The sequence below is a fragment of the Rhodococcus sp. 27YEA6 genome, assembly GCF_044908235.1.
In the GTDB taxonomy this organism is placed as follows: Bacteria; Actinomycetota; Actinomycetes; order Mycobacteriales; family Mycobacteriaceae; genus Rhodococcus_F; species Rhodococcus_F qingshengii.
On the sequence record NZ_JBIYCY010000003.1, the window covers coordinates 57,672 to 115,342 of the forward strand.

Sequence of the window (57,671 nt, forward strand, 5' to 3'; positions counted from 1 at the left end):
GTCGTGGTGAATGGCGTCCGGAGTCGGGATCGGAATGAAAGCCCACGTCAGCGCCAACACCGACACCCCGAGCAGAAGCGGTAGCCGGAACCGGGCCGAGTTTCCGCGTAGTCGCACCATCAGATACGCGAACAGCGGCAGCAGAACATAGAACGCAACCTCGACCGACAGGCTCCACATCTGCGTGAGGCCCTCGGTGAGTGTCAACGGCACGAACACCTGCGCCAACCCGAGATTCGCCAACCACACTTGGTAGCCCCCGCCGGCACCGGGCAGGAACAGCAGGATCAGCACCACCGCCACCCAGTACGCCGGCAGGATTCGCGTTGCACGCGAGATCCCATATCGGACCGTCGGCTGCGGTTGCCCGATTCCGCGGGCCTTTGCCGCGTGGGGGCGCCACAGGAGAAATCCGGACAAGGCAAAGAACACCGCTACGGCGAGATCGAGTCGACCGAACGCGCGCCCGATCGCGCCGGACTGCGCTTCACCGGTTTGGAACGCGACATGGGTGACGAGGACACCGAGCGCCGCCAATCCACGCATACCGTCCAAAGCCGGAACGAAGCCCCGAGCCTGTGGCGGGACCGTCTGAGGGGAATTCGTGGAACTGATCATCACGGATAAGTGTGCACCCCAGGCCGATTGAGGGAAACCACCAGGGACTCACAACAAAATGCCTGGCCAATTCATGCCCTCATGCGACAAACCGGGCCGGTGGACTGTTAGTGTTCTGCCACACATGGTGTCCATCGGGGGCCCCATGCGATCTGCGCAGCTCATATTGTGCCGGTTGGGGAACCTCGAAAGACTTAACGGGTTAGGAGTCACAGCATGGCGGAACGCTCAGGGCCGAGCCGGATACTTCCTTGCATTCTGGTGGGCCTCGGTGCCTTCCTTTTGGCCATCGCCATCCTCATTCCTACCTACACGGTAGGCAAGCTGGAGAAGACGCCACTCGACCTCGAGGTGACCACTGTCGCCACAGGCACCGGTAGCGTCCTCAACTCGGCGGCCCTCCTCGGCGGAAAGGCACAGGTCGACACCAACGTGCCGATCGTCGCTCAGCGCTACGTCACCACGCAGGACCCGTCCGACGCCGACATCATCACCGTCGAAGCCGGCCAGACCGTCCGTCGTACCGACAAGCAGGGCGACACCGGACTGCTGACCGCAACCCTGGACCGCGTCACGCTCGATCGCGTCAGCTCGATGCCGACCAACGATCCGGTCGGAACCGTCCAGACGTCCAGCGACCAGCCCGCCGAAGAAGTTTCCCGCGACGGTCTGCAGTACAAGTTCCCGTTCAACACGGAACAGAAGAGCTACCCCTACTTCGACCTGAACGCTCGCGCCACGAAGGACATCGACTTCGTCGAAGAGACCGAGATCAACGGTCTGAAGGTGTACCACTTCCAGCAGACGATCGATCCCGTCGACCTGTCGAAGGTCGTCAACTCCCCCACCAACAAGCTGAGCCTGCCCGCCGACACCTGGGGCGTTCCCGGTGGCGCTACCCCGATCACGATGACGCGTTGGTACACCAACGTCCGTGACCTGTGGGTCGAGCCCAAGACCGGTGTCGTCGTCAAGGGCCAGGAGCAGTTGCACCAGTACTACGGACGCAACAAGGATGCCGTCGACGTCGAGGTTCTCAAGGTCACGCTGCCCTTCGACGAAGCAACCATCGAGTACCAGGTCCAGCAGGCACGTGACGGCATGGACAAGCTCTCGCTGTTCGGCCGCACAGTCCCGATCGTGGCAGGTGTGCTCGGCGTCATCGCGCTGATCGCCGGTATCTTCCTCGGCATTCGCGGCGGCAAGGGCGGAACTCCGGCCCGCGCTGCACACGGCGGAACGAACCAGAATCCCAGCGGCCAGGGCTCGCCCGAGCCGGCTCCGGGTGAGCACGACTGGACCTCGGACGACACTCAGGTGATTCCGCGTCCGGATCTGCGCAAGGACTGATTCAGACAGTAAGCAGAGCGCCCCTTCCACACGGAAGGGGCGCTCTGCTGCGTTTCGGGGCTTTGTTGCCGGATCGGCGTACGGATTGGCGCAACGGGTCGTTCCCACCGCGTGGTTGCGGGCTTAGCGTTTTCTGGAAGTCCAGACCACCCCGAACACGAGGAGCCACATGCCCGCATCAACAGTTCTGGGTTCGCACATCTGTGTCAGCGATCTGACGCGACGGAGGTTTGTTGTCGGCACGGCTGCATTCTCCGGGCTGTTCGCCGCCGGTTGCGCGAGGTCCGCCGGTACCGAGGGCGGTTCGGCCGGGATGCGCACGGTCACGACCTCGCTCGGAACCTACGACATTCCGGTCACCCCGAAGCGCGTCGTCGCCATCGACTCCAGACTCGACCTCGAACCAGCCGTCGCGATGGGCCTGCCGGTCATCGCGTACAGCTTCGACGCCGCCGAGCCGTGGGTTCCGGCCGATCCCACGGCACAGGTGTTCGAGGCACCGGTCAACGTCGAGGCAATTCTCGCGCTGGAACCGGACCTGATCATCTGCACCGACATCGGTGAGGCCTCCGACATGTGGCCGCTACAGCAGTTGAGCCAGACAGCGCCTGTGCTTCCGATGGACTTCACGCGTCCGTGGCGCGAGAACATCGATCAGCTGGCGAGTTGGCTGAATCGCACCGAGAACCCCGACGTCCGTCAGGTCATCGGAGCGTACGAGGACAAGGCAGCCGGATTGAAGGAACGTCACGCCCCGAGCTTGGCGAGCAAGCAGATCGTGCTGCTGAATTACGTGAATCAGAAGGTCAACGGCGTCAACCGCAAGGGCATCTCCACGCAGGTGGCCGAAGACCTCGGCGTCCAGCTCCAGTGGCCGGTCGAGGGACAGAAGGAGATCTCTACCGAAAACCTGGTGACTTCCCTCGACTCGGCTGACGGAATGATCGTCACCACCGCGCCCGGCGTGGATCCCGTCAGCGACGACCGCGCGATGTGGAACCGTATCCGCGCAGTACAAGGAGACAACGTCGTCTACACGGGTGGGAACATCAACTACGGATCCGTCTACACCGCGATGCGTACGCTCGACTACTTCGACGATTTGTTCACGCGTCTGGAGAACTGACGCCGGTGTGAGGTGCCGGCCGGGCGCGGTCGGCACTTCGCACTGCGGCGACGGACACCGCCAAGGCCGTCGTCGACGCAACCACCACGGCGACGCCAATCAACTCTCCCGGCGTCTTCGCCCACACCAGCATGACCGTCGCCTCCACAACCAGTCCTGCCCACGCCAGAAGGGCCACTCGCGTGCGTTCTGACGCGATTGCGGACAGCAAGGCACCCTGGAGTACCGCTAGCGCTGCACCGTGCAGGGCGAAGGCCCACAGCATCGGAGCCACGGCGGCGTACGCGTCGCCCACGAGCATCGGCACCAGCGGGCCGGCAACCGCCGCCCCCAGAACCAACACGGCGCCGATACCGACGAGCACCGCCAACGCCGAGCGAACCGCCTGCGCCGAGTGCGCCGGATTCGCCATCTTCGGGTACAGCACGACGCCCACTGCCTGTGGCAGCCAGAACGCCACCTTCGTCGCGACGGCGCCGAGTGCGTAGACACCGGCGTCGTACTCACTGAGGACGACGCGGACGATCAGCAGGTCCAGCGAAGACAACGCGATCAACGCAAGCTGGACTTGTGACGCCGCGAGCACGGAGACGACGCCGATACGCACCGGACGGTCCTCGCTCACCGAGACGGTTCGGTCGACCACTCGAACTATCGCCACCAGCAACGCAGTTCCGGCCGCGCCCGCGACCAATGCCGCGCCTGCCCCGCCACCGAAAGCCAGAACGATCACTGCCGGAAGGACTTTCATCACCCCGGCTCCGGCCAGCACGGCGCTGAGAGTGCCGAACCGACCGTGTCCCTGCAACAACCCCTGCTCCGTGGCCAGCAGAACCAACATGGGCGCAGTCACCAATGCCGAGAACGACGCCACGATTCCGGTGTCGAGCAGCCACGCCATCGCCGGAGTGAGCGCCACCGCGAGGACGGCGACGATCGCGGTGCATCGATACCCCAACGACCGCAACGCATCTGTGCTCTTGCCACGCACCGCCTCGCGGGCGACCACCGTCTGCAACGCCAAAGCCGGAACCGCAAGTACCAACTGGGCGGCAAGCAGACTCGCGAACTCGCCGTAGCCGACCGGACCCAACCATCGGCTGGCCAACCATGCCAACAGGTACGACGCGACATTGGCCGTCATCGATCCCACCAAAACCATGCCGACCCCGGCCGCGGCGGCGCGATCGAGTGGTTGGCGAGGCATGGCAGTAATGATGCACCACGTATCGTGCGCGTCATGACAGTGCAAGCCGGATACCGCCGTTACCTGCCTGCGGCGTACAGCCTGGCGCTGGCACTGTTGATCCTCGGACCGCTGCTCGGCCCCGGCTACCTCCTGCTGCGCGACGCCGTCAGCACGCCGCGCTCGTACCTGACCGACTCCGCCCTCGGACTCACCGACGCCGCGGCCCGCGCCGTTCCCCAGGACGCACTGATCGCAGCGTTGAGCACCGTGATCGACGGCGGACTGGTGGTCAAGTTCATCCTGCTCGTGGCGCTCTGGCTCGCCGGTTGGGGTGCGGCGCGCATGGTCGCCGTCCTGCTGCCGACGGCCGGTGTCGGTCCACAACTGGTCGCGTCGACGGTGATGCTCTGGAATCCCTACGTGGCCGAGCGCCTGTTACAAGGACATTGGAGCCTGCTGACCGGTTATGCCGCACTGCCGTGGATCGTGTGTGCCGGAATCGGAGTTCGCCGAGCCACGCCCGGGTCCTGGTGGGCGTTGGCCGCGTCACTGGCATTCGCGGGCCTGACACCTACCGGCGCTCTGCTCGCTCTGACAGCCGCGCTGGTGGTGGTAGCCACCCCCGGAGGCCGAACCTCGGCCATGCGGCGTGTCTGCGGCGCTATCGGGCTGTTCCTCGTCGCCGCCTCGCCGTGGTTGGTCGCCACCTTCGTATCCGGAGCAGCAGGCGACGGTTCCGATCCAGCGGGAGTCGCCGCCTTTGCCGCCCGAGCAGAACCGGGACTCGCGACGCTCGGCAGCCTCGCCGGGCTCGGCGGTATCTGGAACTCGGCAGCGGTACCGTCCACGCGCACAACACTCTTCGCGTTGGTCGGAACAGTTCTTCTGCTTGTCGTGGTGTTTGCCGGTGTGCCCGCTCTATGGCGCCGACGCCGGAACCCCGTTGTCAGTGGACTCGGCGCGCTGGCCCTGTTCGCGGTGCTCGCTCCGACCCTGGGCGCTACTCCGTGGGGGCTCGACGTCGGCCGATGGTCGGTCGAGGTGTTCACCGGCGCCGGTCTACTGCGTGACGCGCAGAAGTGGGTCGCGCTGGCCGTCCCGTTCTACGCACTTGCTGCGGCCGCCGCGGTGATGTGGGCAGGAAATCGGTTCTCCCTCCCCCGCCCGGCATTCTCGGTTGCCGCCGTCGTGGTGACGATCGTGGTACTGCCGGATCTGGTGTGGGGTGTCGGCGGCGCGTTGAAGCCCGTGCACTACCCCGGTTCCTGGACCGTGGTGGCCGATCAACTGCGAGACGAAACCGGTGACGTTGCAGTGCTTCCCGCCGGAATGTTCCGCGCGTTCCCCTACAGCGGTGATGCGCCGGTACTCGACCCTGCACCACGCTTCCTGCCCCTCGACGTTCTGCAGACCGGCCAACTGGTGGTTGCCGGTGGTGCTGTCGGCGGCGAGGGGACTCGGGCAACTCGGGTCGAGGACCTACTGCTGGCCGGCGGAAGTCCTACGCAGTTGGCCGATCTCGGAGTCGAATGGGTACTGATCGAGCGTGAGACACCAGGCCAACTCGGCAAGGCGGCAGCGACACTCGACGGATTGGAACAGGTCTTTGCCGACAACGATCTCGCGCTCTACCGGGTACCCGGAGATGTTGCCACGCAGGAAGCCTCGACCGGTGCCCGAACTGCCGTCATCGCTGCGCATCTCGCGTGGATACTGATGGGTGCGATCGCGCTGATCTCAGTCGGACTGAACCAGAACCGAATTCGACTCGCGAGGCGCGGCCAGTCCTGAGACCCACCGACCGTCCTTGTGCGCGGTCAGCACCTCGAGCACTCCGGTGCCGGTCTGCTCCCAGGAGAACTCGCCCGACCACACCCGAGCTTTCTCACCGAGCACCATGCGAAGTTCGTGGTCGCGGAGCAGAGTGCCGGCAGCCTGCGTCAGATCGGCGATGTCGCCGTCGCCGGCGTTCTCTCCCCCGACCAGAAGGCCCGTCACTCCGTCGACGATCGAGTCGGTCAGACCCTTCGAACTGCGGTAACCGATCGTCGGAACACCGTGCTGCGCAGCCTCGATGACCGCCAGGCCCCACCCTTCCTTCCGCGAAGGCATGAGGTGGATCCACGACTGCGCCAGCAGTTCGTGTTTGCGAGCCTCGTCGACGTGGCCGTAGAACGAGACGGCGTCACCGATCCCCAACTCGGCGGCGCGATCGCGCAGGTTCTGCTCCCACCAACCACCACCGATGACGTCGAGATGGATGTCCGGAAGCGTAGGCCGCAGGGCTGCGACCGCTTCGAGTGCGTCCTCGATCTGCTTGTGCGGCACCAGCCGTGAGAGAACCGAGATGGTGGGACGCTCGGCCCTGGTGATCGATCCGCCCGCGTCGACACCGACCGGGAGCCGATCGGCGCCGTTGCGCACCACGGCAATTCGTTCGCGCTCGACACCGAGGTCCACCAATTCTTCCGCTGAGGGAAGCGACACCGTCAGATACTGACTACGTCGATGGGTGCGCGGTGACAATCGCGATTCGACCCACCAGCCGATCCGGCCGACGAGCTTGCCTGCCACCGGCCACTGTTCGCGATGGCAGTGATGGACCAGAAGCGTGACCGGTGCACCCGCCACGGCCTTCGAGAAGAAGGGGATGCCGTTCTGGGTGTCGATCACCGCGTCGGGGCGGATGCCCTTGAGCGATCCGAAACCCAGACGTCCGGCGGCAATGGCGGCCAGAGCGCGGGGGTACACGCTGAAACGTCCACCGGCTCGGCTGATCGTGATGCCGTCTCGAACCTCCGACGCGGGCGCCCCGGGATACGACGCCGTCCGCAGCGTCACCTTGATACCGCGCTCGGCCAACTGGGATCCGACCTGCTCGAGGTAACGCTCGCTTCCACCGCCCTGGGGATGCCCGGTATCGCGCCAGCAGAGCAACAGAACCTCGCGCACGTGCGTTACTCCCTGAGTTGGTCGGTGGCCACCCCGGTTCGGGCGATCCTGCGGGATGCCCCGCCTGACCGGCCGGTAACCCTGCCGAACACCCTAACTGTTCGAGCGTCCGTATTGCCGCGCTCCTGACGGTGTTCGTGGACCGGGTGCCCCAGTGGCTAAAGTTGCTACCCGTGACCAAGCCCGCAGTGACCCGCATTTTCGGCCGACGGGCAACCCTGAAACGCTCGTTCGGCCTGCTCAGCGACTTCCGCCACGAGCAGTCCGCGCCCGACATCTTCTACGGCGCGCTCGCGCGCGACTCCGTCGAATTGATCTCGGACCTGCACGAAGGTCACACCGGGCGCTCCCTCGACGGTCTCACCGTCCTCGACGTGGGCGGCGGTCCGGGCTATTTCGCGGAGGTCTTCCAGGCCGCAGGTGCCCGCTACATTCCCGTCGAACCCGATCCGTCGGAGATGCACGCAGCAGGTCTGACCGTGGGCGGCGCGGTGCGTGGATCCGGTTTGGCACTGCCGTTCCTGGACTCGTCCGTGGACATCTGCTTCTCCTCCAACGTGGCCGAACACGTCAGCGAGCCCTGGCTGATGGCCGAGGAAATGCTGCGCGTGACCAAGCCCGGCGGCTTGATGGTTCTCTCGTACACCCTGTGGTGGGGTCCGTTCGGCGGCCACGAAACCGGACCGTGGCACGCGCTGGGCGGCGAGTACGCAGCCAAGCGGTACCTCCGCAAGACCGGACACGAACCGAAGAACAGATTCGGGGTGTCGTTGTTCAAAGTCGGCGCCACGGACGGCTTACGCTGGGCCCGTGGAACCAGCCAGGGCACGTTGCTCGCCGCGATCCCGCGCTACCACCCGTCGTGGGCGTGGTGGATGGTCCGAGTCCCCGGTCTGCGGGAGTTCCTGGTGAGCAACCTCGTCGTGGTTCTCGAAAAGCGATAGCGACATGCGCCTCGCAGTCGACATCGGTGGTACCAAGATGGCGGCCGGGGTCGTGTCCGAGGACGGCCGCGTTCCCGTATTCGACAGCGTTCCGACGCCGCAGACCGACCCGTGGGGATCCTGTGCGGCGCTGCTCGAACGAGTCGCAGACGGCCGAGAGGTCGACGGTGTCGGCATCGCGTGCGCCGGGCCGGTGGACACCGTCGCCGGGTTCGTCGCTCCCATCAACATCACCGAGTGGGCACAGGGATTCGAGCTCGTAGCGGGCGTCCGCAGCGTCTTTCCCGATGCCGGAACCGCCCTCGCCATGGACGGAGCCGCAGCGGCATTGGCGGAGTTCCACCACGGCGCCGGACGCGGAACCCCGAACCTCCTGAGCCTGGTCGTCTCGACGGGAATCGGCGGAGGAATCGTTCTCGGCGGTGAGATTGCTCGGGGTCGTACGGGGAACGCCGGTCACATCGGCCACCTCGTCGTTCCAGGATCTTCCGAACCGTGCAGCTGCGGGGGCGTCGGCTGCCTCGAGACGGTGGCCAGTGGACCGTCCGCGGTGCGATGGGCTCGTAGCCAGGGCTGGTCGGGGAACACCGGCCGTGAACTAGCCGAGGGTGCACGCAGCGGCGACGCGATCGCCGTGGACTCGCTTCACCGCGCAGGCACGGCGCTCGGTGGTGCCATTGCCTCGGCGGCTGCCCTCCTGGACGTGGACCTTGCGGTGATCGGCGGCGGTTTCGCCCAGTCGGGTGCACCGCTGTGGGAACCGATGCTCGACGCGGCTGCCCGACATGCCCGTTTGTCGTTCGTCGCCGGGCTCCGGATCGTTCCCTCCGAGCTAGGTGGCGCCGGAACTCTGACCGGTGCGGGCTTGCTCGCGCTCACCGCCGTTATCTGACACGCGTTCTTCCCCGATAAATCCGCAGGGAGTCCCACTAAACGGGTGCCACCTGTTCCCAATTTCTGTAACGTGTTTTAGTGTTCTGACTCACACCGTTACGGGCATTGCACGTGACGCCTACGGGAAGGAGGTGACCGTGAGCCCAGACGCTTCCTCATCTGACGTTGCCTCGACTGCTTCTTCGACCGATGAAACCGAGCATCACGCCCAGGTCGCCCGACCAAGCGATTCCCTCCGCGACACCGAAGACCTCCGTGAGCGCCTGGAACGGTGGATGGCCGGCAAGGTGCCGAGCGGATCCACTGTGACCGTCGCCGACGTCACCTTGCCCGCAGCCAACGGCATGTCCAGCGAAACCATCCTCTTCGACGCCACCTGGGACGGCGAACATCATCCCTTGGTCGCTCGGGTGGCGCCGACGGAATCGACCATGCCGGTCTTTCCTGCCTACGACCTCGAATCCCAGTTCCGCACCATGGCTCAGGTGCGCGAGCACTCGGCAGTGCCCGTACCCGCGGTGTACTGGTCAGAATCCGACCCGGACGCGTTGGGTGCGCCGTTCTTCGTGATGGAACGCATCTCCGGCGACGTGCCACCGGACGTCATGCCGTACAACTTCGGATCGTGGGTCACCGAAGCGTCACCCGAGCAGCGAAAGACCCTGCAGCGCAGCTCGGTCGACGTCCTGGCTCAGTTGCATGCCATCGACAAACCTGGTGAGCGTTTCGACTTCCTCCGACTCCCGAATTCGGGAACGACTGCACGAGAAGCATTCACGGCGCACATCGCCGAGCAGCGCGCGTACTACGAGTGGGTGGTCTCCGACGGGATCAGATCACCGCTCATCGAACGTGCCCTCGACTGGATCGAGGAGAACAATCCCGCGGACGATTCGCCGGCAGTGCTCTGTTGGGGCGACTCGCGCATCGGCAACGTCATGTACCAGGACTTCGCGCCGGTAGCCGTACTGGACTGGGAAATGGCAACTCTCGGCCCGCGGGAGATGGATCTGGGCTGGATGGCATTCCTGCACAGGTTCTTCGAGGACATCGCCGGACTGGCGAACCTACCCGGTCTTCCCGACTTCCTTCGACTGCCGGATCTCGCGCAGACCTACGCCGAGATCACCGGCCACACCCCACACGATCTGGAGTTCTACGTTACCTATGCCGCACTGCGTCAGGCGGTCATCATGTGGCGAATCCAGGCTCGCGCCATAGCTTTCGGCCAGTCACAGCGACCCGAAGACCCCGACGACATGATCATGCACCGCGCTTCGCTCGCCGCGATGCTCGACGGTACCTACTGGGAGAGGTTGACCTGACATGCTCTCACCGATGGACGACTATCCCGTTCACCAGATCGCCGAACCGATCCGTCACGTAGCCACCTCGGATCGAAACTTCTACGACCGCTACTACTTCAACTGCTACCCCACCGAATCCCCCGACGTGTTCCTCATCGTCGGACTCGGCCAGTACCCCAACCTCGGCGTCATGGACGCCTTCGCGGTACTGCGCCGCGGTGACGACCACATCGTTGCTCGTATGTCGAAGGCTCTGGGCGCCGACCGCACCGACACCACCGTCGGGCCTTTGCGCATCGAAGTGCTCGAAGGGCTGCAGAAGCTCCGCGTCGTCCTCGAACCGGGCAGCGAATACGATCTCTCCTTCGACATCACCTTCGATGCCACCATCCCCGCGGCGCTCGAGCCCAAGCACTTTCGCCGTCAACTCGAACGAGTCACGTTCGACACCTCACGCTTCCTGCAGACCGGCACGTGGACCGGATCGCTCACCGTCGACGGGGAGGACTTCGCGATCGACCCGAAGACGTGGCGAGGTAACCGCGACCGCTCGTGGGGTGTGCGTCCGGTCGGTGAAGCCGAACCGCAAGGCAGACGCGCCGTCGACGGAATCCAGAACTTCTTCTGGATCTACGCGGTCATGCAGTTCGACGAGTTCACGATCTCGGTGATCATGCAGGAAGACGAGCAAGGCAGGCGCATCGTCGAAGAAGCCATGCGAGTGTGGCCGGACGAAGCCAGGGACAACGAATGGCTCGGCCGACCCGAACACGAACTGACGTTCTGCCCCGACACCCGCGACGTCACCGGAGCGACCATCACCTTCCACCGGCCAGGCGGTGAAGTCCTGACCGTCGCCTGCGAACTGCTGCTGGCCAACTACATCGGAATCGGCACCGGCTACGGGCTCGAACAGGACTGGCGTCACGGAATGTGGCAGGGCGAACTCGTCGTACAAGGGCTCCGCCACAAGGTCCACGAGATCGAACCGTTCCAACGCATGTTCTCCCCCGTCGACAACCTCGCGTCCTTCACGCTCACCGAAGGCACGAACACCAACACCGGCACCGGTCTTTTCGAGGTAGCCGCCATCGGACCGCACGAGAAATACGGATTCACCAGTTTCACCGACACCGCACAGGCAGACGACGCGTATGCCCTCGCGGCGACCGACAACACCGAGGAATGAATTGATGACTGACTACGACAAGCTCTACATCGGTGGAGCATGGGTGGCCCCGGCCACCGACCAGGTACTCGAAGTGTTCTCTCCCGCAACGGAGGAGCGCGTCGGCAGCTGTCCCATCGCAGCACCGGCAGACATCGACGCGGCCGTGTCCGCAGCCCGCGCGGCGTTCGAGGGACCGTGGTCACGCACCACCCCCGCCGAGCGCGGCGCGATCCTCGCCAAGGCCGCCAAGCTGATCGAAGAGCGCAGCGCGGAGATCAACCAGCTCATCTCCAACGAGATGGGCCAGCCGCCCGCCATGGTCGGCATGATGCAGCAGACCCCGTCGATGGCGACGCTGGGCTACTACGCCGAGCTGGCCGACAAGTTCGCGTGGGAAGAGAAGCGCACCGGCGCATTCGGGCAGACCAAGGTGACCCGTGAGCCCGTCGGCGTCGTCGCCGCCGTGCTGGCCTGGAACGTCCCGCTGTTCCTGGCGATCAACAAGCTGGCCCCCGCACTGCTCGCCGGCTGCACCGTACTGCTCAAGCCCGCACCCGAATCCCCTCTCTCCGTCCACGTGATCGCCGAGATCTTCACCGAGGCAGGTGTTCCCGAAGGCGTCATCTCCGTGCTCCCCGGCGGAGCCGAGACCGGCGAATATCTGGTCTCTCATGCGGGCATCGACAAGATCACGTTCACCGGATCCAGTGCCGTCGGCCGCAAGATCGGTGCCATCGCCGCACAGAACCTCAAGCGCTGCTCCCTCGAACTGGGTGGCAAGTCCGCCGCGATCATCCTCGAGGACGCCGACATCGCCGCCGGAATGCCGATGCTCGTCATGTCCGGCCTGATGAACACCGGTCAGGCCTGTGTCGCTCAGACCCGAATCCTCGCTCCCCGTTCGCGTTACGACGAGGTCATCGAGGGAATGAAGACCGCCGCAGGCTTCATGACCGTCGGCGATCCGTCCGATCCCGCAGCACAACTCGGCCCGCTGATCTCCGAGAAGCAGCGCGAGCGCGTCGAGGGTTACATCGCCAAGGGTAAGGAAGAAGGCGCGCGCGTCGTACTCGGTGGTGGACGCCCCGCCGGCCTGGACAAGGGCTGGTACGTCGAGCCGACCATCTTCGCCGACGTGGACAACTCGATGACCATCGCACGCGAGGAGATCTTCGGACCCGTTCTCTCGGTGATTCCGTACGACTCCGAGGACGAGGCCATCAAGATCGCCAACGATTCGGATTACGGCCTCGCCGGATCGGTGTGGACCACCGACATCGATCACGGACTCGAAGTTGCCGCGCAGATCCGCACGGGTACCTACGCGATCAACTGGTACGCCTTCGATCCCGGATCGCCGTTCGGTGGTTACAAGAACTCCGGTATCGGGCGCGAGAACGGACCTGAGGGCCTCGAAGCCTTCTGCGAGACCAAGTCCGTACTCATGCCGCCCGGCTACGTGGGCTGACCCACCCGGGAGTTGGCACCCTTTGCTGACAGTTGGCACCCGTTCCGACCTGCCGGAACGGGTGCCAGCCCCATGAAATGGGTGCCAACTCCCAGCGAATCCACAGATCCACCCGGTACCGTCGAAAACGAATCAGTCATCTCACAAAGGACATTCATATGCTCACCAACGCCATCAACGCTTTCCTCGCACTCTGGGGCAGCGCCTCCGTCGGCAGCAGTGGATACCAGATCCCGCCGGGAACCCTTCCCTTCGGTTCCTGAGACAGGACAACAGAACCCGCTGAGCGCACTTCGCGCCCAGCGGGTTCTTTGCTTTCACCGACCCGGTATCTACCGGTCCAGAACGTGATCCACCAATCGATCCTCGTGACCGGACACCAAGGCCTCGGCATCACCGGCGTCCACGTGCCCGAACCAGGTACCGCCGGGGTTCGCGATCACCAACGGCCCCAGGTTGCACGGGCTCAGACAACCGGTTCCGGTCACCTTCGACGAGGTACCTTTGGCCGCCGCGCTCATCGCCCGGTGCAACGGTCCTGCTCCGTACGCCATACAACGAGGGCCCTTGCACACCAACAGATGCCTATCGTGCTGCTCGATCACGGACCACGCCGGACTGCGATACGACGCCGGACTCGCGGTGATCTGCTTTCCCGCCGAGTCGAGTTCGTCGATCACCTGCCCGGCCACCGCACCTTCGAGCGTTTCCGTTTCATGGAGCGTCACTTCCAGTTCGGCGTCGATTCGGGTTTCGCGCCAGTTCGCAACCGCCTTGCTTGTCCACGTGAGCAGGTACCGATCCCTCGGCACCGCAACTGGAATCAACACGACCTTGTCGACGTCATCGACATGGGCTCGATCGAGTTCCTCGTGAAGGCTCGGCGAAGCGACATCGAGGTACGCAACGCGAACGTCGGCGTCGGTGCCCGCCTGAACAGCGTCGAACATCCGTCGCGCGGCCGACTCGTCGAGGCCGCTGACGGTCGGCCGCAGTACGACAATCACCCGACGCGAGCACCGGTTGTTGCTCATGCCGACGGCGCGGTTGTCCAGTCGATGCTGCTCGACGGAGCCAGCCCGAACTCTTCGATCTTCGCGCGCAACTGTTCCGCGCCGTAGATATTGGGGAACCCACTGGTGAACATGGCGAGCGGGAGTACGACGAAACGGTTCTGCTTGACTGCGTCGAGGTCACGCAGGCCTTCTCGGCTCTTGATCGCGTCGATCTTGCCCTGTACTTCGTCGGCACTCTTCTTGTAGTCCATGATCACGATGACGTCGGGTTCGGACTTCGCGACGGTCTCCCAGCTCGCCTTGAACCAGGTGTTGTCGACGTCGGCGAACACATTGGTTCCCCCGGCCGCGTCGATGATTCCGTTGGGGGCTCCGTTGCCTCCACTGGTGTACAGATCTTCCTCACCGCTGTCATAGATCAGCACCTTCGGCTTGTCGGCGGCATCCGGCGCCGACTCCAGACGCGCCAAACGCGAATCCAATTCGGTCTGCGCCTCGGCGGCGGTGTCCTCGGTACCGAACAGCTTTCCGTAATTGGTCACGTCCGCACGGAGGGCATCCCACGGCCCCATCGTTCCGAGCGCGGAATCCGCTGCCGCGCTCTGCCGACAACTGTCGGAGATCACGTATGAGTCGATGTTGTTGCTCTGCAGCGATTCCGGCGTCACACCGGAGGCTCCCTTGAACAAGCCACTGTAGGAGCCGACCACCAGGTCCGCCTGCTTACCCAGAATCGTCTCCATCGTGATCGTTCCGTCCAGGTGTGGGACATCCGCAATTCCAGGGCCGAACATCGACTCCATGACCGCGTCGTTGTTCGTGTTCAACACGACGGCAGCGAGACGATCCAAACCGCCGACTCGGAGAATGGTGCCGATATTGGCCGCATTGCTTGTCGCAACGACGTTCTCGATCGGAAGCTGGAAAGTGCTTTCCGTTCCGCAGTTCTCCAATGTCACCGAAGTCTTGTCCGCGGCTTCGTCCACCGGTGCAGTTGCCGAGCATCCGGAAACGGCCAACAACGCTGTCGCGGCTACAACCGCACCGAACGACGCGCGGGTCTTGACATGTATCAAAGTGCACTCTCCGAAAATGATTGTTGTAGTTGAGAATTTCGTGATTCGAATACGAGGTGTGAACGGCCTGTCGCGGGGTTCACGAGCTCGAAAGTCTCGACGCCGAAGACAGTTGCCACCACCGAGGTGGTGAGTACGTCGGATGGATGTCCGAACGCCCTGGCCACTCCATCCGCGAGCACGAGCACCCGATCGCACACTGCCGCAGCCAAATCGAGGTCGTGCAGTGCCATGATCACCGTCCGGTCCAACGACCGGACCAGATCGAGCAGTTCGAGTTGATGCCGGATGTCGAGATGATTGGTCGGCTCGTCGAGGATGAGCACGCCGGCGTCCTGCGCGAGACCTCGGGCGAGAAACACCCGCCGACGCTCACCGCCGGAAAGCGTGTCCATCGAAGAGAACCGGTGCTCGATCATTCCGACCTCGCCCAGAGCACGATCGACGACGGCATTCTCGTGCTTTCCACCGACGCTCCAGGGCTTTGCATGTGGTGTGCGGCCCAGACTCACGTACTCGTGAACCAACAAATCGGCAGGACTCTGCTCTTCCTGCGCCACAAAGGAAATGGCTTTGGCCCGCGACCGCGCGGGCATCGCGTGCACGGAGTCGCCGCCGACACGAATGTCACCGCCGGCGATCGGCCCGAGACCGGCGAGAGCACGCAAGAACGTCGACTTGCCCGAGCCGTTCGGACCAACCACGCCGACCACTGCGCCGGCGTCGGCCGCGGTGTCGACGCCTTTGACGATGGTTCGACGGTCGATGCGGACAACGACTCCGGACGCGGTCAGCGCCAGGGCTCGGGCGCTCACGAACTGCCACCGAATCGGTAGCGCCGACGGCCGAGAAGCAGGAGAAACAGCGGTGCACCGATCACCCCGGTCACCACGCTCAGCGGGATCTCGGTCGGCCGCAACGAGGTCCGCGCCACGACGTCGACCCACACGAGGAACGACGCGCCGATCAGCGCTGCCGCCGGCAACACCACTCGATGTCTGGCTCCGACAAGCATGCGTGTGACGTGCGGTATGACCAAGCCTACGAAGGCAATCGCGCCGGACACCGCAACCATCGTGCCGACCAACGCTGCCAGCACGCCGAACAGCACGTTTCGCAGGGTTCGGATGGGAATACCGAGCGAAGCCGCGACGTCCGGTCCGGCCGCCAGCGCGTCCAGCCAACCGTGCAGCGCGAACACCGCTGCCGTCAGCAGGAACACAACGATGACCGGCGCCCACAACTTGTCCCAGGATGCCCCGGCCAAACTTCCCAGGAGCCAGAACAATACGGACTGCGCGGCCTGGGAATCATTGGTACGCAGCACCAGAAAACTCGCGATCGCCGACAGGGCGGATGCGGTAACGGTGCCGGTCAGAACCAATCGCAGTGGAGTGATACCGCCTTGCAGCGTCGCGATGGTGAAGACGAGAATCGCAGCTCCCAACGCCCCGATCATCGCGCCGAAACTGAGCGCCCACACTCCCGCGCCGGCGAACAGTCCGGTGGTGATGACGGCGGTGGCACCGACACTCGCGCCGGACGACACTCCCAGCAGGTGGGGATCGGCGAGAGCGTTACGGACGAGGGTTTGCACCACCGCGCCGGCGACGGCAAGACCAGCGCCGACGGCCAGACCGAGCAGTACCCGAGGTGCTCTGATCCCCCACACGATCGCAAGTTCGGAACGCGTGACGGGTGGGCCTCCGAAGCGCGAGTGCACCACGTCCACCACAGTGGACACGGGGAGCATCTCGGATCCGAACGCCAACGCGCACACAGCAGAGAGCACGGTGACGATCACCAGAGCGGGCAGCACGATACCCGGACCGAGTCGTCCTCGCGGTGCACCAGCCTTCGGCGCAGGCAGGTGGGTAGGTGGAGACAGAGCTCCGCCAACAGCATTCATGGTGTGACCGATCCATCCTCGTGGCATGACACAACGTCAACGAGGGTGGTATCTGGCTACGGTCGACGCAGGGACGACCTCACAGTGGCGGGACCGCGCCGGAATTGCACCGACTTCCCATTACCTCGATGATGACGTCAGAACCATAACGGACCGCGGTCACCATTCTCGACACCGGATCAACGTTGCGACCCGATCATCGATCTCGCGTGCCGTACGACGGCTTCCGTTCGCACTCGAAGTTCTTCGGGTGAATCCGATTCCAGCACAACCCGATGCACCTGACTGTCCACGGCAGTCACGGTCAGCCGCGACGTCAACAACGCATCCTCCGCACTGAAACCGTGGCACTGGAGGCACTCCGAAAAGCCTAGTACCAGTTGCCGATTCATTTCTTCGACCTGCTCGATGAGCTCACGCGTACGCGGAACCTGATCGTAGAGCAGGTGAAAGAACTCTCGCGGCTTACTGTTCACTTCGACCGCGCACTCCACCAACATCCGGACGGCCTCGTCCGGGGTGAGCTCACGCTCGACGATGTCGGCAAGGCAGAGCGCAAAACTCTCCCGCGCAGCACTCACGTGACGGTTCGCCAACTCCGAGAGGATCTCGTACTTGTCGCCGAAATACTGGTAGAGCGAGCCCACCGACACCCCTGCTTCGTCAGCGATCCGGTTGGTGGTCGCTGCCATGGCTTCCGAAGCGAAAACGCGAGTAGCTGCCTCCAGGATCGCGTCGTAGGTAGCCCTCGAGCGCTGCTGGGAGGGCCTTTTCCGTCGAGTCGACACGGTCCTCCGATGCGAGTTGTCAGCCGCGACGCCGATACCGAGAATTGTGTAGGTGACCAGCGCCGATTACTCGAAGTTTATGCCCGACCGGTACACCGACCACATGCCGGCGCCGACCACGACGTGGTGGGAGTGGAACGGCAACACCGTCCACGTCGCACGGGCCGTGGTTCCAGACGCGCCGGTTCGTGTTCTCGGCATCCACGGCGCCGGCGGCTACTCGGGCGCGTTGTGGCCGTTCGCCGGGATCGGCGTGAAACTCGGAGCCGAAGTCCTCTTCCCTGACCTTCCGCTGTACGGCGACACCGTCGTAGCCGATCCCGCCGGCGTCCGGTACGAGCAGTGGGTCGATCTCCTCTGCGATCTCGTCCGGGCCGAGAAGGCAGCCGACGATCGGCCGCTGGTGTTGTTGGGAGCCAGCATCGGCGGTCTGCTGGCCTACGAGGTGGCCGCGCGGACCGGTCTGGCCGACGCCGTCGTCGCCACCTGTCTGCTCGATCCCTCGAATCCGTCGGCCAGAGCTGCCGCGGCGCGGTTCGGCCCGATGGGCGTCTACGGCGCTCCCCTGATGCGCCGCACCGAACGACTGGTGGGCCGTATCCGCGTGCCCATCCGTTGGGTCGCCGACGTCGCGAACATGAGCAGCAACCGTGAACTCGCGACGCTGTGCGCAACCGATCCGCGCGGTGGCGGTGTTCGGGTGCCACTCGGATTCCTCAGCAGCTACTTCTCGTTCGAGCACACCGCACCCGAAGCATTTCGGACGACGCCCGTTCTGCTCACCCACCCGGCCGACGACCGATGGACGCCACCCGAACTGAGCCTGCAGTTCCTCCGCCGCATCAACGCACCCACCGAATTCGTGATGCTGGACGGGTGCGGGCACTTTCCCGTCGAAGAGCCGGGCCTGACGCAGTTCCACGACGCCGTCGACACACTGCTGCGCTCCGTCGCCGAGCGTCACCGCACGAAACCGTCGTCACCCGCCTAGCCTGAGAATCGTGAGCACCGAAACGGAAGCATCGGCCGACGAGAGCACCACGACGGTCGTACTGGCGTTTGCGGCGAACGCGCTGATCGCCGGTGCCAAGACGGCGGCCGCCATCGTCACCGGATCTGCATCGATGGTCGCAGAGGCCACCCACTCCTGGGCCGATACCGGCAACGAAGTGCTGCTGCTGATCGCGAACCGCCGCTCGAAAAGGGTTCCCGACCGAGACCAGCCACTCGGGTACGGCCGGGAGGCATACATCTGGTCGATGTTCGCCGCCCTCGGACTGTTTGCACTCGGCGCGGGTGTCTCGATCACCCACGGCATCCAGGAACTGTTCCATTCCGAACCGGCCTCCGACTTCGGTGTCGCCTACGCCGTCCTCGGCGTCTCGTTCATCCTCGAAGGCATCTCGTTCCGGCAGGCGTACAAACAACTCCGAAACGAAGCGTCCGCCGTGAACCGCGACGTCATGACCCAGGCACTCAACACATCCGACCCGACGACTCGGGCCGTGTTCGCCGAAGATGCTGCGGCACTTATCGGTTTGGTCATCGCGTTCGTCGGTGTTCTGTTGCACCAGGTCACCGGTTCACCGATCCCCGACGCCCTCGGCTCCATCTTCGTCGGCATTCTCCTCGGGGTCATCGCAATCATCCTGATAGATCGGAACCGCCGCTTCCTGGTCGGCGAAGAGGCCTCGCCGACGCTGCGGGCAGCAGCCGTCGAGGCACTCACCCAACTGCCCGAGATCAACCGAATCACGTTCCTGCGTATGGAATACCTCGGTCCGCGGCAGGTGTACCTGGTGGCCAGCGTCGATCTGGTCGGTGACTACGCGGAATCCCGTGTGGCCCACACGTTGCGCGAACTCGAGCGCTCACTCGAGCAGAGCCCACGTGTCGTGCGGGCGATCCTGACCCTCTCGACGCCTGAAGAACCGTCGATCACAGTCTGAACTTCCGGCCGGGCGATAGGCTCGTTCGATGCGCGCACTGATCGTGATTCTGGCGGTTCTGGGATTTGTCGTCGGGGGAATTCCCCTGGTGGGCAGTCTGATCGACGTGATGACCAGTCCTGACGAGACCATCGTCTATCAGGGTTCCTACGTACCGTTCCGGGACGTGCAGATGGCTCGGGACTACGAGTCGACGATAGCCACCGCCTACGAACCCCTGGACGGACCGCGCTGGCTCGTCCTGGCCTGCTATCCCCTGATCGGAGCAGCACTGGGCGCTCTGACGGCGGCCGTACTGGGACGTCTCGGGTGGCGCCTGACACACGCCTGAGCAGACGCCGATGGCCACCCGTCGTCTACACGAGGGGTGGCCATCCGAGGAATACGTTCAGATGTACATCGCAGGGTCGATGTAACTGTTCGGGTCCACCAGTTTTTCCTTGGTGGTCCGTGGCCGCGCCACCGCCGGGATACCCGTCGCGATGGATTCGGCCGGAACATCTCTGGTGACAACGGCATTGGCGCCGATAGCGCTACCTTCACCGATGACGACAGGTCCGAGGATCTTGGCACCAGCGCCGACGGTGACCCGGTCTCCCAGCGTCGGGTGACGCTTGACCTGCTCGAGCGAGCGACCACCGAGAGTGACGCCGTGATAGAGCATCACGTCGTTACCGACCTCGGCCGTCTCCCCGATCACGACGCCCATGCCGTGATCGATGAAAAACCGCCGACCGATGGTGGCACCGGGATGAATCTCGATGCCGGTGACGAAGCGTGTCAGCTGCGAGAGCACTCGCGCCGGGCCGCGTAGCGCAGGGACGGCCCACATGCGATGCGCAACCCGATGTGCCCAAATGGCATGCAGCCCTGAATAAACGAGCGCGTTCTCCACATTGCTGCGCGCGGCAGGATCCTGACCGCGCGCAGCCTGCAGGTCCTCGCGAATTGTCCCGAGGATACTCACAAGTCTCAGTCCCGGATGTGTTCGAACAGCGGGGTGGAGATGTAACGCTCGCCGAAGTCGCACACGACAGCCACGATCAGCTTGCCGGTGTTTTCCGGACGCTTCGCCAACTCGAGTGCTGCCCAGACGATGGCGCCGGACGAGATGCCGCCCAGGATGCCTTCCTTGGTGCCGAGTGCGCGAGCGACCTCGATGGAATCGGGGAACGAGACGTCGATGATCTCGTCGTAGATCTCGCGATCGAGGACGTCGGGCACGAAGTTCGCGCCGATTCCCTGGATCTTGTGGGGGCCGGGCTGGCCACCGTTGAGGATCGGTGAGTCGATGGGCTCGACGCCCACGATCTTGACCTCGGGCTTGTACTTGCGAAGGGTGCGTCCGACGCCGGTGATGGTGCCGCCGGTGCCGATGCCGGACACGAAGATGTCGACGGCGCCGTCGGTGTCGGCCCAGACCTCTTCGCCCGTCGTTGCCTCGTGGATGGCCGGGTTGGCCGGGTTCGCGAACTGGCTGGCCGAGACAGCGTTCTCGGTCTGCTCGACGATTTCCTTGGCCTTGGCGACCGCACCGGCCATGCCCTCGGATCCCGGGGTCAGCACGATCTCGGCGCCGTAAGCACGCAGCATCACGCGACGCTCGGTGGACATGGTCTCGGGCATGGTCAGGATGACCTTGTAGCCGCGAGCAGCACCGACCATGGCGAGTGCGATACCCGTGTTACCGCTGGTTCCCTCGACGATGGTGCCACCGGGCTTGAGTGCACCGGACTTCTCGGCGGCGTCGATGATCGCCACGCCGATCCGGTCCTTGACGCTGTTGGCCGGGTTGTAGAACTCGAGCTTGACGGCGACCTGTGCGTCCAGGCCCTCGGTCAGACGGTTGAGCCGCACGATCGGGGTGCGCCCGACCAATTCGGTCACGTTGTTGTAGATCCCGCTCATATCTGGTCCTCCTGAGGATCGAGTGTGTCGACCCGCTCGCTGATCACTGCTTTACGGCTGAACTGCATAACGGCTGAACTGCTTAACGGCTACAGGCAAGGGCATACAGACGACCGATGCCGCATCGGTTCATCAAATTGAACCAATGCGGCATCAGGCCACTACATACGGGGGCGGTTTATCAGGCCAACCGCTGCTTCAGAGCTTCGAACTCGTCGCGAATGCCGGTCGGCAGCTTCTCGCCGACGAAGTCGAACCACTCTTCGATGAGCGGGATCTCGGCTTTCCACTCGTCGATGTTGACCGCGAGGGCCTCGGTGATGTCGGCGTCCGACACGTCCAGGCCTTCGATGTCGAGTGCCGATCCGGTGGGAACGACGCCGATCGGGGTGTCGATACCGGCAGCCTTGTGCTCGATACGCTCGACGATCCACTTCAGGACGCGAGAGTTCTCGCCGAAGCCTGGCCACAGGAAGCGTCCGTCGTCGCCGCGGCGGAACCAGTTGACGTAGAAGACCTTGGGGAGCTTGGACGCGTCCGCGGACTTGCCGAGGTCGATCCAGTGCTGGAAGTAGTCACCGACGTTGTAGCCGAGGAACGGCAGCATTGCCATCGGATCGCGGCGAACCGTACCGACCTGGCCTTCGGCTGCTGCGGTCTGCTCGGAGCCGACCGTTGCACCCATGAAGACGCCGTGCTGCCAGTCGCGAGCCTCGGTGACCAGCGGAACCGTCGTCTTGCGGCGTCCGCCGAACAGGATTGCCGAGATCGGCACGCCCTTCGGGTCGTCCCACTCGGGAGCCATGATCGGGCACTGCGACATCGGGGTGCAGTAACGCGAGTTGGGATGAGCCGCATGGGTGCCCGACTCGGGCGTCCACTCGTTGCCCTTCCAGTCGATCAGGTGCTGCGGGTCGCCTTCGAGGCCCTCCCACCAGACGTCACCGTCGTCAGTCAGAGCGACGTTGGTGAAGACCGTGTTGCCCTGGTCGATGGTGCGCATGGCGTTGGGGTTCGAGGACCAGTTGGTGCCGGGAGCCACGCCGAAGAAACCGAATTCCGGGTTGACGGCGTACAGCTGTCCGTCCTCACCGAAACGCATCCAGGCGATGTCGTCACCGAGGGTCTCGGCGCGCCACCCGGGGATGGTCGGCTGGATCATCGCGAGGTTGGTCTTGCCACAAGCGGAGGGGAATGCCGCCGCGATGTAGTAGGCCTTGTCCTCGGGCGAGATGAGCTTGAGGATGAGCATGTGCTCGGCCAGCCAGCCCTCGTCGTGCGCCATTGCCGAGGCGATACGCAGCGAGTAGCACTTCTTGCCCAGGAGAGCGTTTCCGCCGTAGCCGGAACCGAAGCTCCAGATCTCACGATCCTCGGGGAAGTGGGTGATGTACTTGGTGTCGTTGCACGGCCACGCGACGTCTTCCTGGCCTTCGGCCAGCGGAGCGCCCAGCGAGTGCAGCGCCTTGACGAAGAACCCGTCGGTGCCGAGCTTGTCGAGAACCTTGCTGCCCATGCGGGTCATGACGCGCATGGAGACGACGACGTACTCGGAATCGGTGAGCTCGACGCCCAGCTTCGGGTCCTCGGCGTCGAGGGGGCCCATGCAGAACGGCACGACGTACATGGTGCGTCCACGCATGCAACCGCGGTACAGGTCACCCATGAGGGTGCGCATCTCCGCCGGGTCCATCCAGTTGTTGGTGGGACCTGCGTCGATTTCTTCCTTCGAGCAGATGTACGTACGCGATTCGACTCGCGCGACATCGGACGGATCGGAGTTGCCGAGGAAAGAGTTCGGCTTCTTCTCGTCGTTGAGGCGGGTGAAGGTTCCTGCCTCGACCAACTTCGTTGTCAGTCGGTCCCATTCTTCGTCCGAGCCGTCTGCGAAGACGACGCGATCAGGCTGGGTGAGTTCGGCAACCTCTTGCACCCATGCAAGCAGTTCCTTGTGCTGCGTGGGGGGCGTGCCGTCAGTTCCATTGAGACCGGGAATGGTCGCTGAGGTCATCAAACTCTCCTGGGGTGAGCCGGAACCGGGTTCTCGTGACACCGGATGCGAACTGCAGCGCCCCGATACCAGTCGATCCCGGTGTCCCCCTCTCGACGGGGTCCAGCCGCGTCATCCACTCACGTGGATTTCACGGACGCCGGGTGTCCTATGTATTGAGGTTAACGCTGGCTGTTCACCTGCAGGTAATCGGGTGCGGTCAGAAATGTCACAGAAACGATTCAGTTGGTGTGTTCAGGTGCCTACCCGGCGCTCAGAGCACATAAACGGAAGCTCTTCAGAGCGCTCCGGCATCGATTTTCTGCCACACGAGGGCGCCTTCGTCGTCTCGACTGCATTCCCAGGCCGAGTAGTCGCCGTCCGACTCGATCATCGTGAGGCGATCGGCGCTACCGTCGCGATCGAAATCGGACACGATCACGACAGCGTCGTCGGAGTGGACGACACGGCTGTCGACCGTTCCGTCACCGTCCAAGTCGAAGGCGTCGAAGTTCAGGTCGCCGGCATCGACCGGTCCCGACGCGGGCCCGAAGGTCTCGGGCTCGATACGCCCAGGATCGAGCGCTTCGGCTTCGTGCCCGTCGATGTGTCCGGCCGTGATCAGAAATGCGTCCATTACTCCCCCTACTGGATGGTGACCTACTGCTTCGGCAACCCCTACCGAAACCGTCCGCTCAGTATTACCAGACCCCGACGATCAGTCGTGGCCGAAATTGCAGCACTGTGGAGAACTCTGCACTCGCGAAATGATCAGTAGGCGGTGTTCAAAACGGCGAGGTCGCGCTCGCACGACGCGAGCTGACCCGATCTGGCCGCGGCGAGCTCACGAAGTTCACCGTCGATCTCCACGATTCGAGCCTGCGCCGACGCCAACTGCTCGCGACTCTCCGCCATGATCGCCGCTCCCAGATCCGCCTCGGCCTCGAGCAGCACGCTCTGCACTCGCTGCTCCCACTGAGCGCGAACCGTCGACATCGATTCGACGATCCACGACCTGGAGTAGGCACGATCCGCCGTCAGCCCGCGAGTTCGCGCCAACCACCAGGCCGCGGCGCCACCCAGAACCAACGTCACGGGGATACTCGCGAACTCCAGGGCCGGAATCATCTCCAGCGGAGTCACCGCGATACGGCCGAGGCCGAGACCCGCGGACGCGCCGACAAGAATTGTCACCCGGTCCTCGTTTCCGCGCTGACGGCGCGGCGGGCCCTCCGGAATCCGTGGGGAAGGCATGTTTCCGGTCGTGCCCGCCACTTCCACCGCTGCCGCCATCGCCGCATCGAACACCCGGGTGTGGTGGTCGACCTCGTGCTGCAGTCGCGTCGGCACGCTGCCCAATTCGGCTCGCGAGGCCGTGTCGACCCAGGCACGTGCCCCGGCGACCGTCGCCCGGGTTGCCTCGGCGATTTGTTGTGACAGATCCCCGCGCGCTCGTTGCAGTCGGCTTCGCACCTGCACCAGGCGTTCGCCTCGCCGGCCGTCACGGTCTGCGAGCAGCTGCGATCGCTCTGCCCGCAGTTCGGCACCAGGAACACCGTCACGTAGATTCCGGATCTCCATCTCGATCATCCGGCGCGTCTGTGCGATGACTCCGGAATCCGAACCACCTGCTTCCCTCTCCCGTGCCGCCCGGCTCACGACCGCAACGAGTGACTGCTCCTGACCAGGCGCAATCGGGACCACGGGAGCCTGCGCAAAAGCGGTGCAGTGCGAAGCGAGAATCTCGGCATCACGCCGGCGCACCGCCTGCCAGTCTCGATAGACGTCGATGCGGGTCAGCGCGACCACCACCGGGATTCCGCTCTCTGCAGCGTCGTCGAGAAGAAGAAGATCCTCGCGTCCGATCACACTGGCGGCGTCGACGACCAGAAGTACGACGTCGGCGTCCACCTCGCGTGTCACTGTCGAACAGTCATCCGAAGCATCGAACATCTGCGCGACGTCTTCCCGTCCACACCTTGGTGGACCGACAACGTAAATGCGAGTGCCCCTGCATGTTTCGGCGGCGACCTGGCGACCCGGATCGGATGCCGGATTCCATCGCTGCACCACGCGCAGCACCGAATCCGGAAGTACCGAAACGCTATTCATCGGTCACCGCCGGGGCAGAGCGACCGCCTCCGAGCTGCGCCCACCGACGCACATACCCGCGTCGAATCAGTGAGACCCGTTGTTGCGGACACTGTTCCGACTCGTTCACGAGCTCGCTCCACCACCGGCTGCACGTGCCCGCGTCGTCAGCGGTACGAGGATCGGGAGGCTCGCCTTGACGCAGGGCTCGAATTTCGGGGCTCATCATCGCCGCCGCAGCGCCGAACAACACCGCGGAGTCCGAACTCAGATACAACTCGATTTCGTCCCTGCCCGCAGCGCTGCGCGAGGCAGATCGCCTCAGCGCCGGGCCGATCTGCTCGACCCGGCCCCACCACTGCGCCTCCAGAACAGGTCCGAGAGCCGCGAACAACTCTTCGACGCCGCGCCCGGTCAGTGTCTCCACCGGAACCGTGGGCACGCCGACGTTCTCGGAGATTTCCGCGGCCCGTCCCAGCGCCTCGTCCCAGCGCGGACCGAACAAGTCAGCCTTGTTCGCAGCGACGACCACACGATCGGAAACTCGGGCAATGGCTCGGCCGTCGACGTCGCGGACCGCGTCGACCACCACGTAGACAACGCAACGACGACCCAGATCGGGGTTCGACGTTCCAGGGACATCGAATGCCCTCGACTCGGTCACCACAACCGGTGCGCCGACGACTCTGCGCGAGAACCGGTCGTCGCGCCTCAGGATTCGCGCCAACGACGACCGCCCCACCCCGGCCCGTCCGGCGACCACCAGCTCGAGCGGCGCAGTCAGCGATCCGAGCACGGAGTGAACCGCCTCGGCGGCTCCCGAATCGATCGGCGTCAGCCGATATGCCAGAGCGCGCAGCTGATCGATCGGCTCCGAGCAGGCGTCGTCGATCGATTCTGCGGGCAACATTCGTGACCACTCACGGCATGCAAATCCTGTGTTCATCCCCACCCCACGTCCCCATCGTGTCGGTGAGATTCTGTCAGGTTCTCGGCAAGGACGGCAGGTGACACCGCCCTTTCGCCGACAGTCCGAAGTCGACGGTTTCAGGACTTTCCGTGGAAAGTCTCAACTCAAACTTCAGACCCGTCTGCGCTAAACGGGGGTCATGCGTGACAATGGGTTCGTGAACGAAGCCGATCAGCATGCACCGCAGACCCCTGACACGGGGCAGACGGACCACACCAAGGGGTCCCGTCTCCATCCGAGAGTGACCAGCTTTCGCTCTCGCCGGGGTGCGCTGACCGACGCACAGCAGCAGGCTTGGGACCGTCAGTGGCCGCTCATCGGCGCCGACGTCTCGGACACACCGCTCGATGCGAACGCCTGGTTCGGACGTGAAGCACCCCTGATCATCGAGATCGGTTCGGGTACCGGCACCGCGACGGCCGCAATGGCCAAGGCGGAACCGCACGTGAACCTGATCGCGATCGAGGTGTACCGCCCCGGGCTCGCGCAGCTTCTCCAGCAGGTCGAACGCGAAGAAATTCCCAACGTCCGCGTACTGCGCGGTGACGCGATGGACGTACTCGAGAACATGGTCGCCCCCGAGTCCCTGACGGGCGTCCGGGTGTTCTTCCCGGATCCGTGGCCCAAGGCCCGCCATCACAAGCGTCGCCTCCTGCAGGGGCCGACGTTCTCGCTGATCGCCAACCGCCTCAAGCCCGGCGGAGTCCTGCACGTGGCAACCGATCACGCCGAGTACGCCGAATGGATCGAAGAAGCCGGCAATGCCGAGCCGCTGCTGACCGCACTCGACTGGGAGTCTCCGATGACCCACGAGCGTCCGGTCACCAAGTTCGAGGACAAAGCCCATAAGGTCGGAAGTGCAATCACCGAGCTTATATGGGGGAAGATCAGAGCATGAGCGTCAGCGAACAGCTATCCGACGACGTGACGTCGTCGGAATCTCCTCTCGACTTCGGTCGTGACTCCCGCCACCCCAAGCGGGTGCTTCTGGTCTGGGACGCCCCTAACCTCGACATGGGCCTCGGCGCTATCCTCGGTGGCCGGCCTACCGCCGCCTACCGGCCACGATTCGACGCTTTGGGTCGTTGGCTGCTCTCTCGCACCGCCGAACTGTCCGCACAGAACAGCGGCACGCTCGAGCCTGAAGCGACCGTCTTCACCAACATCGCGTCCGGCAGCGCCGACGTCGTTCGTCCTTGGGTCGAAGCCTTGCGTAACGTAGGTTTCGCGGTGTTCGCCAAGCCGAAGGTCGATGAAGACAGCGATGTCGATTCGGACATGCTCGAGCACATCGCGCTCCGGTACGGCGAGGGCCTCGCCGGAATCATGGTCGCGTCCGCCGACGGCCAAGCGTTCCGCGAACCTCTCGAGGACATCGCAGCAACCGGTATCCCGGTCCAGGTTCTCGGGTTCCGTGAACACGCCAGCTGGGCTGTGTCGTCCGATATCTTGGACTTCGTCGATCTCGAGGACATCCCAGGTGTCTTCCGTGAGCCTCTGCCACGGGTAAGCCTGGACACCCTGCCCGACGAGGGCGCCTGGTTGCAGCCGTTCCGACCGCTTTCTGCCCTGCTCATCGGGCGAAAAAGTGTTGCCGAGTAGGAGTTGATCAGTGTTCGCCAGCTGGGGAAGCATCGTCTATCGAGCCCGCTTCACCGTCATCGCTGTCATGGTGGCGGGGCTCCTCGGGCTCGCTGCGTACGGCCTGAGCCTGCAGGATCATCTCAGCCAGAGCGGCTGGGACGATCCGGGGTCGGAATCGGTAGAGGCTGCCAAACTCGCTGACGGCACGTTCGGACGCAGCACGACGGGTGACGTTCTGGCGCTGTACACGGCGCCGGAGGGCAAGACCGTCGACGACCCCGAGTTCCAAGCGAAGGTCATCGACAATCTGCAGCGACTCGTCGCCGACAACCCCGACCAGATCATGAAGATCAACGGCTCGTACTTCAAGGTCGACAACGGTCTCTCGGTGGCGGCCCTGGCGGACAAGACCAAGCAACACGCGGTCACCAGCATCGCGATCGCCGGAGACAACGACACCGCGGTGTCCAACAACTTCCGCGACGTCGAGTCGCAGTTCTACATCGACGGCGTCGACGTGCAACTCGCCGGCCTGCAACCTGTCGCGAATTCGCTCAACGACACGATGGCCAACGACATCAAGCGCATGGAAATGCTCGCGATTCCTGCTGTCGGTGTCCTACTGTTCTTCGTCTTCGGTGGCGTCGTCGCTGCTGCCCTCCCGTTGATCGTCGGCGGTCTGACCGTCATCGGCGCCAACGGCATCATTCGACTGATCACCAACTTCACCGAGGTCAACGCGTTTGTTGCGCCCGTGGTTTCTCTGGTCGGCCTGGGTCTCGCGATCGACTACGGACTGTTCATCGTCAGCCGTTTCCGAGAAGAGATAGCCGAGGGGTACGACACCCCGACCGCTGTACGCCGAACAGTCATGACGGCGGGTAGAACGGTCATGTTCTCGGCGACCATGGTTGCCGTCAGCCTCGGCGGTCTGCTGTTGTTCCCGCAAGGCTTCCTCAAATCGGTGGCTTACGGCGCCATTGCTGCCGTCATGCTTGCCGCGATCTCGTCCATCACGATTCTTCCCGCGATTCTCGGCATTCTCGGCAAGCGGATCGACGCGCTGACCTTCAAGAAGCTGCGCCAGACCAAGACCAACGAGGAAATCGAGAACGGTTTCTGGGGCAAGCTCACCCGCTGGGTCATGCAGCATCCGCTCAAGGTCGCGGTCCCGATCGTCGCGGCTCTACTGCTGATGATCATTCCGCTGACGGGCATCAAGTTCGGCGGTATCAACGAGACGTACCTGCCCCCGGACAGCCCCACGCGTGTCGCGCAGGCGCAGTTCGACGAACTCTTCCCCGGCAATCGCACCGAGCCCGTTCGACTCGTCATCGAGGGAGCCGACAACACCACCCTCGGTCAGATTTCCAAGACCGCAAATGCTGCGCCGGGTCTGGTCGAGAAGTTCACCCCGGAGGTTGCGACGAAGGACGGTGTCAACGTCCTCAAGGCCGGTCTGACGGAGCGGAACGAAGCACGTCCCACCATCGACTATCTGCGGTCCGCGGACTGGCCCGAGGGCACAACTGTGCTGGTCGGCGGCACTCCGGCCATCGAGCAGGACAGCGTCGACGCATTGCTCGATCGTCTGCCGCTGATGGTCGTATCCGTCATCCTGCTGACGACCTTGCTGATGTTCTTGACGTTCGGCTCGCTCGTCCTGCCCATCAAGGCCGCATTGATGAGCGCGCTCGGACTGGGTTCGACGCTCGGAATCCTGACCTGGATCTTCATCGACGGGCACGGTTCCGGTCTGTTGAACTTCACACCGGGGCCGATCATGTCTCCCGTCCTGGTGTTGATCATCGCGATCGTCTACGGCCTGTCGACCGACTACGAAGTGTTCCTGCTCTCCCGCATGGTCGAAGCGCGAGCGCAGGGCGCGAGTACTACCGAATCCATCCGTATCGGCACGGCACATACCGGACGAATCATCACCGCTGCCGCACTGATTCTGATCGTGGTCACCGGCGCATTCGGCTTGTCCGATCTGGTGATGATGAAATACATCTCCTACGGCATGATCTCCGCGCTGATCATCGACGCGACTCTCATCCGAATGTTCCTGGTCCCCGCGACCATGAAACTGCTCGGCGACGACTGCTGGTGGGCTCCGGCCTGGATGAAGCGGATCCAGCAGAAGATCGGGCTGGGCGAGCCGATCCTCGACAACGAGCTGGTACTCGCGAACGTCCCGCAGATCGCGCCTGTCGGTGCGATCGCCGGACCGGGTCAGCCGCGCAAGATCGAAGCGGCCTCGCGGGTCATGCCGCCGCCTGCCCCGGCTGCACAGCCGGAAAGCGGACCTCGCGTTCCCGATCCTCTCACCGAGCCCATTCCACTCAGCGAAATGGCGATCAAGGCACCCAACACGGAGGCTCCCGCCGCGGAGAAGCCGGCACCGCGACGTCGTCTCGATATCGGGAGTGCAGCCAGCGCCCCCCAGAACCTGATCGAGGCACCTGTACCCAATCCCTCGTACCGGCCGCAACCGAATGCCAGCGACAAGCGCAGAAACCCCACGCCCGCTGCGCCGGCCGAGCGTCCCATCGAGAGTTGGTTGTCGGACCTGCGGGCCCGGGAACAGACTCCCCCGGCCTCACGTCCACTGCCGGTGGTCCGGACGCCTTCGCGGACAAACGGTTCGGCGACCAACGGTGCTGCCAGCAGCAGTTCAGGCTCCAACGGCGCGAGCCGGAACGGCTCCGCAAACGGTGCTACCAACGGCTCTGCAACAAACGGTTCAGCCCCGACCTCGGTGGAGGCGACCCCCCAGTCGCCGCCTCCACCGACCGCTCCGGAGCGTCGTAACGGGGTTTTCACGGATTCGCCTTCGCCTACCAACGAGCCCCGAGTCTCGGACGCCACCCCTGACGGCGACGACAACGCCACCGGCAGGCACCGGCCTGACGACGCAGGCGCCATCAGCGTGAGCGAGCTCATCGCTCGCCAGAAGCGAAGCTGACCTGCTCCTGCTCCTGCTTGGCGAAGGCTCGTGCATAACGTGTCCCGACCAGCAGGAGCAGCAAGCCGACCACCAGGAAGGCAACGCTGCGCACCAGCCCACTGAGTGTGGCCAGGTCGAAGAGGAACAGCTTTGCAACGGCCGCACAGGTGAGAGCAAGCCCGGCTCCGAGCAAGACGCGAGCGTGCTGGCGGTTGTTCAATCCGAGCACCAGCGCTGACGTGGCGGCAAGCATCCAGACGATGGTTGCAACGCTGTGCCCGGCAACGAAACCGGTTGCACTGTCGAAAATTTCGACGCCGGATGAGACGAGCGCGCACGTCACCGCGTAGAGGGCACCGAACCCTGCGCCCGCCCATAGAACCGCCGCGTTGGAATCGGCAATCAACTTCAGTCGGTGAATCGCCCAGACCAGCATCACCAGCGCGCCTATCGCCGTCAGGCTCGAGAGCGCCGTCATCGCACCGAGTTGCCTGGACGCGGCGCGAGCGGTCGTCAACGCTTCCGGCGGAACCGTCGTGAGGTATCCGATCGATCCGATTGCCGCAAAGACGGTTCCGAGGGCGAAGACGAAGCGCGAACCCGCATACAGCGAGACTCCGAGGAAGATCATTCCGACCGTGAGGATCAGCGGCACGACCAAAGATTCCGTCGCCCCGGAGAAGCAGCAGAGCAACAATGCGAGGGCGCCGGTTGCGCCCAGTCCGAATCGCAGTTGCGTCGGCAAAGGCTTGGCCGCCGCTGCAGCCGAAAGAAGTAGTGCCGCAGCAATTCCGTACAGCACTGCGGATTCGGTGCGCCCGAGCACGGCTCCGACGCTCATCAGCGGAAGGGACGAGACAACAAAGGTAGCGGTGGACCACGCCCCTGCAATGCCGTCACGCGAGGGCGAACCCGTGCACTGCATAACCATCGCGCAGCCGGCCCCCACGATTGCAACCACGCCGGCACTGATCACCAATTGCACTGCACTGTTACCGGATTCGTCGAAGATGGACTCCGACGCTATCGCTGCGAGCAGTGCGAGAACCACCGGTACGGTGCGCGCCATGCCCAGGTACTTCCAGTCACGACCGATCTGGGCGGAGATTGTCGCCGACTGGATCGCGAAGAGGAAACCGATGAGGGTCAACGATATTCCCGACGTCAATACGGGAGCCAGCAGCGCTGCTCCCAGAACGATCATGAGCGCCAGCGATTCGGAATCCCACTTCACGGCGAGGGCAACGCCGGCGGCGGCGATTCCGAAGGCAATCACCACCGCGAGCGGCGTCGTCACCCAACCGTAGAGAACGGAGGCTGCGACGACATCGAGATACATCCCTGCAAAACCTGTGGCAGCCAGGGCAATTGCCCCCACTTTGCCCCCTGGCCGTCCGTGGACCCGCACCCCGGCAAACACCAAGGCGCCGGAAAGGAGCGCACCGCCGAGCACCCGCAGCGGAGGTCCGAAGAATCCGGCCTGCGCTGCAAGTACCAGCAGCATCACGACGCCGATCAGTGTGACGGCAACACCGGCCGCGGCCAGGAGTCGACTGATGACACCGTCGCGTTGCCACCAGGGCTGGCGAGGTGCGGCAACCGGATACGTCGGCGGCTGCCACGCGGGCACGCTCTGCTGAGAACGCATTGGCGGCATCTGCGGCACCTGTGGCACCGGAGCTGCGGGTGCCGGGACTACCGCCATGGGCGGGGTCGCAGTAGCCGAGGCCAGCTGAGTCTGCAGGATCGACAGGTTCTGGCCCATGTGACGCAACTGCCGGCCGATGCTGTCGCACTCGGCCGAGAGGGCGGTCACCAGTCGCGGATCGACGGCGGAAGAGCTCGGTGTGGTCATGGCTTCGAGCTTGCTGCGTGGCCGAACCGATCAGATGAGTAGTACTACTCGATCAGCCTGGGGACTTCTCGTACTCAACTGAGGACACCTTCGACTGACAGCACCCTCGACTGACTGCATCATCGACTGACAGGGCACTAACGCCGAGGTGCCGCGTTCCGCAATCGTTCGGACAGAAGCCGACCCGAAGTGTGAAGCGGAGCGGGATCCTGACGCGCCCGAGCAAGGACCAGCGCGCCCTCGAGTGCGGACAGAGCGAGAATTGCCTCGGACTCGGCGTCTTCGCGGGACCAACCGTCTGCCTCGAGGCGCTGAGCCAGCAGTGCGAGCCACGAGTTGTACCCGTCCGCGCAAGCACCGCGGATGACCTCGGATTCGGTTGCGGCATCCAGTGTTGTCGTAGCCAGGGCGCATCCACGTTCGTAGTCCGAATCCGACAAACGCGCAGCCAATGCGGCGGCGAATGCCGAGATCGCGGTGGCTGCATCGGGTGAGCTCTCCAGCAGGTGCCGGATGAAATCGGCCATTGCCTCGCCACGTCGCCTCAGAGCCTCGCCTGCGAGTTCTTCCTTGCCGCCGGGAAAGTGAAAGTACAAGGAACCTTTGGTAGTCGCACTAGCCGAGAGAACTTCCGACACCCCCGTTCCGGCGTAGCCCTTCCGCTGCAACAAATCGGCAGCGGCATCGACCAACAAATCCCTCGTAGACATACGTTCAATATACCGATCAGTACACATATCGACAACACTTGAAGTGCATAAATTGTCAAAACCTTGCATCACTAGACCGATTGGTACATGATTCGGGAATCAACAAACCGGAGCGCGGTCAACGACGCTCACGACGACGAAGGACTGAATCGATGTCACCGAATTCCCCGAACAACACCACCACGACCGTCCTCGGACCGGACGAAGACCTCGCCGGGACCCTCGCGGCCACCGGCGTCCGGATGATGGTTCGTAACAAACAAACCGAGGGAGGTTTCTCTCTTGTACAACACCGCATCGCTCCGCATTCGATGACCTCACCGGTCCATCGCCACAGCCGGGAAGACGAGTACACGGTGGTTCAAAGTGGCCGCGTCGCAGCGATGGTCGGAGACGAGGTCGTCTACGCGGAGACCGGCGCCATGATCTTCAAACCGCGTGGCCAGTGGCACGCCGTGTGGAATCCCGACGACGCTCCAGCACGGATTCTCGAAATCATCACGCCCGGAGGGATGGAAGACCTGTTCGAACTGATGCCGAAACTACTGGCCGAAGCAGGTTCCGCCGCGGAATCGGTTGCAGCGCGGGTAGAAGCAGACTTCGGGATCGAATTCGATCTCGTTGCCACCGCCGAGATCGCACAGACACACGGTGTGGGATTCGGCATCGAAAGTCACTGACCGACTGTCAGCACCTACCGATCGAAGGAAAATTCATGCTTGTACTCACCGGAGCAGAAGACCTCAGCGCCAACCTGAACCAAGAGCTGGGCGTCAGCGACTGGCACGATGTCACCCAGGAGTCCATCGACGAGTTCGCCCGGGTCACCGGCGACGATCAGTGGATTCACGTCGATGTGGATCGCGCGAAGGAGTCGCCGTTCGGCGGAACCATCGCGCACGGCAACTACACGCTCTCACTCGGCCCCAAGTTCTCGTACGCAATGTTCTCGCTCGAAGGTTTTGCGTTTGCTCTCAACTGCGGATTCGACAAGGTCAGGTTGCCCGCTCCGCTTCCGGTCGGCTCTCGTGTCCGCATGCGCGCGACGTTGAGCAAAGTCGAACCGATCAACGGCGGTGTCCAGATCACGGTGACGCAGACGTTCGAACGAGAACACGGTGACAAGCCCGTGTGCGTCGCCGAGATGTTGACCCGCGCGTATCACTGAAAGGTCAGGAGCCGAACATCTTTCGGATCGTGGTACCGAAGGGATGCTTCGCGGTGACACTGCCGAATCGCACCTTGCCGTGCACCACCAGATGCAGCGGGCCCATCTGTGGGCCGGAACGAACCTTGTTCGACGCGCTTCCCCCGACTGCCTCGACACCGTTCATGTCCACCGTCGCCTCTTCGGGAACGATCAGTGAAATCGAGCTGGCGTAGTCGTCGATCGAGATGTTCACGACCTGCGTCTGCATCACCGCGCGCGTGAAATCGATAGTCACACTGGACATTCTGGTGTCGACCACGACAGCTGGTGGAACGATCCAGGCACCGTTCCGCGTCACCGTCGCCATTCGTCCACGGATCACGGCAGCATTTGCCGCTCCGTAAGTACCTACAACCGGAGCCCCGACGGGAGCGCGGTAAGGCGGGCTCGGATGAACCGGCGGCGGTTGGGGTTGGTACGTCGGCGCCGGGTAGGGCTGGCCTTGGTACATCGGCTGACCCGCATTGGGATACGCGGGTGGGTCGTAGTCGGAGATCAGTGTGATGCCCGGAAGATCGGCGAGAACCGAGTTGAGCTCACCTCGTGTCTTTGCGGCCAAGGCAGTGTCCATGCGCTCGGTGAACTCACCGAGCGAGAGCATCCCTTGACCGACAGCTTTCTGCAGCAGCTCGCCGACATGCTCTCGTTCGGCATCGGATACGCGTAGATTCCTGGCCTCCATGATTTCCAGGATAAACGTTATTCGAGACCTTGTTCTATCGCGTATCGCGTGAGCTCGACGCGATTGGCCAACTGAAGCTTCCGAAGCGTTGCCTGCACATGGTTTTCGACGGTCCGGTGGCTGAGCGAGAGCCTCGTGGCGATCTGTTTTGCGCTCAGCCCCTTGGCGACAAGACGGAGCACTTCGGTCTCACGGTCGGTGAGCCGAGGCAGCTCGGGTGCGCGATCGTCGGCCGGTGCCGTCGACATCCGGCGGTACTCACCGAGCACCAATCCGGCGAGGCCGGGGGTGAAGACGGCTTGTCCGTCGAAAGTCGCTCGCACGGCCTCGAGCAGTTCCGCCACCGAAGCACTCTTGACCAGGTAACCCGACGCTCCGGCTTTGACCGCGTCGAGGACGTCGTCACGTTCGGCAGAGGCCGAAAGCACCAGTACCTTGCTCTTCGGCGAAACCTCGAGAACTGCGGTGGTGGCGTCGGCACCGTTTCCGTCCGGCAGGTTCATGTCCATCAGAACCACCGCCGGTTGCACGGCGGCGGCCCGGCGGCGCGCACTCTCGACACCCTCCGCCGTGGCGCTCACGGTGAAGCCGGCAGCTTCGAGGTCCCGGGAGACACCGTCGCGCCACATCGGGTGATCGTCGACGACCATCACCGTCACCGGATTCTCGCCATGTTCGTCAGCCGCGCTCACTTTTCCCCTTCGGAACGTTGATCTCCCATTCGGTGCCCTCCCCCGGCCCGGTTTGCAGGACTGCAGTGCCGCCGAGCACCTGCACTCGGCCGAGAATGGACTTCGATACTCCCATGCGGCCTTCGGCTTCGGCCTGCGCCAAGCGACCCTCGGGGATTCCGACGCCGTCGTCGCGGATGCTGACGATCACCTCGTCCGGCAAATCTTCGAGCAATACGTATGCCTTCGCCGCGGGCCCGGCGTGCAGCCCGACATTGGACAGAGCATTGTCGACGATGGCTGCCAGTTCGATGGCTCGATCACGCTCGATCACGACGGGGTGCGCGGGCGTCGACACCGACACCGACGTGCTTGCCTGCGTGGTCAGCAGCGGACACAGATCCACTGTCTGTCCGCCGACGTCTGCCGCGGCGCCCGAAACCTGCTCGGAGATCAGCATTCTCAAGGCGACCTCCTGCTCACCGGCCAGAGCAGCCAGTTCAGCTGCCTCGCCGCCGAGTGCCGCACCTCGCCTGCGCACCATCGCCAGCACCTGCAGAACGCCGTCGTGTACTTCGCGTGCCAAACGCTCGCGCTCTTCGGTGGCCGCCGCCAGACGGACGGCTTGCTCGAGTTGTCGATGCGAGCGCCGAGCGGTGGTGGTGGCCAAGCCCAACGCCAGGCCGACCGATACGAGCACGGGAGCCGTCGCATCGCGCCAGAGGTCCAGGTTGACCTGGTCGCGGATGATCGCGCTGGCCGCCGAGATGACAACTCCGGACGCCATACCGAGCCACGGCCCGCCGAGAATTGCCGCGGAGATGACCGCGTTGGTGGCCCACAGCGTGGTGGGCAGCGTCTGGTGATTCTGATACCACTCGTGGTCGGAGACCAGCCTCGTCGACGCCATCAGCAAGATGACGACCACCTGATCGGCGATCACCACCTGATACCGCGGCAGCTTCTTCCCGAACAAAGCACCGGATGTCCCGAGCAACAGTGCCGACACCCCGGTCCACACGGCCATCAGAGCGACGAAGAACCAGCTGAGCCGAGAGTTGGTGTAGTCGGAGGCCGAGGCGAACTGGTAGCTGATCGCGTACACCAGCGTGACGAGCCGAAATGCCTGCGCCGCCCGCCACAGCGGGGCATCAGGGTCGGTGTCGACGCCCGACGCCTCGCGAACGGTCGGCTGATAGTGCAGCCGACGACGGCGGGTGGGCTCAGTCATCGGGAGGAGTGGGGTTCACGATGCGAGGCTCGGCGCGCGGCTCGTCGGGTTCGGCGGGGAACAGTGGGGTTTCCGGATCTTCGACGTGCAGTTCGGCGTACGCGATGTCCGGGTCGTCGGCGAGGAGGGAACGAATAGCGGTATTCAGGACCGCGACGATCGGAACAGCCAAGAGCCCGCCGACGATTCCAGCGAGAACGATGCCCGTTGTAATGGCGAGAACGACTGCCAGCGGATGCAGGCGAACAGCGCGACCCAACAACAGCGGTTGCATCACGTGCGCTTCGAGCTGCATGACGCCGATGATGATGCCGAGGACAATCAGCGCCGTCAGGAAACCCTTCGTGACCAGAGCGACAAGCACCGCGAGAAAACCGGTCAGAAATGCACCGACGATCGGAATGAACGCGCCGATGAACACCAACGACGCCAGCGGCAGGGCGAGCGGCACCCCGAGGATCGCCAGGCCGGCACCGATACCGATCGCGTCGGCGGCGGCAACCGCGACCGTGGCGCGCACGTAGCCGATCAGCGACCCGAAACCTGCAGAACCGGCGATCCGTACGCGACGACGCGCGTCGGTGGGAACTATCCGGGTGACGAACTGCCAGATCTGATCGCCGCCGTAGAGGAAGAAGATGAGAGTGAACAGCGTCAGCAATGCCCCGGTGAAGATCTCGCCGATGACTGTCGCCGTGGTCAAAGCGCCGCTGGTCAGGGACTCACGATTGGATTGCACCGACTTGACGACCGAATCACCTGCCTGGCGGATCTGATCCTCGCTGAAGTGCAGCGGACCGCTGGTGAGCCAGTTCTGAATTTGCGTGACGCTGGCCGTGAACTGGTCGGTGAGCTGGGGCAACCCGTCGATGAACTGCTCGACGACAAACGTCATGATTCCCGCGACCAGCCCGATCGAGGCAAGCAGAACGACGATGACGGCTGCCGAGCGGGGAACACCCCACACCTGTAGCCGATCGACAATCGGGATCAGCAGAGCTGATGCCAGCAGAGCCAGCCCCACCGGGATGAGCACGGTTTCGAGGCGGAGTACGACGTACCCGAGAACCAACAGTCCGGCGAAGATCACAATGAGACGCCACGACCATTCCGCAGCGATGCGCACGCCGGGATGCACCGCCCGAGCGTCGGCGGAGATGGGTTTGTTCATCCTCGATGCTCGCTCCGCACGCCCCCTGTTTGCGTTCACATCGCGAGCCTAACCGGCCCGGCCGACACAGGTGAGCGGACGAATAATCGGACGCGCGTACCAACACTTCGACCTCTGCCAGCTAAATTGAACCCTGTGCGGGCCTCATACAGAGCAATAGCGGTGACCATCCGCAGCCGGTGGCCCCTCTATATGCTCTCCATGCTCGCAGCCAATCTGATCGGCGCGGTACTGGTCTTTGCCTTCGTCCGGTACGGCGTGCCGATCCAGGAGTCCGACGCGATAGTTGCCGACCGGGTCCGCAACTTCGCGATCTTCGGCGTGTACCTGGCATTCGCCGGCGCCGTCAGCCTCACGGCGGCGGCGATGATGTTGAAGTCGGTCATTCGCTGGCGGCTGCGCGGGGGTCCACCCACGAGGTCCGAGCAGATGGCGGCACTGCACGCGCCGCTTCGCCAGGCCATCGTCCACCTGGTGCTGTGGATTCTGGGCGGCATCATCTTCGTGTTCCTGACCATCACCGAGATGCCCGGACTCGCGATCGCCGTGATCGTGACGGTCTGCATGGCCGCGACCACGACCTTCGGGTTCACCTACATGCTCGGTGAGCGCATTTTGCGTCCGGTCGCCGCCCAGGCCTTGAGCGAGGGCGAATTCGATCGGACCATGGCGCCTGGCGTCGGAACCCGGCTGGCGATGACCTGGGGTCTCGGCACGCTGATGCCCGTCGCAGGCATCATCTTGCTGTGCTCGACGCAGCTCACGACCGATCTCGAGTTCTCCCCCGACTCTCTCGCGTGGGCGATCCTGCTCATCTCGATCATGGCGATCGTGCAGGCCTTTGCGCTGTCGATGCTGACGGCTACCCAGATCTCCGATCCGATCCGCCAACTGCGACGCGCCATCGAGCGGGTGCAGCGCGGCGCCACCGACGTACGCGTCGAGGTGTTCGACGGCAGTGAGATCGGCCGGCTGCAGGTCGGCTTCAACCGCATGATGAAAGAGTCCGACGAGCGTCGTCTGCTGCGTGAGCTGTTCGGTCAGCACGTCGGCGAGGATGTGGCCCGGCGCGCGTTGAAGTTCGGTACCGAGCTGGGCGGCGAAACTCGATTCGTGGCAGTTCTGTTCGTCGACATGGTCGGATCCACCGGTGCCGCGGCCGAGCGCCCGCCGGGTGAAGTGGTCGAACTGCTCAACGAGTTCTTCCGTGTGGTCGTCGACGTCATCGATCGTCACCATGGTTTTGTCAACAAGTTCATGGGTGATGCAGCGCTCGCCATCTTCGGTGCACCACTCGATCGACCCGACGCTCCGACGGCAGCCCTCGCTGCGGCTCGCGAGCTGCGGTTCAAGCTCAACGACATCACCGGCCTCGACGTCGGAATCGGTGTGAGCGCGGGGCTCGCGGTCGCCGGCAACATCGGTGCTGCCGAACGTTTCGAGTACACCGTGATCGGTGATCCGGTCAACGAGGCGTCACGGCTCACCGAGCTCGCGAAACTTCGGCCCAGCCGGGTGCTGGCGTCGACGAGCGCGTTGTACTTCGCCGACGAAGAGGAACAGGCCGAGTGGGAACTCGGCGAGCAAGTCCAACTGCGTGGGCGCCGACGACTGACGCATCTGGCGTGGCCCGAAAAGTATCCAGAGGTCGATCCGGATCAAATTGGTTAGGGTGAGTCGATGGCTCAGCCTGGAAACACCCCACGGCGACTGAGACGACCACGCTCGCCCGTGGCCGAGACCAGTCGGGCCAGAGGGCGCTTCTGGTGGTTGAAGTGGCTGCTCGGGGTGGCTCTGATCGCTCTTCTGATCGTCGAGGGAATCATCCTGTGGCCTCGTCTCAACGAGTACTGGCAAGCTCTCACCGAAATCCATTGGGGTTGGGTGGCTGCCTGTGTAGCCGCCCAGGCGGTGTCCCTCAGCGGTTACGCGTCCGTTCAGCAGCGCCTTCTCAACGCGGCAGATGTTGTCGCCGGTCACCTCAAGAACCTCTCGGTCATCTACGCCAGCACGGCGATGGCGTTGACGTTGCCTGCCGGCCAGGTCTTCTCGACAGCGTTCACGTACAAGCAGACTCGAAAGTGGGGGGCGACGCCTGTAGTCGCGTCCTGGCAGTTGGCAATGTGCGGTGTCATCGCCGCCGCGACTCTGGCACTCCTCGGTGCCACTGGCGCAGTGGCGTTCGGCACCAAAGTCAGCCCGGTGACGCTGACGATTTCGCTCGTCGGCATGGCGGCACTGTTTCTGGCGTTGCGATACGTAGCCCAGAATCCCGGCAGCATCGAACGCATCGGGCACCGAGTTCTGGCGCTGTACAATCGTTCCCGCAAAAACCCGACCGGGCGCGGTATGCACCGTTGGTCCGAAATTCTCAAGCAACTGGACTCGGTTGAACTCAGTCGGACCGACACTGCGGTTGCCTTCGGATGGTCGGCAGTTCACCGAGTTGCCGACGTCCTCTGTCTCGGTTTCGCTTGTTGGGCAGTAGGAGCCGATCCGTCCTTCGCCGGCCTGCTGATCGCGTTCACAGCGGCGAAAGCGGTGGGCAGTATTCCCCTCATGCCGGGCGGTCTAGGCTATGTCGAGCCCGTGCTCATCACAGCACTGACCATGGCGGGCTCTACCTGGGCGCAAGCCGCAGCAGCGGTATTCGTTTATCGGATAATCAGTTTCGTACTTGTCGCTCTGGTGGGATGGCTCGTCTTCCTCGTGTCATTCCGTGCAACCCACCACGAAGACCTCGAGATGGACCTCGAGTTCGAACGCCGCGAACAGCCGGGCGTCTAGCGTCGCAACGCTGCCGCCATGTCGTCGAGGTGTGCCCGGCTGATCCGAACGGCTGCCTCCGCGTCGCCGGCTTCGATGGCGTCCACCAACATTCGATGTTCGTCCGCGTCGGGCTGGCTGTGGGGATGCAGGTCCAGAACCGCGATCAACTCGATCAACGCCGCCCGCAGACGCGGTACAAAGGTCTCGAAGAGTTCCGACAGCACGGGATTGTGTGCCGCGTCCACCACTGCTCGGTGGACGGCGATGTCGGCGTCGACGAACGCTGCGTCGCCAGAGTGCGCTGCGGCAGTTCTACCGTCGAGCGCTTGCCGCAGAGCCGCGACGTCAACGGCATCGCGCCGCTGCGCGGCGAGGCGAGCTGCTTCGATCTCGACCGCGTTGCGCACCTCGACGACGTGAAGGATCGCCTCGGCTTCGAGCACTCGGGGCCACTGATCCGGAGGCGTCGTACTCCGTAGGAAGACCCCGGCGCCCTGCCGCGATTCGAGCATGCCGAGGCCCGCGAGAGTCCGCACTGCTTCCCTGATAGTGGACCGCCCGATACCCAACTGCGCAGCAAGAGTGGTTTCACCTGGAAGTTTGGCGCCGACTTCCCATTCACCGCTCACGATCCGCGCGCGTAGCAACTCCGCGGCCTGGTCGGTGAGCAGCCGACGCTCGACGATCGGGGACACGTGAACTCCTCAGGTTGTCTGATAAGTGATTTCGTTCTAGTGTAGCCCGCATGGCTACAGGAGCACTCCTTCTCGACTGCCGCGGCGGGGCCTGAAAGACCGGCACCCCTCCGCGGGGTTTCGCCATGCCGGTCTCTCGACTCGACCGCAGGAGAAACCGAAGATGAGTACTACCCGAGCCAACCGCTGGAACAACCAGAAGCCGTCACCCATGCCGTCCGAGCGCTATCGCGCCGCGTGGGATCGCGTCGACATTCCGACTTTCGAGCGGACGTGGCCGTCCAATCGCACCACCGCGGCGCCCCTGTGGGTGCCCGTCGATCTGCGTGACGGCAACCAAGCCCTCGCAGAACCGATGGACCCCGAACGCAAGCGTCGAATGTTCGAACTGATGGTGGCAATCGGCTACAAGGAAATCGAGGTCGGCTACCCCTCCGCGAGTCAGACCGATTTCGATTTCGTTCGCGACCTGGTGCGCTTCGATCTCGTTCCCGACGACGTCACTATCGTCGTATTCACTGCCGCGCGTACGGATTTGATCGAACGGACATATCAATCGATCGAGGGGCTGCCTGACGCGGTTGTCCACATGTACACGGCGACTGCGCCGACGTGGAGAAACGTCGTTCTCGGCAAGGAGCGAGAAGAGTTGCACGACATGATTTTCCGCGCCGCGCAAGACGTTGCTCGTGGCGGCGAAGGCCACGACGGCTGGCGATTCGAGTTCTCACCCGAGGTCTTCAACCTCACCGAACCCGACTACATCCTGCAGGTCTGCAACAGTCTCACCGAACTCTGGGACGCCAGCCCCGATCGCCCGGTCATCCACAACCTCCCTGCCACAGTCGAAATCGCCACCCCCAACATCTATGCCGATCAGATCGAATACATGCACCAGAATCTGGCCCGACGCGATTCGGTGATCCTCTCGGTCCACCCGCACAACGACCGCGGCACCGGCGTTGCGTGCGCCGAACTGGCAGTGCTGGCCGGCGCGCAGCGCGTCGAGGGATGCCTGTTCGGCAACGGCGAGCGGACGGGCAACGTCGACCTGGTCACACTGGGGCTGAATCTGCATGCACAGGGCGTCGATCCGGAAATCGACTTCTCCGACATCGACAAGATCCGTCGAACGGTGGAGTACTGCAACAGAATTCCCGTCCACGAACGCCACCCGTACGGCGGCGATCTCGTGTACACGGCATTTTCCGGAACCCACCAGGACGCGATCAAGAAGGGCTTCGCGCATCACTACGAGAGCGCGGAGGCTGCCGGCGTCGATCCGGGATCGGCGCCTTGGGCGGTCCCTTACCTGCCGATCGACCCCGCCGACGTCGGCCGCGACTACCAGGCAGTCATTCGTGTGAACAGCCAGTCGGGCAAGGGCGGAATCGCATATCTGCTGCAGACCGAGTACGGGATCGAACTCCCCCGGCGCCTGCAGATCGACTTCGCCTCGCGGGTGCAGCTCGAAACCGACGACTCGGGCACCGAAATGACCGCCGACCAGCTGTGGAAACTGCTGCTGCGCGAGTATGGGTACAACGGAGGAGTGCGTCGGTACTCACTGGAACACACCGCCGACGGTGATCAGTTGTTCGTTGCCATCGATCGCGACGGGCGCGAGGTCACCGCCGCGGCCAGTGCGTCCGGGCCGGTCGAGGCATTGAGCAAAATCCTGACCGAACAGGGCTCAGCCGTCGAGGTCGTCTCGCTCACCCAGCATTCACTGCCCCGCAACCCGAATTCTTCCGGGAGTGCGAATTCGGCAGTCACCATTGCAGAGTGCGTGGTGAACGCCGAAGGGCGCTGGGGCATTGCGGTGCATCAGTCGGTGACAGCGTCGGCGCTTCACGCGGTCTACGCCGCAAGCACAAACACTGTGATGCAGCTCACATGATCTTGCGGAAGGATTTCCTGGGGTCCATAGTTGAAGCTACAAGAACTTGAACATTCAACTACTTATTCAGGAGCTTCCATGACCACCGCAACCTTGCCCGCATTGACCGCCGGAACCTGGGTCATCGACACCGTCCACTCCACTGTCGGATTCTCGGTTCGCCACCTCATGGTTTCCAAGGTTCGTGGAACGTTCGACGAGTTCTCCGGAACGATCACCGTTGCCGAAGACGGAACCCCCGCCGTCGAGGCCGAGATCTCCGTGGACTCCATCAACACCAAGAACGAGCAGCGCGACGGCCACATCAAGTCCGCTGACTTCTTCGACGTCGAGAAGTTCCCGAAGGCCACCTTCAAGTCCACCGCAGTGCGCTCCAAGGGCAGCGACTTCGTCCTCGCCGGCGACTTCACGCTCCACGGCGTCACCCGCGAGGTCGAGCTGAACCTCGAGTTCAACGGCGTCAACCCGGGCATGGGCCAGGGCCCCGTCGCAGGATTCGAAGCCACCACCGTCATCAACCGCAAGGACTTCGACATCTCCATCGAGATGCCCCTCGAAGGCGGCGGAGCAGTTGTCGGCGACAAGATCACGATCACCCTCGAGATCGAAGCCGGCCTCCAGGCCTAACAGCACTGTGCGCCTTTATTAACCGCCCGCGGTTAATAAAGGCGCACAGTCGTATGGTGTGAGCGTGAAGAAGTACGCACCATTCCTGCTGATCGACGCCATTCTTGTCATAATCTTCTGCGCGATAGGGCGCCGTACCCACGAAGAAGCCAATGCGCTCGCCGGTCTGGCGAAGACATCCTGGCCCTTCCTGACCGGCCTGGTGATCGGATGGGCTGCCACGTTCGCGCTCTACCGCGACAAGTTCAACGCCGTTCTCCTTGTTCCCACCGGCGTTGTCGTTTGGCTCGGCGCCGTCGTCTTCGGGATGATCCTGCGAGTGTTGAGTGGCCAGGGCACCCAGTTCAGCTTCATCGTCGTCGCGACGCTGGTCCTCGGCGCGTTCCTTCTCGGTTGGCGCGCACTCGCTCCGCTGGTAGTGAGAATCCGCACCAAGTCGTAACCAAACTCCACGGCTCGGAACCACCCGAAATGCCCGAGCACGTAGGACACTTTTCGGATGAGCAACACTACGGAGCCCGTCGAACGTAGCGAGAAGGAAGACCGGGGGTTCTTCGGCCAACCCTTTGCGCTGGCGAACCTGTTCGGCGTCGAGATGTGGGAGAGATTCTCCTTCTACGGGATGCAAGGCATCCTCATCTACTACCTGTACTACAGCGTCAGCGACGGCGGCCTCGGCATCAGCCAGGCGGCAGCGACCAGCATCGTCGGCGCGTACGGCGGCACCGTCTACCTGTCGACGATTCTCGGGGCGTGGGTGGCCGACCGACTGCTCGGCTCCGAGCGCACGCTCTTCTACAGTGCTTCGCTGGTGATGGCCGGCCACATCGCACTGTCGGTTCTTCCCGGCATGTGGGGTGTCGGCGTCGGCCTCGTCATGGTCGCCTTCGGCAGCGGCGGCTTGAAGGCCAATGCGACCTCTCTGGTCGGAGATCTCTATTCCGAACAGGATGTTCGCCGCGACGCCGGATTCTCCATCTTCTACATGGGCATCAACATCGGCGGTCTTGTCGGTCCGCTGCTCACCGGAGCCGTCCAGGACGCCTGGGGATTCCACGCCGGTTTTGCTCTCGCTGCCGTCGGCATGGCGCTCGGCCTGATCCAGTACACGCTGGGCCGCAAGCATCTTCACGGAATCGGTGCCGAACCCGGCAACCCGTTGCCCGCGGACAAGCGCGCACTCTACATCGGGATCGGCATTGCCGCGATCGTCGTCGTCGCGGTCGCCCCCGTCACCGGCTTGATCACGGCGGACAACATGTCCGACGTCGTTGTCGGACTCACGATCGTCGCGTCGGTCGGTTACTTCCTCCTCATGCTCACCAGCAAGAAGGTCACCAAGGTCGAACGCAGTCGAGTCTTTGCGTTCATCCCGATGTTCATCGCGAGCGCGGCCTTCTGGTCGCTGTTTCAGCAGCAGTTCACCACCGTGCCGGTGATCTCAGACAAGCTCCTGGACCGCAATCTCTTCGGTTGGGACTTCCCGCCGACGTGGGTACAGTCGATCAATCCGGTGTTCATCATCATCTTTGCCGGTGTGTTCGCAGCGATGTGGACCAAACTCGGTGACCGTCAGCCGTCGTCGCCGATCAAGTTCGCGCTCGGTACCGGCACGATGGGTCTGGCGTTCCTGGCGTTCATCCCGATCACCGGGGGCGGACCGAACAGTGCACCGCTCCTCGGCCTTGCCGGTGTGCTTCTGCTCTTCACCTTCGCCGAACTCTTCCTGTCCCCCGTCGGCCTTTCCCTTGCAACCAAACTCGCGCCCGAGCATTTCCACACTCAGATGGTGGCGTTGTTCTTCTTGTCCGTTGCATTGGGTTCTTCGATGGCGGGAACCTTGGCCGGTTACTTCGACATCGACGACAGTCGCCCGTTCTTCCTGATCATCGGTTTCTCGTCGATCGGAATCGGAGTGATTCTTGCTCTTGCCTCGCCGTGGATCAAGAAGCTGATGCAGGGCGTGAAGTAGACGGGCTCACTTCACCCACAACCACAGAGCCAACACGAATCCCGCTATCGCTACTGCCACACGCAGTACCGATGGCGGGATTTTCTTGACGACGGGCGGGCCACACCAACCTCCGGCCAACGCGCCGAGCGCCATCGCCAACGCGGCCACCCAATGCACCTGTCCGGAGAAGGCGAAGATGAGTGCAGCCACAAGATTGGCGATGCCGAGAAAGAAACTCTTCAGGATCGTTGCACGCCACACCGTTTCGGAAGTGAGGATGAGCGTCGCAGCCAGGAAGATGACTCCGGCACCGGCACCGAAATAGCCGCCGTAAACCGCGACGGCAAACAGTGCTGCCGAGTAGATTCCGGGGCGGTCACCGCCGCCGGACAACTCACGAATCTTCGGTTGCAGCAGCAGCGCGAGCGAGGCGAACACGACCATCGCCGGCACAACGGATTCGAACGAACCTTCCGGTGCCAGCCACAGGATGAGGGCACCGATGATGCCACCGGCCGCCGAATAGAGAGACCAGCGAACAAGTTTCGGACCGGTATCGGCAACTTCACGGGACGAGTTCGCCAACGCTCCGACGCCGACGGCCACCAACGCGACGGTATTGGTCATGTTCGCGCTGACCGGTGAGAGCCCGACGCTCAGCAGCGCCGGATACGAAACGATCGATGCAAGACCGGTGACAAAACCGACTAGACCGCTGAAGAAACCCGCTACGACGAGGAAAAGGAAATCGAGCAGGTTCACGAACCAGGAATCTACTCGCGGTGCCCGCTACTACTTGTCGGCAGGCTTGCCGAGTTCCTGGAAGAGCTTGTCCGTCATCTGCATTGCTCGATCGCCGCCGTCGGCGTCTGCGACGAACACCGCGAACGCGAAGTCTCCGCGTGATCCGTAGAACCAGCGATCGTCACCGCTCGCTGCACCGGCCGCCATCATGTCCGGGTACCCAGCCAGTCCGCCGGCACCTCGCATGGCGTCACGCAGACGATTGTTGACGTCGCCGGGCAACGCCGTCGGCGTGACGTCGGCGGTAGCCGGTTGTCCGAAGACCATCATCGGCATCGGGGCACTGCCGCGGGCGATCGATGCCGCGAGCATCGCCATTCCGAACGGAGTTACCGTCGGTGTGCTCGCGTCGTTGGACGTCTTGTTGGCCATGACGTTGTTCATCGCCTGGTCCACGCCGGGGCGGTTCGCGGCAAGCACTGCTGTCTGCTGTTCGAGTCCCTGAATGTGGAAGCCGTTGCCGAGTCCGAGTTGCTGCCCGGTGTCTGCCAACTGCTCGGGTGACACGGCGCCGGGGTCGACGCCGTTCTGCATCGACGATGCGAGACGGACCAGATCGAGGGCGCCGCCGGCCGGGCGCAACCCGGTGAAGGCGATCGGGCCCTGTTCGATGGCCTGATTGTTCTGTGCGGCAGCCAGAATGGCGCCGTCCGACGGGCGGATCGCGACGATGGCCGCAGGAGTACCTGCACTGACGACAGCTTCGATCGCGGCGAGTTGAGCGTGCGAGTCGAGGGTCGCGGCGACGTCGGGGCCGGGAGGTCCTTGGAAGCCGGCTTGCTTGATCGGGAATCCGTTGGGCTCGACCAGATTGACCGCCCAACCGGCGGTGGCGTCGCGATTGGCCTGCCACACGGTCCGCAGTGGGTCCAGCAACGGCGAGTTGATTCGACGGTCGGAGGCGATCAGCTTGGGTGTCTTGACCACGACGACGCCGGGGATCGCAAAATCGCTTTCCAGGTAGGCGTAGTCGGGATCGCGGAGCAATACGGCGGTGACGGGCTTGCCGGGGTTTGCGGCGAGGTCGGCCAACATCGACTCCGAAGTGACCAACGGTGCGACAGGTTCGAGCACCGTGGCGAGGCGACGAGTGGTGTCGACGGGGTCCGGCATGGTGGCCGGGTCGAGAGTGATCGCGTTGATGGTCTGCTCGTTCATGAGCAGGGTGCCGGTGCTGTCGACTACCTTCGGCGGCGCTGCGTCCGTGCGGGTGTACGAAACGGTGCGACCGTTGCCGAGGTCGGGGACGAGGACCGACGGGTCCCAGGACACACGCCAGCCGACCGACAGATCACGAACCTCACCCTGCGACTGGTAGCTCCAGTCCTTGCCTTCGCCGAAGTTCCAGGACGCGTCGAGTGTGAAGAGTCCGGAGTCGCTACCCAGATCCATGACCTGAGCGACGTCGAAGTCGGTGGACTTGGCGGCCAGTCCGTCGAACATCTGCTGGATCGACGGCCGCGCCGCGTTGGGGTACGACGTGAGCGCCGCAGCAGCTTCGGCGTCGTGGTTGTTGAGGGCGGTGACGAAGTCCTCCACCACCGAGGCGGCGTCGGATTTCTTCTCCCCACCGATGACACACGACGCGAGCGCCACTGTCAGAACGACAGCAGTTATCGACGCAACGACATATTTTCCACGACGGTTGTGCTGTCCTCCGGGCCCCATGCATGTAACTCTTTACTTCTGTCACACGAGTAACAAGCACGGGATGCCTACGAACGTGTCACGGTTGAGCTACGACGGTGTGATCCAACTGCAACGGAAAACAGGTTTCAGCGCAGAAAAGTGCCCGCTACCTGCACTGCAGGCGAAGAGCTGTCCGCACCCGCGATGAATACCGCAAATGCGAGGTCTCCCTTGATTCCGACAAACCACCCATGTGCCGGGCCACCCTCGGTTTCGGCCGTGCCGGTCTTGCCGAGAAGCCCCGGAATGTCCTGCAACGACGTCGCCGTACCGCCTGTGACGGTCTCGCGCATCATCACCCGCAACTGTTCGGTCACCTCCGCGGGAGCCGGTGCAACGGTGTGATCTGCCACGCCGGGCTGTCCCTTGACCAACATCGGCGCGGGTGTCGTTCCGTTGGCGATCGAGGCCGCCACGAGAGCCATCCCGAAGGGCGTGGCGGTCACCGTGCCCTGTCCGATCGCGGACTCGACGCGTTCGGCGGGGGTGTTCGCGTCAGGGACGTTGCCCGTCACCGTCGTGAGTCCGGGGGTGACGTAGTCGACGCCGAGCCCGAACTGCAGCGCCGCTTTGTGCAAAGCATCGGCGGGCAGACCGACGGCCATCCTCGCCATTGTGGTGTTGCACGACTTCGCGAACGCGGTGTGCAGCGGAACCGATCCGAGGTCGAACTCGTCGTCGTTGGGAATCTGACGGCCCTCGATGTTCTCGGTACCCGGGCACGGCAGAACGGTGTCCGGTGTAGCGACGCCGGCTTGCAGGGCCGCGGACGTCGTCACGGTCTTGAACGTCGAACCCGGTGGGTACAGGCCGGTCAGAGCGATCGGGCCCTGTGCGTCGGCGGGGGCGTTCTGGGCCACCGCCAACACCGCTCCGGTCGACGGCTGCAGCGCAACGATCGCCGCCTGTTGTGTCACCCCGGCGAGCGCATTCTCGGCCGCGAGTTGCATCGGTCGGTCGATCGTTGTCGCGATGTTCGGAGCAACCGGCCCGTCTTGGCCGGCGACGGTGGTGACGGTTCCGTTCTGCTTCACCTGCTGTACCGCCCAGCCCGCGGACTTGTCCTGCCCCTCCTGCCACAGATCGGACAACCCACTGAAAGTCGGCGACGCCAGAGTTTTGTCCACCGAGAGCAACCGAGCCTGCGGCGCCAAGCTCACTCCGGGAATCGCCGCCAACCTCTCCTCGATCGGTGCAAGATCCTCGGCCCGCAAAGTGATTGCGGTGACCGGCTTCCCACTTGCCGACGCAAGATCGCCGCTCAGCGATGCCGCCGTGATCGTCGGTGCGACGGGCGAGAGAAGGGCCGCCACGGCTGCCGTGTCCACCGGGGGCACCGCGGCGGAATCGAGATTGACCAGCGTCACCACCTGCTGCTCCATGATCGGCTGGCCCGCCGCGTCCAGCACCGACGGCGGAGCACCGGTGGTGGGTGTGTAGCGCAAGGTCGTCGAGGAGGTCAGATCCGGAGCCAACAGCGCCGGGTCCCACTGAATCAGCCAGTTGTCCCCGCTTTTCGACGCGTTTCCCTGCGTCGAGTAGTTCCAGTCCTGACCTTCACCGAACTTCCACGCCGCATCGAGTGTGAACTTCCCCGCAGAATCACCGGACTCGGTGGCGTCGGAGACGGTGAATGTTCCCTCGTCCTTGCCCAGCCCGTCGATCAGAGCCGAAATCGCAGTCGACGCCGCCGCCGGATCGGTGGTCAGGGCTGCCGCCGCTTGCACGTCATCGGACGTGAGCGCGGAGGCGAACTCCTCTGCCACTGATTTCGGCTGGTCAGGGCCAGAACTGCAGGCAACTACCGATCCTGCGGCCAATGCCCCCAGAGCCACGGCAGCCACGGGACGACGGAAAGTTCGGAAGCTCTGACGAGCGTGTGAAAGGCGCACGACTCCGATCATGCCCGAATTTGTGGCGCCAGTTCGACTATCGGTGTAATCATGTAATCAGTGCAATAGATGCACGCCACACTCCACCAGCTCTCCGAGGAGAACGCCATGAAGAACTCACAAAACTCCGGCGACCGCAGGTTCGGCCGTCCCGGAGGTTGGCAACAGGCGTCGGTTCCCGACGCGAGTGATGCGTCCGACTGGTTTGCCGGTCGACTTCCAGATGACTGGTTCACCGGAACGGCCGACGTCCAGGTCGACCGCGAAGAAATCGTCGTGATCGGTGAACTCCCGGCAGTCGACGGTGGCGAGGCCGCCGCGGACGGAAGGATCTCACGCTTTCGCGAAACCACGCGCGCCGACCGGATGCGCATCGCCGACGAGGCCGAGGCTCGCTACGGGCGCAAGGTCGCCTGGGGTGTACGTCTGGACGAAAAGACCGTCCTGTTCACACATCTCGCAGTTCCGGTGATGACACGACTACGTCAGCCCGAACGCAAGGTTCTCGACACTCTGGTGGACGCGGGTGTTGCTCGTTCGCGAGCGGACGCCCTCATGTGGACAGTCCGGTTGGCGGGCAAGCACAGCGAACAATGGCTCACCGAACTCCGCGAAGCGATGTCGAAGGTCGACGACCTCCGATCCGAGGGTCCGAAAATCTGACGGCCCGAAAATCTGAGCACCGAACACCGACGAGACCGACAGCACAGAATAATTCGATTGCACGGGACCGTTCGAGTGTTCTAACCTGGAACACGAATCATTCCCGACAGAACAGGAAACGGGCCGTTGCTCCTCTAGAGGTTCATCACGCGAAGGCACTCGCACCCATCAGCACTTGCTGAGCCGGGCGCACAGTCCAAGCACCCTCTGGAGTACTCATGACCCAATCCCATCTTTCTCTGTCGCTCTCGGATCTCACCTTCATCTGGCCGGACGGCGAATCAGTCTTTTCCCACACCAATTTTGTATTCCCCAGTGGCCGTGTCGGTCTCGTGGGACTCAACGGATCGGGAAAGTCGACTCTGCTGCGATTGATCGCAGGAGAGCTCTCACCGGAATCCGGATCCGTGACCGCTTCCGGCGAGGTCGGCTACCTCCGTCAGGACATCACACTCGATCCGAGCGTTCGGGTGGATGACATCCTCGGTATCCACGAACTCCGAAACGCTTTGCACCGCATCGAAACCGGCGACGGCTCCGAATCCGACTTTGCGCTCGTGGACAACAACTGGGATATCGAGGAGAGCGCTCTCTCCACCTTGCATCGACTCGGCCTCGAGAAGGTGGTTCCGGATACCGCAGCATTGAGCCGAACTGTCGGCACCCTCTCCGGCGGAGAGACCGTCTTACTCGGCCTGACCGCAACGCTGCTGAAGAATCCACAGGTACTGCTCCTGGACGAGCCGACCAACAACCTGGACCGTGACGCTCGATCACGAGTTCATGCTGCAGTCCAACAGTTTCCGGGAACCGTGCTGATCGTCAGCCACGACCGGGAACTGCTCGACACCGCGGAGTACACGATCGAACTACGTCGGGGGGATCTACGCGTGTTCGGCGGCAACTACTCGCACTACCAGGAGGTCGTGACCGCTGAGCAGGAAAACGCACTCGCCACCGTTCGCGACGCCAAGGCCGATCTGGCAAAGCAGAGCCGCGAGCTGATCGACGCTCGAACGAAACTGGACCGACGTAAGCGCTATGGGCAGAAGATGTTCGAGAACAAGCGGATGCCGCCGATCATCGCGCAGACACGAAAACGTCAGGCCCAAGTTTCGGCGGGAAAGCTGGCCCTCAACCATATCGGGAAGGTGGACGAGGCCAAGTCTGTCCTGTCGGAGGCAGAGGAACTCCTTCGAGACGATCGCGAGATTCGTCTGGATCTGCCTGCTACAGAGGTTCATCCGGGGCAGCAGGTTGCGCGGCTCGACGAGGTGACGTTGCGGAGCGGCCAAGTGGTATCGCTCCAGATCACCGGGCCGGAGCGGATTGCGATAGTGGGACGCAACGGAATCGGCAAGACGACGTTGCTCGATGCACTCGCCGCGTCGACTCCGTTCGTAGCCTCTCGTGCGCTCCCCCAACGTCTCGACGTGTTCGACGAGGACCTCTCGGTGGCGGACAACGTCGCGTTGGCCGCGCCACACGCGACAGCCGAGGAAATTCGCGGGCAGTTGGCACGGTTCCTTTTCCGGGGAACGGATTCCGACGTATCGGCATCCGCACTCTCCGGCGGTGAACGATTGCGTGCGGCGTTAGCCACGATCCTGCTGGCCGAGCCCGCGCCCCAGCTGCTTCTTCTCGACGAGCCGACCAACAACCTGGACCTACCGAGTCTCGCCCACCTCACGCAGGCACTTTCCGATTTTCGCGGCGCCATGGTGGTGGTGAGTCACGATCTGCCGTTCCTTCGCGGCATCGGCATAACGCGATGGATCAGCATGGACGAGACTGGTATTCGAGACATCGATCCCGAGTAGGCCGACGGTTGACGCTGTCGGTGCTCGACGGTCTGGCCTACCGTGGGGCGATGTGCCTTCACCTCGACGCAACCGCCGCGCTGTCGCTCGCAGGTTGGGTTCGCGAAGAACCCACTCGATCGGCCTCTGCCCCAGTTCCGCAACCACTGGTCGGGGTTGTGACCAACTCGTAGTGTGGGCGAGTTCGTTCTCCGTACTTGCCAGCTCCGACGACCAGGTGTGGTTTCTCTCGGCGGAGAACTATGCCGGTGGCGTTGGCGTCAGCGATGAGGCGTTTCCCTGGAATGCGTTCCGGCACGAGAGCCTGGCGGTCGCTTCCGGGCCGGCGGAGCGCGCGGCGATCAACGCCTTCTGGTCCACTCACCTCCCGGTCCTGCTGTCGGTGCGCAATGGGTACGAGTACTTGGCGCTCGCACCCGACGGTCAGGTTGTCCGTGGAGGAGAGCCGGAGTTCGAGGAGGTCACCATCGTCGCCGCTGATTTCGAGGCTCTGATTCGGGGCATAGCCGCAGGCGTCAGCACTGCAGACCCCTCCACCGATGCATTGCTTGGAACAGTGGGTACTGCCCCGCCGGGCAGTGACCGGTAGCTCTGGGGGAGGCCGAGTTGACGGCCCGACTGTTCGTGAGAGTCCACGCCATCCGTCGAATGGGACCGGACGACTACTCGAGTTCACGTGCGTAGCAACTGGCACCCATACTGGACGGGTGTTGCACGACGTGAGAAATCCGGTGGACGGTGCGCGGATCACCTATCAGATCGTGGGCGATGGCCCACCCCTGTTGATGGTGCACGGCACAGCGTTGTCGCGCTCCATCTGGCGTGGCTTCGGGTACGTCAAGGCACTTCAGGAGCAATATCGTCTGATCCTCGTCGACATGCGGGGTCACGGACGCAGTGACAAACCACACGACTCCGATTCGTATGCAATGGATCTGGTGGTCGGCGATCTCCTGGAGATCCTCGACACGGAGTCTCCGTTCGAACCGGCACACGTCCTCGGATACTCGTTCGGCGGACGCTCGGTGATGTCGCTGACAGTCGAGCACTCCGAACGGGTGCGATCGCTGACCGTCGGGGGCGGTAGCAGCCGACCGATGACGGGCGCGTTCGACGCATTGTTCTTCCCGGGCTGCATCGACGTACTCGAAAGCGGCGGTATCGAGGGATTTCTGACCGGTTGGGGCGTGAGGCGCGGCAAACCGGTGGATCCTCAGACTGCGACTGCCTTCCGAATCAATGATGCCCTCGCGCTCGCTGCCTACATGCGCCGCGCAGAGAAGGAGCACGGCATCGACGACGCCGTGCTGCAACGGATCACCACACCGGCGTTGTTGTTCGTCGGATCGAGAGATCGCGAGCGCCTGCCGGATACCGAGCATCTCGCGTCGCTGATCCCGGACAGTGCCTTGACTGTGATCGAAGGGGCTGACCACGCAAGCGCAGTCGCAGACTCCGATGCTGTACTGCGTGCGCTCATTCCCTTCCTGAGCCGACAGTAGTCCACCTTCAACCGCTCACTACTGCGATGTGAGCACTCTCGACTCCAGCGCGGTCACCGGTGGTTGCCGCAAGTCCAAGCGCCTCAACAACTGGGCATTCGCGGCAACGACCACAGTGGATACCGACATCAGGATTGCTCCGACCTCCATCGGCAGCACGAACCCGACGGGCGCCAGTACTCCCGCAGCGAGAGGAACCGAGATCGCGTTGTATCCCGCTGCCCACCAAAGGTTCTGAACCATCTTCCGGTAGGTGGCGCGGGAGAGCTCGATGACCGAGCTCACCGAACGCGGATCATCGCTGGCCAGAACAACTCCCGCCGACGCGATCGCCACGTCGGTTCCGGCACCGATCGCGATGCCCACATCCGCCTGGGCGAGTGCCGGCGCATCGTTGACCCCGTCACCGACCATCGCCACGCGGTGGCCCGCAGCCTGAAGCCGAGATACCTGCGCTCCCTTGTCCTGCGGAAGCACTTCGGCGAAAACTTCGTCGATCCCGAGCCTGCGAGCCACCGAATGGGCCACGGCCTCCGCGTCTCCGGTGACCATGGCCACCCGCACACCGCGAGCATGGAGGGCGTCGACGGCCAATGCTGATTCCGGGCGAATCTCGTCGGCCAATGCCAATGCGCCGATTACCTTCTCGTCACGCACTACATGCAGGACGGTCGACCCGTCACTGAGCCACTCTTCGGTCCCCGGGATCGCGGTGGCCCCGACCGATCGCAGCATCCCCGGTCCGCCGACACCGACGCGTGCACCGGCGACGTCCGCAGCAACCCCGATCCCGTTGTGCGCCTGAAAGTCGGAACCCGAAGTGAATTCGAGCGACAACTCCCGCGCCGCCGCGACGACGGCGCGCCCGAGTGGATGTTCGCTGTCGAACTCGACGGCAGCCGCTGCGCTGAGAACGTCGTCGTCGGAATACCCGTCGACACCGCGTACACCGACCACTGCGGGCTCCCCCTTGGTGAGAGTGCCGGTCTTGTCGAAGAGAACGGTGTCTACGTTACGCATCGCCTCGAGGGCCATGCGGTCGGTGATCAAGATCCCAGCGCGAGCCGCCCGTTCCGTCGCGATTGAGACGACCAGTGGAATCGCCAACCCGAGCGCGTGCGGGCAGGCGATCACCAGAACGGTGATCGTCCGGGTGACTGCGCTCTCCGGGGTGCCCCAGATACTCCAGGCGATCGCGGTCAGCACTGCCGCGCCCAGTGCGTACCAGAACAGCAGAGCAGCGGCCTTGTCCGCCAACACCTGCGCGCGACTCGACGAGTTCTGGGCTTGTTCGACCAGGCGCCGGATACCGGCGAGCGCGGTGTCTTCTCCCACGGCGGTGACTCGAAGCCGAAGTGCCGAGTCGGTGGCTACCGTGCCGGCCACCACCTGATCTCCGACAGTCCGGCGGACGGTCTTCGACTCGCCTGTAATCATGGATTCGTCCATGTCGGCGCTTCCCTCGACCACCGTTCCGTCCGAGGGAACACGGGCGCCGGGACGAACTATCACCAGGTCGCCGGTCGCCAGAGCTGCGGTGGGCACGGTTTCCACCGATTCCCCCACCACCCGTTCTGCCTCGTCGGGCAGCAAAGCGGCAAGTGAATCCAAGGCGCTCGATGTCTGACTGAGCGAACGCATCTCGATCCAGTGGCCCAACAACATGATCACGATCAGAAGCGCGAGCTCCCACCAGAAATCGAGAGTGTGATCCACCCAGTGCAGACTCGCAGCCCATGACGCGAAGAAGGCCACGGTGATCGCGAGCGCGATCAACAGCATCATTCCCGGCTGCCGAGAACGGATTTCGGCAACAGCGCCGGTGAGGAACGGCTTGCCACCCCAGAAGTACATCACCGTGCCGAGTACCGGTGAGATCCATTCCACCAGAGAGTTTTCCGGCAGTGTGTACCCGACCAGATCAGCGAACATCGCGTCTGCCGCAACGACCGGAACCGCGATGACCAGCATGACTGCAAACAACGTCCGGAACTGTGCGACGTGATCCCCGTGACCACCGTGTGCCCCATGCTCCATCTGGCCATGGCTCATCTCGCTATGGTCCATCTGGCCATGGTCCATCTGACTGTGATCCATGTGGCGGTCATCCCCTCGCGTGTGATTGCAGCACAGCACCGGTCAAGCCATCAGCCTCGAACGTATGCCCAGGTAGCCACCCGAGCAAGGTCACGCGGCCAAGGCCTCCTGTTCAACTCCCCTTCAACATCGCTTCCATCTGAGTGATTTCCGCCTGCTGACCGGCAATGATCGCTTCTGCCATCTTCTCCGCCGACGGGTCGAGCCCGTTGTCGAGTTCGGTCTGGGACATGGTGATGGCACCCTTGTGGTGCTCGATCATCATCGTCAGCCACAACTTGTCGAACTCCGCGCCACTGGCATCGGTGAGGGCGGTCATGTCGTCGGCCGACATCATTCCCGGCATCTCGGCCATCTCGACGCCGTGTCCCGCGTGCGCCGACTCATCCATGCCCTCCATCGAACTCGACGAAGGCTCGGGGCGTCCCCACTCCGTCAACAATTCGGTCATCTGAGCCATCTCCGGGCCTTGCGCTGCC

Annotated in this window: 51 protein-coding genes, 1 pseudogene and 1 riboswitch (2 of these 53 cut by a window edge); of the genes and pseudogenes, 26 read left to right on the forward strand and 26 right to left on the reverse strand. The window is 63.7% G+C overall.

Annotated elements, in window-relative coordinates:
* Positions 1-618 (reverse strand): annotated as a pseudogene (locus tag ABH939_RS10630) (acyltransferase family protein); its annotated part reaches 432 nt to the left of the window's first position; the annotation flags it as partial.
* A 216-nt stretch (positions 619-834) separates the two neighbouring features.
* Between ABH939_RS10630 and ABH939_RS10635 the strand changes: the two are divergent.
* Positions 835-1,968 (forward strand): DUF3068 domain-containing protein, encoded by a 1,134-nt coding sequence (locus tag ABH939_RS10635; protein ID WP_065351996.1) that lies wholly within the window; start codon positions 835-837, stop codon positions 1,966-1,968.
* A 169-nt stretch (positions 1,969-2,137) separates the two neighbouring features.
* The gene (locus ABH939_RS10640; protein WP_283543200.1) at positions 2,138-3,094 is read left to right on the forward strand and encodes an ABC transporter substrate-binding protein; all 957 of its coding nucleotides are present in this window, start codon (positions 2,138-2,140) and stop codon (positions 3,092-3,094) included.
* Here ABH939_RS10640 and ABH939_RS10645 read toward each other — a convergent pair.
* Positions 3,075-4,301, reverse strand: coding sequence for a polysaccharide biosynthesis protein (locus ABH939_RS10645; RefSeq protein WP_192711999.1), 1,227 nt, complete (start codon positions 4,299-4,301; stop codon positions 3,075-3,077). The two genes, ABH939_RS10640 and ABH939_RS10645, sit on opposite strands and share 20 nt — an antisense overlap.
* A 33-nt stretch (positions 4,302-4,334) precedes the next feature.
* Between ABH939_RS10645 and ABH939_RS10650 the strand changes: the two genes are divergently transcribed.
* Entirely contained in the window at positions 4,335-6,074 is a 1,740-nt protein-coding gene (locus ABH939_RS10650; RefSeq protein ID WP_283543198.1) for a hypothetical protein, read from the forward strand.
* Here ABH939_RS10650 and ABH939_RS10655 read toward each other — a convergent pair.
* A complete protein-coding gene (locus ABH939_RS10655) occupies positions 6,021-7,235 on the reverse strand; it encodes a glycosyltransferase family 4 protein (RefSeq protein WP_063314955.1) in 1,215 nt (404 codons plus the stop codon). The genes ABH939_RS10650 and ABH939_RS10655 overlap by 54 nt on opposite strands.
* A 173-nt stretch (positions 7,236-7,408) precedes the next feature.
* On the opposite strand from ABH939_RS10655, the gene ABH939_RS10660 reads away from it, so the two are divergent.
* From ABH939_RS10660 to ABH939_RS10680, 5 genes are all read left to right on the forward strand, one after another.
* Positions 7,409-8,179 (forward strand): bifunctional 2-polyprenyl-6-hydroxyphenol methylase/3-demethylubiquinol 3-O-methyltransferase UbiG, encoded by a 771-nt coding sequence (locus ABH939_RS10660; protein WP_234550709.1) that lies wholly within the window; start codon positions 7,409-7,411, stop codon positions 8,177-8,179.
* Between the two features lie 4 nt (positions 8,180-8,183).
* Positions 8,184-9,071, forward strand: coding sequence for an ROK family protein (locus ABH939_RS10665; protein WP_283543197.1), 888 nt, complete (start codon positions 8,184-8,186; stop codon positions 9,069-9,071).
* A gap of 139 nt (positions 9,072-9,210) precedes the next feature.
* Complete coding sequence (locus ABH939_RS10670; protein WP_165638643.1) at positions 9,211-10,398, forward strand: phosphotransferase family protein; 1,188 nt, start codon at positions 9,211-9,213, stop codon at positions 10,396-10,398.
* Between the two features lies 1 nt (position 10,399).
* On the forward strand, positions 10,400-11,569 hold the full coding sequence (locus ABH939_RS10675) for a hypothetical protein (RefSeq protein WP_042452600.1): 1,170 nt from the start codon (positions 10,400-10,402) through the stop codon (positions 11,567-11,569).
* Positions 11,570-11,573: 4 nt separating this feature from the next.
* Positions 11,574-13,019, forward strand: coding sequence for an aldehyde dehydrogenase (locus ABH939_RS10680; RefSeq protein WP_003945530.1), 1,446 nt, complete (start codon positions 11,574-11,576; stop codon positions 13,017-13,019).
* A 332-nt stretch (positions 13,020-13,351) separates the two neighbouring features.
* Here ABH939_RS10680 and ABH939_RS10685 read toward each other — a convergent pair whose 3' ends face one another.
* The 5 genes from ABH939_RS10685 to ABH939_RS10705 all read right to left on the reverse strand — a co-directional run bounded on the left by ABH939_RS10685 (position 13,352) and on the right by ABH939_RS10705 (position 17,808).
* Positions 13,352-14,053: a (2Fe-2S) ferredoxin domain-containing protein gene (locus ABH939_RS10685; RefSeq protein WP_064443176.1), complete on the reverse strand. Its 702-nt coding sequence runs from the start codon at positions 14,051-14,053 to the stop codon at positions 13,352-13,354.
* Positions 14,050-15,111 carry an ABC transporter substrate-binding protein gene (locus ABH939_RS10690; protein WP_083058421.1) on the reverse strand — a complete coding sequence of 354 codons (1,062 nt, stop codon included), beginning with the start codon at positions 15,109-15,111 and terminating at the stop codon, positions 14,050-14,052. The genes ABH939_RS10685 and ABH939_RS10690 overlap by 4 nt, the downstream gene beginning before the upstream one ends.
* Positions 15,108-15,926 (reverse strand): ABC transporter ATP-binding protein, encoded by an 819-nt coding sequence (locus ABH939_RS10695; RefSeq protein ID WP_404649604.1) that lies wholly within the window; start codon positions 15,924-15,926, stop codon positions 15,108-15,110. The genes ABH939_RS10690 and ABH939_RS10695 overlap by 4 nt, the downstream gene beginning before the upstream one ends.
* Positions 15,923-16,930, reverse strand: a complete 1,008-nt coding sequence (locus ABH939_RS10700) for an iron ABC transporter permease (protein WP_064074161.1) — start codon at positions 16,928-16,930, stop codon at positions 15,923-15,925. The genes ABH939_RS10695 and ABH939_RS10700 overlap by 4 nt, the downstream gene beginning before the upstream one ends.
* A gap of 115 nt (positions 16,931-17,045) precedes the next feature.
* Positions 17,046-17,193: riboswitch (cobalamin riboswitch) on the reverse strand.
* Positions 17,194-17,199: 6 nt separating this feature from the next.
* Positions 17,200-17,808 (reverse strand): TetR/AcrR family transcriptional regulator, encoded by a 609-nt coding sequence (locus tag ABH939_RS10705; protein ID WP_404649605.1) that lies wholly within the window; start codon positions 17,806-17,808, stop codon positions 17,200-17,202.
* Positions 17,809-17,860: 52 nt separating this feature from the next.
* Between ABH939_RS10705 and ABH939_RS10710 the strand changes: the two genes are divergently transcribed.
* From ABH939_RS10710 to ABH939_RS10720, 3 genes are read left to right on the forward strand one after another with little or no spacing between them, the layout of a single operon-like run.
* Positions 17,861-18,799 (forward strand): alpha/beta hydrolase, encoded by a 939-nt coding sequence (locus ABH939_RS10710; protein ID WP_338927678.1) that lies wholly within the window; start codon positions 17,861-17,863, stop codon positions 18,797-18,799.
* A gap of 10 nt (positions 18,800-18,809) precedes the next feature.
* On the forward strand, positions 18,810-19,757 hold the full coding sequence (locus ABH939_RS10715; RefSeq protein WP_042452614.1) for a cation diffusion facilitator family transporter: 948 nt from the start codon (positions 18,810-18,812) through the stop codon (positions 19,755-19,757).
* A gap of 28 nt (positions 19,758-19,785) precedes the next feature.
* Positions 19,786-20,088: a hypothetical protein gene (locus ABH939_RS10720; RefSeq protein WP_338927677.1), complete on the forward strand. Its 303-nt coding sequence runs from the start codon at positions 19,786-19,788 to the stop codon at positions 20,086-20,088.
* Between the two features lie 57 nt (positions 20,089-20,145).
* Here the strand turns inward: ABH939_RS10720 and epsC are convergent, their stop codons facing one another.
* The 6 genes from epsC to ABH939_RS10750 all read right to left on the reverse strand — a co-directional run bounded on the left by epsC (position 20,146) and on the right by ABH939_RS10750 (position 26,692).
* Complete coding sequence (epsC, locus tag ABH939_RS10725) at positions 20,146-20,724, reverse strand: serine O-acetyltransferase EpsC (RefSeq protein ID WP_003945907.1); 579 nt, start codon at positions 20,722-20,724, stop codon at positions 20,146-20,148.
* A 5-nt stretch (positions 20,725-20,729) separates the two neighbouring features.
* Positions 20,730-21,665, reverse strand: a complete 936-nt coding sequence (cysK, locus tag ABH939_RS10730; protein WP_404649606.1) for a cysteine synthase A — start codon at positions 21,663-21,665, stop codon at positions 20,730-20,732.
* Positions 21,666-21,846: 181 nt separating this feature from the next.
* Positions 21,847-23,676 carry a phosphoenolpyruvate carboxykinase (GTP) gene (locus ABH939_RS10735; protein ID WP_003945806.1) on the reverse strand — a complete coding sequence of 610 codons (1,830 nt, stop codon included), beginning with the start codon at positions 23,674-23,676 and terminating at the stop codon, positions 21,847-21,849.
* A 277-nt stretch (positions 23,677-23,953) separates the two neighbouring features.
* Positions 23,954-24,292, reverse strand: a complete 339-nt coding sequence (locus tag ABH939_RS10740) for a DUF6802 family protein (protein ID WP_042920271.1) — start codon at positions 24,290-24,292, stop codon at positions 23,954-23,956.
* Between the two features lie 134 nt (positions 24,293-24,426).
* Entirely contained in the window at positions 24,427-25,578 is a 1,152-nt protein-coding gene (locus tag ABH939_RS10745; protein WP_404649607.1) for a hypothetical protein, read from the reverse strand.
* A 181-nt stretch (positions 25,579-25,759) separates the two neighbouring features.
* The gene (locus ABH939_RS10750) at positions 25,760-26,692 is read right to left on the reverse strand and encodes a hypothetical protein (RefSeq protein ID WP_404649608.1); all 933 of its coding nucleotides are present in this window, start codon (positions 26,690-26,692) and stop codon (positions 25,760-25,762) included.
* Positions 26,693-26,855: 163 nt separating this feature from the next.
* On the opposite strand from ABH939_RS10750, the gene trmB reads away from it, so the two are divergent.
* Genes trmB through ABH939_RS10765 form a run of 3 tightly spaced genes read left to right on the forward strand, consistent with a single transcriptional unit; the run spans position 26,856 to position 31,268 of the window.
* Positions 26,856-27,614 carry a tRNA (guanosine(46)-N7)-methyltransferase TrmB gene (gene trmB / locus ABH939_RS10755; RefSeq protein WP_007734493.1) on the forward strand — a complete coding sequence of 253 codons (759 nt, stop codon included), beginning with the start codon at positions 26,856-26,858 and terminating at the stop codon, positions 27,612-27,614.
* Positions 27,611-28,318 (forward strand): NYN domain-containing protein, encoded by a 708-nt coding sequence (locus tag ABH939_RS10760; RefSeq protein WP_003945733.1) that lies wholly within the window; start codon positions 27,611-27,613, stop codon positions 28,316-28,318. The genes trmB and ABH939_RS10760 overlap by 4 nt, the downstream gene beginning before the upstream one ends.
* A gap of 10 nt (positions 28,319-28,328) precedes the next feature.
* The gene (locus ABH939_RS10765; RefSeq protein ID WP_007734492.1) at positions 28,329-31,268 is read left to right on the forward strand and encodes an MMPL family transporter; all 2,940 of its coding nucleotides are present in this window, start codon (positions 28,329-28,331) and stop codon (positions 31,266-31,268) included.
* Here the strand turns inward: ABH939_RS10765 and ABH939_RS10770 are convergent.
* A complete protein-coding gene (locus ABH939_RS10770) occupies positions 31,243-33,105 on the reverse strand; it encodes a DUF2339 domain-containing protein (protein ID WP_404649609.1) in 1,863 nt (620 codons plus the stop codon). The two genes, ABH939_RS10765 and ABH939_RS10770, sit on opposite strands and share 26 nt — an antisense overlap.
* 137 nt (positions 33,106-33,242) lie before the next feature.
* On the reverse strand, positions 33,243-33,815 hold the full coding sequence (locus ABH939_RS10775; protein ID WP_404649610.1) for a TetR family transcriptional regulator: 573 nt from the start codon (positions 33,813-33,815) through the stop codon (positions 33,243-33,245).
* A 152-nt stretch (positions 33,816-33,967) separates the two neighbouring features.
* On the opposite strand from ABH939_RS10775, the gene ABH939_RS10780 reads away from it, so the two are divergent.
* Together ABH939_RS10780 and ABH939_RS10785 are read left to right on the forward strand one after the other, a co-directional pair.
* Positions 33,968-34,495 (forward strand): cupin domain-containing protein, encoded by a 528-nt coding sequence (locus ABH939_RS10780; RefSeq protein ID WP_007734488.1) that lies wholly within the window; start codon positions 33,968-33,970, stop codon positions 34,493-34,495.
* A 35-nt stretch (positions 34,496-34,530) separates the two neighbouring features.
* Positions 34,531-34,983, forward strand: a complete 453-nt coding sequence (locus ABH939_RS10785) for a MaoC family dehydratase (RefSeq protein ID WP_003945664.1) — start codon at positions 34,531-34,533, stop codon at positions 34,981-34,983.
* A 4-nt stretch (positions 34,984-34,987) separates the two neighbouring features.
* Here the strand turns inward: ABH939_RS10785 and ABH939_RS10790 are convergent, their stop codons facing one another.
* The 4 genes from ABH939_RS10790 to ABH939_RS10805 are packed head-to-tail and all read right to left on the reverse strand — an operon-like array spanning position 34,988 to position 38,780.
* Positions 34,988-35,707 carry a DUF1707 domain-containing protein gene (locus tag ABH939_RS10790; RefSeq protein ID WP_007734485.1) on the reverse strand — a complete coding sequence of 240 codons (720 nt, stop codon included), beginning with the start codon at positions 35,705-35,707 and terminating at the stop codon, positions 34,988-34,990.
* A 17-nt stretch (positions 35,708-35,724) separates the two neighbouring features.
* Complete coding sequence (locus ABH939_RS10795) at positions 35,725-36,357, reverse strand: response regulator transcription factor (RefSeq protein WP_047269712.1); 633 nt, start codon at positions 36,355-36,357, stop codon at positions 35,725-35,727.
* Between the two features lie 28 nt (positions 36,358-36,385).
* On the reverse strand, positions 36,386-37,609 hold the full coding sequence (gene macS / locus ABH939_RS10800) for a MacS family sensor histidine kinase (RefSeq protein WP_007734482.1): 1,224 nt from the start codon (positions 37,607-37,609) through the stop codon (positions 36,386-36,388).
* Positions 37,602-38,780, reverse strand: coding sequence for an AI-2E family transporter (locus ABH939_RS10805; protein WP_007734480.1), 1,179 nt, complete (start codon positions 38,778-38,780; stop codon positions 37,602-37,604). Before ABH939_RS10805 ends, macS begins: the two co-directional genes overlap by 8 nt.
* Positions 38,781-38,972: 192 nt before the next feature.
* Here ABH939_RS10805 and ABH939_RS10810 point away from each other — a divergent pair, with 192 nt between their 5' ends.
* Both ABH939_RS10810 and ABH939_RS10815 read left to right on the forward strand, forming a co-directional pair.
* Positions 38,973-40,451 carry an adenylate/guanylate cyclase domain-containing protein gene (locus ABH939_RS10810; RefSeq protein ID WP_003945952.1) on the forward strand — a complete coding sequence of 493 codons (1,479 nt, stop codon included), beginning with the start codon at positions 38,973-38,975 and terminating at the stop codon, positions 40,449-40,451.
* Between the two features lie 9 nt (positions 40,452-40,460).
* A complete protein-coding gene (locus ABH939_RS10815) occupies positions 40,461-41,567 on the forward strand; it encodes a YbhN family protein (protein ID WP_042920288.1) in 1,107 nt (368 codons plus the stop codon).
* Here the strand turns inward: ABH939_RS10815 and ABH939_RS10820 are convergent.
* Positions 41,564-42,244, reverse strand: coding sequence for a FadR/GntR family transcriptional regulator (locus ABH939_RS10820; protein WP_007734477.1), 681 nt, complete (start codon positions 42,242-42,244; stop codon positions 41,564-41,566). The genes ABH939_RS10815 and ABH939_RS10820 overlap by 4 nt on opposite strands.
* Positions 42,245-42,407: 163 nt before the next feature.
* On the opposite strand from ABH939_RS10820, the gene ABH939_RS10825 reads away from it, so the two are divergent.
* The 4 genes from ABH939_RS10825 to ABH939_RS10840 all read left to right on the forward strand — a co-directional run bounded on the left by ABH939_RS10825 (position 42,408) and on the right by ABH939_RS10840 (position 46,743).
* Positions 42,408-44,144 carry a 2-isopropylmalate synthase gene (locus tag ABH939_RS10825; protein WP_333836427.1) on the forward strand — a complete coding sequence of 579 codons (1,737 nt, stop codon included), beginning with the start codon at positions 42,408-42,410 and terminating at the stop codon, positions 44,142-44,144.
* Between the two features lie 78 nt (positions 44,145-44,222).
* The gene (locus ABH939_RS10830) at positions 44,223-44,771 is read left to right on the forward strand and encodes a YceI family protein (RefSeq protein WP_003945643.1); all 549 of its coding nucleotides are present in this window, start codon (positions 44,223-44,225) and stop codon (positions 44,769-44,771) included.
* Between the two features lie 64 nt (positions 44,772-44,835).
* Positions 44,836-45,213, forward strand: coding sequence for a DUF3054 domain-containing protein (locus ABH939_RS10835; protein ID WP_042453523.1), 378 nt, complete (start codon positions 44,836-44,838; stop codon positions 45,211-45,213).
* Between the two features lie 57 nt (positions 45,214-45,270).
* Entirely contained in the window at positions 45,271-46,743 is a 1,473-nt protein-coding gene (locus tag ABH939_RS10840; protein WP_404649611.1) for a peptide MFS transporter, read from the forward strand.
* A 6-nt stretch (positions 46,744-46,749) separates the two neighbouring features.
* Here ABH939_RS10840 and ABH939_RS10845 read toward each other — a convergent pair whose 3' ends face one another.
* From ABH939_RS10845 to ABH939_RS10855, 3 genes are all read right to left on the reverse strand, one after another.
* Positions 46,750-47,487, reverse strand: a complete 738-nt coding sequence (locus ABH939_RS10845; RefSeq protein ID WP_003945554.1) for a sulfite exporter TauE/SafE family protein — start codon at positions 47,485-47,487, stop codon at positions 46,750-46,752.
* A gap of 30 nt (positions 47,488-47,517) precedes the next feature.
* On the reverse strand, positions 47,518-49,197 hold the full coding sequence (locus ABH939_RS10850; RefSeq protein WP_064443164.1) for an NTF2-like N-terminal transpeptidase domain-containing protein: 1,680 nt from the start codon (positions 49,195-49,197) through the stop codon (positions 47,518-47,520).
* 107 nt (positions 49,198-49,304) lie between these two features.
* A complete protein-coding gene (locus ABH939_RS10855; protein WP_404649612.1) occupies positions 49,305-51,122 on the reverse strand; it encodes a penicillin-binding transpeptidase domain-containing protein in 1,818 nt (605 codons plus the stop codon).
* Between the two features lie 96 nt (positions 51,123-51,218).
* On the opposite strand from ABH939_RS10855, the gene ABH939_RS10860 reads away from it, so the two are divergent.
* The 4 genes from ABH939_RS10860 (at position 51,219) to ABH939_RS10875 (ending at position 55,095) form a co-directional block, all read left to right on the forward strand.
* The gene (locus ABH939_RS10860; protein WP_003945732.1) at positions 51,219-51,773 is read left to right on the forward strand and encodes a hypothetical protein; all 555 of its coding nucleotides are present in this window, start codon (positions 51,219-51,221) and stop codon (positions 51,771-51,773) included.
* 218 nt (positions 51,774-51,991) lie between these two features.
* Positions 51,992-53,593, forward strand: a complete 1,602-nt coding sequence (locus ABH939_RS10865; protein ID WP_162114325.1) for an ABC-F family ATP-binding cassette domain-containing protein — start codon at positions 51,992-51,994, stop codon at positions 53,591-53,593.
* A 172-nt stretch (positions 53,594-53,765) separates the two neighbouring features.
* A complete protein-coding gene (locus ABH939_RS10870) occupies positions 53,766-54,182 on the forward strand; it encodes a hypothetical protein (protein WP_404649613.1) in 417 nt (138 codons plus the stop codon).
* 142 nt (positions 54,183-54,324) lie between these two features.
* Entirely contained in the window at positions 54,325-55,095 is a 771-nt protein-coding gene (locus tag ABH939_RS10875) for an alpha/beta fold hydrolase (RefSeq protein WP_003945805.1), read from the forward strand.
* An 18-nt stretch (positions 55,096-55,113) separates the two neighbouring features.
* On the opposite strand, the gene ABH939_RS10880 is transcribed toward ABH939_RS10875, so the two are convergent.
* Together ABH939_RS10880 and ABH939_RS10885 are read right to left on the reverse strand one after the other, a co-directional pair.
* Positions 55,114-57,162 (reverse strand): heavy metal translocating P-type ATPase, encoded by a 2,049-nt coding sequence (locus ABH939_RS10880; protein ID WP_231782968.1) that lies wholly within the window; start codon positions 57,160-57,162, stop codon positions 55,114-55,116.
* Positions 57,163-57,304: 142 nt separating this feature from the next.
* A protein-coding gene (locus tag ABH939_RS10885; protein ID WP_404649614.1) for a DUF305 domain-containing protein crosses the window boundary here: on the reverse strand, positions 57,305-57,671 show its 3' portion. It continues 284 nt past the right edge of the window; only the last 367 of its 651 coding nucleotides appear in the window; its start codon lies beyond the right edge, outside the window; its stop codon occupies positions 57,305-57,307.

Excerpts from the sequence above, each read along its gene's own strand:
- ABH939_RS10635 (WP_065351996.1), top strand. The coding sequence starts at position 835 with ATGGCGGAACGCTCAGGGCCGAGCCGGATACTTCCTTGCATTCTGGTG.
- ABH939_RS10640 (WP_283543200.1), top strand. The coding sequence starts at position 2,138 with ATGCCCGCATCAACAGTTCTGGGTTCGCACATCTGTGTCAGCGATCTG.
- ABH939_RS10645 (WP_192711999.1), bottom strand. The coding sequence starts at position 4,301 with ATGCCTCGCCAACCACTCGATCGCGCCGCCGCGGCCGGGGTCGGCATG.
- ABH939_RS10650 (WP_283543198.1), top strand. The coding sequence starts at position 4,335 with ATGACAGTGCAAGCCGGATACCGCCGTTACCTGCCTGCGGCGTACAGC.
- ABH939_RS10665 (WP_283543197.1), top strand. The coding sequence starts at position 8,184 with ATGCGCCTCGCAGTCGACATCGGTGGTACCAAGATGGCGGCCGGGGTC.
- ABH939_RS10675 (WP_042452600.1), top strand. The coding sequence starts at position 10,400 with ATGCTCTCACCGATGGACGACTATCCCGTTCACCAGATCGCCGAACCG.
- ABH939_RS10680 (WP_003945530.1), top strand. The coding sequence starts at position 11,574 with ATGACTGACTACGACAAGCTCTACATCGGTGGAGCATGGGTGGCCCCG.
- ABH939_RS10685 (WP_064443176.1), bottom strand. The coding sequence starts at position 14,053 with ATGAGCAACAACCGGTGCTCGCGTCGGGTGATTGTCGTACTGCGGCCG.
- ABH939_RS10720 (WP_338927677.1), top strand. The coding sequence starts at position 19,786 with ATGCGCGCACTGATCGTGATTCTGGCGGTTCTGGGATTTGTCGTCGGG.
- cysK (WP_404649606.1), bottom strand. The coding sequence starts at position 21,665 with ATGAGCGGGATCTACAACAACGTGACCGAATTGGTCGGGCGCACCCCG.
- ABH939_RS10735 (WP_003945806.1), bottom strand. The coding sequence starts at position 23,676 with ATGACCTCAGCGACCATTCCCGGTCTCAATGGAACTGACGGCACGCCC.
- ABH939_RS10740 (WP_042920271.1), bottom strand. The coding sequence starts at position 24,292 with ATGGACGCATTTCTGATCACGGCCGGACACATCGACGGGCACGAAGCC.
- ABH939_RS10750 (WP_404649608.1), bottom strand. The coding sequence starts at position 26,692 with ATGAACACAGGATTTGCATGCCGTGAGTGGTCACGAATGTTGCCCGCA.
- trmB (WP_007734493.1), top strand. The coding sequence starts at position 26,856 with ATGCGTGACAATGGGTTCGTGAACGAAGCCGATCAGCATGCACCGCAG.
- ABH939_RS10760 (WP_003945733.1), top strand. The coding sequence starts at position 27,611 with ATGAGCGTCAGCGAACAGCTATCCGACGACGTGACGTCGTCGGAATCT.
- ABH939_RS10770 (WP_404649609.1), bottom strand. The coding sequence starts at position 33,105 with ATGACCACACCGAGCTCTTCCGCCGTCGATCCGCGACTGGTGACCGCC.
- ABH939_RS10775 (WP_404649610.1), bottom strand. The coding sequence starts at position 33,815 with ATGTCTACGAGGGATTTGTTGGTCGATGCCGCTGCCGATTTGTTGCAG.
- ABH939_RS10780 (WP_007734488.1), top strand. The coding sequence starts at position 33,968 with ATGTCACCGAATTCCCCGAACAACACCACCACGACCGTCCTCGGACCG.
- ABH939_RS10785 (WP_003945664.1), top strand. The coding sequence starts at position 34,531 with ATGCTTGTACTCACCGGAGCAGAAGACCTCAGCGCCAACCTGAACCAA.
- ABH939_RS10790 (WP_007734485.1), bottom strand. The coding sequence starts at position 35,707 with ATGGAGGCCAGGAATCTACGCGTATCCGATGCCGAACGAGAGCATGTC.
- ABH939_RS10795 (WP_047269712.1), bottom strand. The coding sequence starts at position 36,357 with ATGGTCGTCGACGATCACCCGATGTGGCGCGACGGTGTCTCCCGGGAC.
- macS (WP_007734482.1), bottom strand. The coding sequence starts at position 37,609 with ATGACTGAGCCCACCCGCCGTCGTCGGCTGCACTATCAGCCGACCGTT.
- ABH939_RS10805 (WP_007734480.1), bottom strand. The coding sequence starts at position 38,780 with ATGAACAAACCCATCTCCGCCGACGCTCGGGCGGTGCATCCCGGCGTG.
- ABH939_RS10810 (WP_003945952.1), top strand. The coding sequence starts at position 38,973 with ATGCTCTCCATGCTCGCAGCCAATCTGATCGGCGCGGTACTGGTCTTT.
- ABH939_RS10815 (WP_042920288.1), top strand. The coding sequence starts at position 40,461 with ATGGCTCAGCCTGGAAACACCCCACGGCGACTGAGACGACCACGCTCG.
- ABH939_RS10825 (WP_333836427.1), top strand. The coding sequence starts at position 42,408 with ATGAGTACTACCCGAGCCAACCGCTGGAACAACCAGAAGCCGTCACCC.
- ABH939_RS10830 (WP_003945643.1), top strand. The coding sequence starts at position 44,223 with ATGACCACCGCAACCTTGCCCGCATTGACCGCCGGAACCTGGGTCATC.
- ABH939_RS10840 (WP_404649611.1), top strand. The coding sequence starts at position 45,271 with ATGAGCAACACTACGGAGCCCGTCGAACGTAGCGAGAAGGAAGACCGG.
- ABH939_RS10850 (WP_064443164.1), bottom strand. The coding sequence starts at position 49,197 with ATGGGGCCCGGAGGACAGCACAACCGTCGTGGAAAATATGTCGTTGCG.
- ABH939_RS10855 (WP_404649612.1), bottom strand. The coding sequence starts at position 51,122 with ATGATCGGAGTCGTGCGCCTTTCACACGCTCGTCAGAGCTTCCGAACT.
- ABH939_RS10860 (WP_003945732.1), top strand. The coding sequence starts at position 51,219 with ATGAAGAACTCACAAAACTCCGGCGACCGCAGGTTCGGCCGTCCCGGA.
- ABH939_RS10865 (WP_162114325.1), top strand. The coding sequence starts at position 51,992 with ATGACCCAATCCCATCTTTCTCTGTCGCTCTCGGATCTCACCTTCATC.
- ABH939_RS10880 (WP_231782968.1), bottom strand. The coding sequence starts at position 57,162 with ATGGACCATAGCGAGATGAGCCATGGCCAGATGGAGCATGGGGCACAC.